The sequence below is a fragment of the Amycolatopsis sp. NPDC005232 genome (assembly GCF_040607795.1).
Classification (GTDB): Bacteria; Actinomycetota; Actinomycetes; order Mycobacteriales; family Pseudonocardiaceae; genus Amycolatopsis.
The window spans coordinates 1-55,129 of the sequence record NZ_JBEXHL010000045.1; the positions used below are offsets into that span (position 1 = coordinate 1).

Below are 55,129 nucleotides of genomic sequence, written 5' to 3' on the forward strand. Positions count from 1 at the left end.
GCGTCGCAGATCACCGGCCTGGTCACCAAGCTGGTCAAGGCGCTCAAGGCGCTGGTGCCGTTGCTGAAGAAGGCCGGGACGCTGTTCGAGGACGCCGGGAAGGCGTTCAAGGGTCTCAAGGGCGGCAAGGTCACCCCGCCGCCGAAGACGAAGGACCTCTCGGGCACCCCGAAGGCGCCGCCGGTGAAAACCCCCGGCGGCGACGGCGGCGGCACGCCCAAGGGCGGCGGCTACGAGGGCACGCCGAAGGACTACACCCCACCCCCGGGCAAGTCCGGTGCGGACGACTCCACGAAGAGCTCCGGCTACGAGGGCACGCCCAAGGACTACACGCCGCCCCCGGGTAAATCGAGCGGCGACGACAGCACGTCGGCCTCGGGCTACAGCGGCGACGCCAAGGACTACACCCCGCCGCCGGCGTCGAAGGGTGGCGACGACTCCACCCACGCATCGAGCTCGGGCGGCGGTGGCTCCTCCGGAAGTGGTGGTGGCACTCCGCCGCCGGTAAAAAGCGACCCGCCCCCGCTCAAGACCGATCCGGACCCGGTGCCGGCGGGCGCCGGCGGTGGCGGCACCCCGAAGGGCGGCACTCCCAAGAGCGCCCCGCCCTCGAACAAACCGGACAACCCGCGCGACACCTCGGTCGACAAGGACAGCCGCGTCTGCGCGTCGGACCCCGTCGACGTCGCCACGGGCGAGATGATCCTCGACCAGACCGATCTGGTGCTGCCGCTGGACCTCGAGCTCTCGCTCGAGCGCACGCACGTCTCCTCGTACCGCGCAGGGCGGTGGTTCGGCCGCTCCTGGGCGTCCACAGTGGACCAGCGCCTGGAGGTCGACGACGAGGACGTCTGCTACTTCTCGCCCGACGGCATGGTGCTCGTGTACCGGCTGCCGGCGCCGGGCGCCACCGGCCTGCCGGTGGAGGGACCGCGGCTGCCGCTGACCCGGCGGCTCGACGGCGGCTACGTGCTGGAAGAACCGTTGCGTGGCACCAGTCTCCGCTTCGACCCGGTGGTGGGAGAAGCTCCCGGCGTGCTGCCGCTCACGGCGGTGGCCGGGGCCGGGCAGCGCTTCGACGTCGACTACGACCGGACGGGGCGCCCGGCACGGATCCGCCACTCCGACGGGTACGAGGTCGCCTTCACCGTGACCCGCGACCGGATCACGGCGATGTCGGTCGTGAACCCCGCCTCGGGTGAGAGCGTGCTGGTCACCCGCTACGGCTACGACACCGACGGCCGGCTCACGCAGGTCGTGAACTCCTCGGGCCGCCCGATGCTGTTCGACTACGACACCCAGGGCCGCGTCACGGGCTGGCAGGACCGCACCGGCACCTGGTACCGCTACGTTTACGACGCGGCCGGCCGGTGCGTGAGGACGGTGGGGGACAAGGGTTTCCGCGACGGCACCTTCGCCTACGACCGCGAGCGCCTCGTCACCGTCTACTCCGACTCGCTCGGCCACCGCACCGAGTACCACCTCAACGAGGCCAACCAGGTCGTGCGGGAGGTCGACGCGGCGGGCCACGCCACGGAGTCCACTTGGGACCGTTACGACCGGTTGCTCATGCGCAGCGACAAGCTCGGGCGCACCACGTCCTTCGAGTACGACGACGCCGGCGCGCTGAGCCGCGTGGTCCGGCCCGACGGCAGCGTCGTGCAGGTCGCGTTGCGCGGCGGACTCGTCGCGGCCATCGCCGTTCGCGACGGCGAGCGCACCTGGACCCGCACGTACGACGAGCCGCTCGACCCGTTCTCGGCGCGCCTCGGCGTGGCGGGGGAGTTCCGTCCCGAGGGTGTCGGCAGCGCGGCCGTGCTGCCCGACGCGGTCGCGGAGGCCGAGCGGACCACGAAGGGCTACGTCCCCGACCTGTTCGGCCGGCCGGCGCTCGTCGACACCCCCGGCGGGCAGGTGCGGCTCGACTGGACGGTCGAGGGCCTGCGGGCCGCGCGCACCGGCCCCGCCGGCGGGCGCGAGCAGTGGTCGTACGACGGCGAAGGCAACGACGTCGCCCACGTCAGCGAGACCGGCGCCGTCACGCGGCGCGAGTACGGCCCGTTCGACGTGGTCGTGGCCGAGGTCGATGAGGCGGGCGGGCGCACGACGTACGCGTACGACACCGAGTTGCGCCTGCTGGCGGTGACCAACCCACTCGGCCTGACCTGGCGCTACGTCTACGACCACGCGGGCCGCGTCACCGAAGAGCGCGATTTCGACGGCCGCACGCTGCGGTTCGAGTACGACGCCGCCGGACAGCTCACCCGCGCGTTCAACGGCCTCGGCGAGCTCACCGAGCTCACCTACGACACGCTGGGCAACGTCGTCGCGCGTCGCGCGCACCACGGGCTCACCACGTACTCCTACGACCCGGTCGGGCGGCTCCGCCGCGCGGAGAACGCCGACGCGGTCATCGAGTACGAACGCGACGACCGGGGTCGCGTCATCGCCCAGACGACCAACGGCCGCACCACCACGTTCTCCTACGCGCCGGACGGCACCCGGGTCACCCGGCGCACACCGTCCGGAGTGGACAGTTCGTGGTCCTTCGGCGAGAGGGGCGCTCCGGTCGGCCTCGCCGGCGGGGGACACGTGCTCGCCTTCGACCGCGACCCGGCGGGCAAGGAGACGGGCCGTTCGCTCGACGGCACGGTCGTGCTGACCCAGGCGTACGACGCCGAGCAGCGCCTCACCGTGCAGGAGGGCCCGAGCCTGCGCCGGCGCTACGACTACCGGGCCGACGGCCACCTCGTCCGCACCTCCGACAGCCTCTCCGGCACCGCGGACTTCCGGCTCGACCCGGCCGGCCGCGTCGTCGAAGCGATCGCGGCCGACCGGCGCGAGGGCTTCCGCTACGACGTGGCGGGCAACATCGTCTTCAGCGGCGTGGCGGGACAGGCGGCGCCCGAAAGCGGCCCGCGGGCCTACCTGGGCAACACCCTCACCTCGGCGGGCGCGATCTCCTACCGCCACGACGCACAGGGCCGGGTCGTCCAGCGCCGCGTCGGCGAGCTCGTGTGGAGCTACGGCTGGGACGGTCAGGACCGCCTGACGGGCGTGACCACCCCCGACGGCTCGCGGTGGCGCTACCGCTACGACCCCGTCGGCCGGCGCATCGCGAAGCAGCGGTTCGGGCCGGGCGGCGAGATCGCCGAACAGGTCGAGTTCGTGTGGGACGGCGGGAAACTCGTCGAGGAGTCGCACCGGCTCGCCGACGGGACCACCCGCGTGCGCACGTGGGACTACGACCCGGACACCGACGCGCCGGTGGCCCAGCACGAGAGCACCGGCGGCGTCCGGTTGTTCCACACCATCGTGACCGACCCCGTCGGACGGCCCGCCGAGCTGCTCGACGCCGAGGGCCGGCCGGTCTGGTCGGGCCGCACCACGGTGTGGGGCCGCGACCTGCCGGGCAACGGTGGCGCGACGGCCACCCCGCTGCGTTTCCCCGGCCAGTACCTCGACGCGGAAACCGGGCTGCACTACAACCTCTACCGCTACTACGACCCCGCTTCGGGCCGCTACGTCAGCCAGGACCCGCTGGGCCTCGCGCCCGCGCCCAACCCGGCGGCGTACGTGAGCAACCCGCTCCGCATCGCCGACCCGCTGGGGCTGGCACCGACGAGCTGCAAGTCGGGAGGAGGCACCGGCACCACGTCGAGCCGGGCGGGCAGCACGGATGAACCCGCCCACGTCGGCGACACCGGCAGCACGCCGAACCCGTCGCGCGAGCCGTCGCCGGAGCCCGGACCGTCGCACAGTTCCGACGGTGCGACCCCGCCACGCACCGAGCAGGAAATCGTGGACGGGAAGAAGCACCAGGCCGACCCGGACTTTTCGCACAACCCGCAAAATCCCCAAGGCTGGGTTTTCCACGGGTCAGGCACGAAACCGGAGGTCATTTTCAAGGACGGCCTCACGTCCGACGCGTTTCGCAACACCATGCCGACCAAGGGCCCCAACTACGACATCGCCAATCACCAGCACCAGTCGTGGAAATCCGGGAGTGGGTACGTCTCCACCTCGGGCGACTACGAGAGCGGCATGCAGTTCGTGCCGCCCAAGACCGGCGCCGATCCCCTCGTCGAAACGACAAAAACCGGCTTCTGGGGAAAGACCGACAACAAGACGTTCTTCAACCACGAAGGCTACGTGTACCAGATCGAAAACAAGCCTGGCACGATGGTCCACCTGCCTTCGCACCCGGACCGGTTGCCGCATTTCGACAACCAGAACGAGTGGGCCGCGATCGACCACATCCCGGGCTCGCAGATCTCCGGTGCCTGGAAGATCGACGGTCACTACAATGTGGTGCCCGGCGCGCCCGGCGGGCATCCGAACATCGTCTATCCGAATGACCCGAAGGCCTGGCCCCCACTCTCATTCATCGAGAACGAGAACTTCGTGCCGACGCCGCCGCCCAAGGGCGGTCCTCCCGTGCCGCCCAAGGACTGAGCACACCGAGCTAGCCTGAGCCTGACGACGGATCGGAGAAAGTTGTGGATACCACCCCGGAACCGCTGCCACCGGGCCTGCGCGAGCGCGCGCGGCAGTCGCCGGACAGCTGGCTCTACGTGGTGGACCCCGCCATGGAGGGGGCCGACGACGTGCCGGGTGCCGCGATCGCCGGCGCCTACCGGGTCGACGAACGCGGTGAGGTCGCCAGTGACTTCATCCCCAACCCGGAATACCGCCCGAGCACGCTGGCGCTGGGCATTCCCCGGCCCACCAACGAGCTCGAGGCCGCGCTGCAGGCGGTCATCACCGGCACCGGCGACAACTCGGGTGTCCACTCGGCACTGGTCGACGCCACGGTCTACGTGGTGACCGAACCGGACCGCCCGGTGGTCGCGACGCCGTACGAGGACGGTGAGGTCGTGCCGGCCTACACCTCCGAGGGTTATCTGCCCGAATCCCAGCCCGGCCAGGAGTTCCGCGCGGTGGCGGTGCGCGAGCTCGCGGCCGAGCTGGCGACGCGGGACCTGCTGCTCAACCCGGGCAGCGCGCTCAACGTGCGGGTGCCCGGCGCCACCTTGGCCGGCTGAGTTCGGGGGTCACAGGCCCAACAGGGCGAGCCGCGCCGGGTCGGCGAGGATGTTGATCTCGACGATCCGACCGGAGCGCACCGTCGGGCAGAACACGGCCCGCGGCGTGCCGTCGAGGATCGCGAGCAGGCCGGGCGCACCGTTCACGAGCACGGGCCGGCTTTCGGCACCGAGCTGCTCGAACAGCACCGCCTGGCTCGCCACCTGGGCGGCACCGCGGATGAGCCGTGAGCCGCCGGTGACACCGGCGTCGGCGCGGAGCACCACGTCCGGGTCGAGCACGGCGAGCAGCGCGTCGAAGTCACCCGAGCGGGAGGCGGCCAGGAACGCGTCGAGGACCTCGCGCTGCGCGGCGACGCCGGCGTCGGGCAGCGCGGCGCCCCGGACCCGGCGGCGGGCACGGCTGGCCAGCTGCGCGGCGGTGGTGGGGGTGCGGTCGACGATCGGCGCGATCTCGGCGAAGGGCACGCCGAACAGGTCGTGCAGCACGAACGCGAGCCGTTCGGCCGGCGACAACGTCTCCAGCACCACGAGCAGCGCGAGCCCGACCGAGTCGGCGAGCACCGCCTGCTCGGCGGGGTCCGGGTCGGCGACGATCGTGTCCGGCACGTGCGTCTCCAGCGGCTCCTCGCGACGGGACTTGCGCGAGCGCAGCACGTCGAGGCACACGCGGCTGACGACCGTGGTCAGCCAGCCGCCGAGGTTCGCCACGCCGCCCGTGTCGGCGCGCGAAAGCCGCAGCCAGGCCTCCTGAACGGCGTCCTCGGCCTCGGTCACCGAGCCCAGCATCCGATAGGCGACCCCGCGAAGGTGGTCGCGGTGCGCTTCGAACTGCTCAACCAGAACTGCGTCCACTGTCAGGTTCCTCCGTCGTGGTCCGTCAGAGGGTTGACGGACCACGGACGAAGGATGTGACAGGAGAACCATGACCGACTTCCAGGCCATCGCCGACCGCGTCGAGCTCGGCGCGCTGTGCGCGGAGTTCACCGACGCCGGGATGATGCGCGACTTCGACCGCCTCGCCTCGCTCTTCGACGAGGACGGCATCTGGCGCATTCCCGAGGCCGGCATCGAGCTCGCCGGCCGGGACGGGATCCGCCGCGGGATCGAGCGCTCGCGGCAGCTGTGGGAGTACTTCCTGCAGACCGTGCACCCGGGCTCGATCCGCCTCGACGGCGACACCGCCACCGGACGCGCGTACATCGTGGAGTTCGGGCGGCTGCGCGACGGCAGTTCGCACCTCAACCACTCCGTGTACCACGACAGCTACCGGCGCACAGCCGACGGCTGGAAGTTCACCGAGCGCTCGTACGAGATGCACTACGTCGACAGCACCCCGCTCACGGGCAAGGCCTCACCCGCGCTGGGTGAGGTCTTGCCCGGGTCACTCTCAGACTGAAGTTTCGGGTTCCGAGGAGTGGGCGATCACGGCCCAGATCACGAGGACGTCGAGCGCGATCACGATCAGCCCCCACGCCGGGGCGGCCGAGAGGAACGCGAGCATCGCCAGCGCGTTGAACCCGGCGAGCACCACCACGACGACCTTGGCCCAGCCGGCGCCGCTGAACAGGGCGGCGCCGGCGGCGGCCGCGAGCGCGCCGACGATGAGGTGCAGCCAGCCCCAGCCGGTGAGGTTCAGCACGAGGTAGCCGCCCGGCGCGGCCACGTAGTAGTTGTTCTTGAACAGCGCCACGAGCCCGATGATGATGTTGAAGAAGCCGGCGAGCATCGCGATCGTGGCCGCGAACGCGGTCCACCCGTTCGCCGCGCGCGGTTCGGCGAAGCCCGGCCGCGCCGAGTCCATCGCCCGCGGGTCACTTCCCTGCATCCGGATGTAGTCAGACATAGCGGTGCCTCTCGTCGGTTTCCCGTCGCCCCACGGTGGACCGGCCGCGCACGGGAGTCCTCGCCCGTGCGGGATGAGGTGGGCGTCCCGTTGGTTAGTTTCGATCAATGTTTCGAATGAAACTGTATCTAATGATACGATCTGGCTTGCCGGAACAGCGAGGGGAGCGGGTCATGTCCGAAGGGCGCTGCAGGATCGCCGTCGTCTACTACTCCGCGACCGGGACCGTGTTCACGCTGGCGGAGGCCGTGCGCGAAGGTGCGGTGGCGGCGGGCGCCGAGGTGCGGCTGCGGCGCGTCGAGGAGATCGCGCCGGCGAGCGCGATCGCCCGCAACCGCGACTGGCGTGAGCACCTGGCCGCGACCGGGCACGTTCCCGTTGCCGCACACGAAGATCTGCTCTGGGCCGACGGGATCGTGTTCGGCACTCCCGCGCGGTTCGGCAACGTCGCCAGCCAGCTCAAGCAGTTCTTCGACACGCTGACGGGGCTGTGGGCGCGTGACCTGCTCGTGGACAAGGTCTACAGCGGGTTCACCTCGAGCGCCTCGGCCCACGGCGGGCAGGAGACGACGTTGCTCGCGCTGTACAACTCCGTTTACCACTTCGGTGGCGTGCTTGTGCCGCCCGGTTTCAAGGGCCACGCCAACGACTCGGGCGGAAACCCTTACGGCGCAAGCCACATCACGGGCGAGGACGGCTCGATCGCCGTCGACGAACCGGCGCTGGCAGCGGCCCGCGCGCAGGGCCACCGCGTGGCGACGATGGCCGCGGCGTTGAAAACCGGTCTCGCGCAGCCCCGGCTCACGGCCGAGGCTGCGCGGTAGGTCCGTCCGCGGTAGGTCAGTCCATCGTCGAGTTCTTCGTCTCCGGCGCCCACAGCAGCGAGACGACCAGGCCGCCTGCCAGCACCAGCGTGAGGATCAGCATGGTGGGGGAGAAGCCGATGCCGTCCAGCGCCAGGGGCAGCAGGAAGGTGCCGATGGCCGAGCCGACGCGGCTGAGGCCGTTGAGCAGGCCGACGCCGGAGCTGCGCAGGTCGGTGGGGAACAGCTCCGGCGGGTAGACCTGGTCGAGGTTCACGGCGGCGGACATGGTGAACGTGAAGACCAGGAACAGCGGGAAAACCAACGCGGTGGGCGCGTCGGGCCAGATCGCCATCGGCGCCATCGTCGCGATGAGGACCACGAACGACCAGATCGTGAGCCCGCGCCGCGACATCTTCGCCACCAGCCACAGACCGCCGAGACTGCCGGCGAGCAGGAACAGGTTCAGCAGGCCGTCGCTGGTCGTGTCCTCCTCGCCGACGCCCATCTTCAGCAGGACCAGCGGCAGGAACGTGTAGATGGCGAAGTACGGCACCACCTGGGCGTTGTAGAAGATCGTGCCGAACGCCGTGTTGCGCCAGTACTTCTTGCCGAACAGCTCGCGGTAGCGCACGCGCCGCGCCGAGACGTGGTTGCGCACGAGGTCTTCGAACGCCTCGACGTCGCCGCGCAGCCGCTCGACGACCGCCCGCGCCTGGTCGACGCGGCCCTGCGACAGCAGCCACCGTGGTGACTCCGGCACGCCGATGCGCAGCAGCACCACGGCGATCGCGGGGATGCTGCTCGACGCGAGCAACCAGCGCCACGACTCGCCACCGAGGCTCACGACGTAGTTGCCGAGGAAGAACGCCGCGACATAACCGACCGTCCACAGCACGGTGAGCGAAGCCAGCAGCCCGCCGCGGTACTTGCGGGGCACGAACTCCGCGACGAGTGTCGGCCCGAGCGCGTAGTCGGCGCCGATGCCGATGCCGATCAACAGTCTCAGGATGAACAGCTGCGTCGGGCTGGTCACGAAGAACTCGGCGGCCGACGCCACAGCGATCAGCAGGAAGTCCACTGTGTACAGTCGCTGGCGGCCGATCTTGTCCGCCGCCCACCCGACGACGATGCTGCCGAGGAAGATCCCGATCAGCGCCGACGCGCCGAGCAGCCCCTCCCACACCGTGCCGAATCCGAGCTGCGCCGCGATCAACGGCAGGGCGATGCTGATGATGCCGAGCTCGTAGCCGTCGGAGTAGTTGGCGCAGAAGGTCAGCGCGGTGATGCGGAGGTGGAAGCGGTTGAGCGGGACGTCGTCGAACGCTGAAGAATTCGACGCTGCCGACCCTCCTCCCTCTTTACTCGGGGAGGAAGAGGTCTTGCTCTGCGGCATAGTCTTCGAAGCCTTCCAGTCGTTGCCGGGCCAGGGCGCCGGCCGCGTCGGCCATCGCCTCGACGAGCGCCACGGTCAGGGAGGTGACCGCGGCGTGGGAGTCGAACACGAACTCGGAGGCGACGCCCGCGTGCAGCACGTCGTCGGCGAGCGGGGTGAGCGCCGAGACGGGCCGGTCCGTGATCAGGAGCGTGCGCAGGCCCAGTGCGCGAGCCTGCTCGAGGGCCGCGGCGCTTTCCCGGGGGTAGCGGGGGAGCGCGACGAGGACGAGCGTCCGGGCACCACACCGGTGGGCGTGGCGCAGGGCGTCGCCGAAGACGCTGCCGGGGTCCGTGAGCAGGCGGACGTCCGGGTGGATCTTGGTGGCGAGATAAGCGAACGACGCGGCCTGCGCGGCTGAGACGCGGTAGCCGGCGACGACGAGCGGCACGGAGTCCATGAGGCTCGCGGCGATCGTTCTGAGGCGGGTGTCGTCGGCCAGCTGCGCGCGCAGGGCGGTGAGGTTGCGCAGGTCGGCGTCGATGGCGTCCTGGAACTTGTTGCCGCCGCACTCGGGCTCGGGCTCGGCCGCGGCCTCGCGCAGGTAGCGGCGGAACCCGGCGTAGCCGTCGAAGCCGAGCAGCGCGACGAACCGCGTGACCGACGGCTGGCTGACCTGCGCGTACTCCGCGAGCTCGCCGCTGGTGAGCGCCGCCGCCTCCGCGGCGTGGTCGGTGAGGTAGCTGGCGATGCGCCGCTGCGCCGGGGTCAGCCGGTGGGCGGTGAGCAGCTCGTGCAGCGACCGGGACAACCCGGGCCTCCTTGCCAGCGGAGCGAATGAATAGTTTCATGTCACCATAGGAATGAATGAAAGCTTGTCAAGAGGGGTGGCGATGACCGACTCCAGCCGCATCGAGATCAGCGGGTCCGGCCTCCGCTGCGCCGACGTGGTCCGCGTGGCTCGTCGCAGCGCGTGGACGGAGCTGGCGCCCGAAGCCGTGACCGGCGCCGCGGCGAGCTACGAGCTGGCGGTGGAGCTGGGCGCCAAGCGCGCGGTCTACGGCCGCACGACCGGCGTCGGCGCGAACCGGCACACGGTCGTCGACCCGGAATCGGCTGACCACCACGGGTTGCGCTTGCTGCGCAGCCACGCCGGCGGGACGGGCGAGCCGCTGGCGGACGAGGTCGTGCGCGCCGTGATGGCGGTCCGGCTCAACCAGCTGGCGGCCGGCGGCAGCGGCGTGCACCCGCGGCTGCTGCGTGCTTTGGAGACGGCGTTGCGGGTCGGGGCTCTGCCCCTGGTGCACTCACGCGGCGCCATTGGCACCGGCGACCTGACCGCGTTGGCCGAGGTCGCCCTGACGCTGGCCGGCGAGCTCCCGTGGGCCGCCGGCGACCTCGACCCGCTGCCGATCAGCCCCGGCGACGCGCTCGCGTTCATCTCCAGCAACGCCGCCACTCTCGCCGAGGCCGTCCTGGCCTGGCACGACCTGCGCCGCCTGCTGTCCGCGTCCCACGTGGTGACGGCTCTGACCTTCTGCGCTCTCGGCGGCTCCGCCGAGGCCTATTCGGCGCGCGTCCACGCCGCTCGCCCCCATCCCGGCGCCGTGTTCTGCGCCGCCGAACTCCGCCGGCTGCTGTTCGAGGGCGACGAGGTCGTGGAGGGCCGCCGGCTGCAGGACCCGTTCGGCCTGCGCGCTTTCCCCCAGGTCCAGGGCCCGGCCCTCGACGCGGCCGCCTCGGTGGAGCGGGTCCTGGACATCGACATCAACGCCGCGGCCGAGAACCCGCTGATCGACGTGGAAACCCAGCAGGCCTACCACCACGGCCAGTTCTCGACGGCTCACGTCGCACTGGCTTTCGACCACCTGCGCGCCGCTCTGCACCACGTCGCCGAGCTGTCCACCGCCCGCCTCGGCGACCTGGTCGAGCCGGATCTCAGCGGCTTGCCCCCTTTTCTCGCCCAGGGCCCCGCCGGAAGCTCCGGAATCATGATCCTGGAATACGTCGCCCACGACGCCCTGGGCACCCTCCGCCACGCCGCGTCCCCCGTGACGCTCGGCACCGCGGTCATCTCCCGCGGCCTCGAGGACCACGCGAGCTTCTCCACGCACGCCGTTCGCAGCACGGTCGCCGCGACCGCCGCCTACCGCACCGTCCTGGCCTGCGAACTCCTCGCCGCCGTGCGCGCCCTGCGCCTCTCCGGGGTCGCCCTGCCGAACACCCCGCTGCGCGAAGCCTTCCGCCTCGCGGAGGGCACCCTGCCCTATCTCGCGGAGGACCACCCGCTGAGCGCCGAGATCAGCCTGGCGGAACGGTTGCTGGACCGGCTCGCTGTGCTGTGATGTTTCGCCTCCTGGACGGGATTCCCGTCGCGGGTTGGCACGGGGGCCGGTTCATGCCCGAACGTCATCGCCGGTAGCGGCGTTCTTGAGATGACCTGAGGCGCTGGTTAGCCTGGCCGCACCCGAGTCACGTGGGCGGCCCGTCGGTGTTCGCGGTGCGGCGTTCTTGGGACTGGAACGTCGAGGACAAGCGCGGTACCGCGGAGGACGAGCATGGAACTGCAGCCAAGGCGACAGGCGTGCGGGCTCGTGACCGACGGAGGGTACGGCTCACGGTGAGCGGCAGAGCGGAAGGCGCCGACCGAACAGCGACCACGGAACCGACACCCCACCCCACGATCACCCGTCGCGAACGGCACCGCCGAACCGACCCGACCGGGCCCGGCACCTCGCGCTGGGCGCGGCAGCCCGGGCTCGGTGTGGCGGGTCTCCTGCCGGTGGTCGTGGTGGCGGTGCTGATCGCCGCCGGGGCTGGGGGTGCGGAGCCGTCGTTGCTGGTGTTGGCGCCGATCGTGACGTTCGCGTTGCCGGTCGTCTCGATGATCGCGTTCTGGTGGGAGGACTGGCCGGGCACGCGGCTCGGGCCGGACTGGGCCGGGTGGGCGGACCTGGCGCTCATCGCGGTGGGCGGGATCGCGCTCACGTTCTTCGGCGAGGCCGTGGTGGGCCACCTGTCGTTCGCCGCGATCTTCGACCCGACGCCGGAGAACCTCGAGCTGAGCACGTTCCCCGTGACGCTGCCGCTCGCGGGCGCGGCGTTCGTGGTGATGCTCGAGCTGACGCTGGTGAGCGAACACTGGCCGCTGCGGCTGTGGCTCAAGCCCATCCCGGGCGGGATCTGCGCGGTGGTGCTGTCGTGGGCGATCTCGATCCTGCTCTACGTATTGCTGCTCGGCGGAACCCCGTTCAAGGGCGGCGGCCACGGCCTGCTCGACCCCGGCGTGTTCGGCGCGGTGCTCACGTTCATCGGCGTGTGGCAGGTGCTGCTGTTCGTGATGTGGCGCGGCTGGCCGTTCCACCACCTGCGAACGCAGTGGGTGCGGTTCGTCTGCGCGAACGTCGCGACCATCGGCGCCGGCATCCTCACCTACGTGGTCCTGCAGGGCTTGCCCGTCCCGACGTTGTCCGCGCTCGCCGGCGACTTCGTGGCCGCGGGGCTCGTCGTCGGCATGCTCTTCGAAGACGCCCTGCCGGCGCGCTGGCCCGCGTGGCTCGAACGAACCGTGTCCTTGCTGCTGACGCTGGCCCTCGCCGCGGTGCTGCACGTGGTCCTGCTGGCGCTGGCCGAAGAGCTGCACTGGAACCGCGGCACGCCGATCGGCTGGGTCGGCCACGTCACCCTCAACGCCATCGGGGTGTCGGTGATCCTGCACGTCGCGATCGGCCGCCGCTGGCCGCTCGCGCGCAAGAACTGAGGGCTACGCGGGTTTGCGCGCGACGTAGTAGAGGTCCATCACGTCGTCGGGACGCTTGCCGGTGGTCACGTCGGTGAAGCCCGCCTTCGCGAGGCGGGCCAGCGCGTCCTGCTCGCCCCACATCGTGCCGAGGCCGACGCCGCCTTGGCCTAGGGAGACGCTCATGCAGTAGAAGACGGAGAACGTGTACAACGCGGGCGCGAGCGGGTGCGCGATGTTGTCCTCGAGCCGCGTCGAGCACGCGGTGTCCTGCATGAGGTAGGTGCCGCCGGGGCGCAGCACGCGGTGGATGGCCGCGAGGACGTCGTCGGGCGCCGCGGAGTCGTGGATCACGTCGAAGGTGGTGACGAGGTCGTACTCGCCTTCGAGACCGGTGGCGTCGGAGACGGCGAACGACGCGTTCGTCAGCCCCCAGGCCCGCGCTTCTTCCCGCGCGGCGGCGATGCCGGCTTCGGAGACGTCTACGCCGGTGAAGGTGCTCGCGGGGAACGCGCGCGCCAGGAGGTTGACGGCGTGGCCCTGGCCGGTGCCGACGTCGAGCGCCGCGATCCCGCGGGTCAGCCGCTCTGCCAGGCCGGGCGCGAGCGGCAGGACGGTGGTGAGCAGCTCAGCGTCGAAGGTGCGTGCGGACTCTTCGCCCTGCAGCTTCTGGAACCGCGGGTACGCCGAGTACGGCACGCCGCCGCCGTCCTCGAACGCGGCCACCACCTGCTGCTCGACCTCACCCATCATCGCGAGGTACTGCAGCATCGAGGCCTGGTTGCCCAGGCCCGCGGCGCGGGTGAGCGACGCGGCGTGCTCGGCCGGCAGCGTGTAGCGACGAGTCTCGGGGTCGTAGGAGACGATGCCGCCGACTGTCATCGCGGCGAGCCATTCCCGGACATAGCGCTCGTTCAGGGCGGCGGCCCCGGCGATCTGCTCGCTCGTCGACGGGGCCAGGCCGGCCAGCACGTCGAACAGGCCGGTCTGGTGCCCGACGCTCACCTGCAGGGCCAGGCACGCCTCGTTGAGCATCGTCTTCATGCGCTCGGCGAAGGCCGGTGTCTCGGTCACTGCTGCGCTCCTCTTGATGTGGTCCACTGTGGACGAAAGCCTCGTGTCGAGCCTACGCCGAGGACAGTTTCCGGGTCAGCGCATGGGCTTCACGCAGCAGCAGCGAGCCCAGCTCGGTGAGCCGCTCCGGCGGGAAGCGGAACTGCACGCCCGTCAGCGAAAGCGCCCACGCGGGTGCGCCCGAGCGGCCGAACACCGCGGCCGCCAACCCCCAGCTTCCCTCGACCACGAGGCCCGGGTTGAGCGAATAGCCCGTCTCGCGGGTGCGCGCGATGCGGGCGCGCAGGTCGTCCGCGCTGTGCGCCGCGCCCCACTTCTGCGTCAGGTCGACGCGGCCGAGGTACTCGTCGATGTCGCGGTCGGGCAGGAAGGACAGCACGACGAGCCCCGCCGAGACGACGCCGAGGGGAAAGCGCGCGCCCTCGTACAGGACGAAGGAGCGGATCGGGAAGCTGCCGTCCTCGCGCAGCAGGCACACGGTTTCGTCGCCCCGGCGGGCGGAGAAGAACGCGCTCTCGCCCGTGGCCTCGGCCAGGCGGTGGACGCTCGCGCGCGCGTGCTCGGTCACGTCGTAGCGCTGGGCGGCGACCTCGCCGAGCAGGTACAGCTCCGGGCCCAGGTGCCACTGCCCGGTGCGCTGGTCACGGTCCACGAACCCCTCGTCGCCCAGCGCGGTGAGCAGTCGGTGCGCGGTCGGGCGGGCCAGACCGGCGGCGCGCGCGACTTCGGTGGTCGTGGAGCCCTGGCCGTGGGACAGCGCGCGCAGCACCGCGGCCGCGCGGCCGACGAGGTGGTCCGGGGCGTTGGCCATGCTCTGCAGCTTACGTTCATCCGTTCGCTGAGTGAACGCCGCTCCCGACCGGCGATCGGCGAGTGAGAGGCCCACGTGAGGGCGTTGACCAGGCACAAACCCATGCTCTTGAGTGGCGCCGTCCGATCATTCAGTGGACGGGAGGAACACCTTGCCGACGATCTATCCCAGCGCCGCCGAAGCACTCGCCGGCGTGCTCACCCACGGCGCGACCCTCGCCGTTGGCGGGTTCGGCCTGAGCGGCAACCCGACGGACCTCATCGAGGCCGTGCGCGACTCCGGCGTGCGCGACCTGACCGTGGTGTCCAACAACATGGGCGTCGACGGCCAGGGCCTCGGGATCCTGCTCGAGAACCGCCAGGTGTCCAAAGTGGTCGCTTCCTACGTCGGTGAGAACAAGCTTTTCGCCCGTCAGTTCCTCGACGGCGAGCTCGACGTGGAGTTGGTCCCGCAAGGCACCCTCGCCGAACGCCTGCGTGCCGGCGGCTCCGGCATTCCCGCGTTCTACACGCCGACGGGCGTCGGCACCCCGGTGGCCGACGGCAAGCCCCACGCCGAGTTCGACGGCCGGACCTACGTGCTCGAACGCGGCATCGTCGCCGACGTGTCGCTGGTCCACGCCCACACGGCCGACCGCGCCGGCAACCTCACGTACCGCTTGGCAGCACGCAACTTCAACCCGCTCGTCGCGGCCTGCGGACGGGTCTGCCTCACCGAAGCGGAGATCCTGCTGGACGACTTCGTCGACCCGGAAAACGTGATGACGCCGGGCGTGTTCGTTCAGCGGCTCGTCCTTGCGAGGCAACGGGAAAAGGTCATCGAGAAACGCACCGTCCGCCCGAAGGAGGTGGCCTGCGCATGAGCTGGACCCGCGACGAAATGGCCGCCATCGCCGCCCGCGAACTGCGCGACGGCGACTACGTGAACCTCGGCATCGGCATCCCGACGCTGGTCGCGAACCACGTGCCCGACGACGTCCACGTCACGCTGCAGAGCGAAAACGGCATCCTCGGCCTGGGCCCGTTCCCGGTCGAGGGCGAGGAGGACGCCGACCTCATCAACGCCGGCAAGCAGACCGTCACCGTGGCCCCGGGCGCGAGCTTCTTCGACTCGGCCACGTCGTTCGCCATGATCCGCGGCGGCCACATCGACCTGGCGCTGCTGGGCGCGTTGCAGGTCGCAGCCAACGGGGACCTCGCCAACTGGAGCGTCCCCGGCACGCTGGTCAAGGGCATGGGCGGCGCGATGGACCTGGTCGCCGGCACGAAACGCGTGGTCGTGCTGACCGATCACGTCACGAAGGACGGCGAGCCGAAGCTGGTGTCGCGCTGCACGCTTCCACTGACCGGCACCGGCGTGGTCGACCGCATCATCACCGACCTCGCCGTCCTCGACATCACCCCGGACGGCCTGCGGCTGGTGGAGGTGGCACCGGGCGAGGACGCGGCCGGCGTTCGGGCGCGGACCGGTGCCCCGGTGGTGTGAGACGTGTCGTCGGCAGATCCATCGCGGCCGATTCCCGGCGCCGACCCGGTGTCGCAGCGGCTCAGAAGGCCAGCGACACCGGGTATGCCGCCGCGAGGAGCACGATCACCACGCCGTTGAGGATCCGGTAGTCGCGCAGGATGCCGATGAACTCGCGGATCGTGGCGCTCGGCACGTAGTACCAGGCGGTGTGGGAGCCGACGACCTGGCCGTTGACCTTGAGGCGCCGCGCCAGCATCGCGGTGCGGAAGGCGTGGAAGTTGTTGGTGATGAGCAGGCAGTGGTAGCCGGGTTTGCGTTCGGTCATGAGCTCGCGGCTGTAGATCAGGTTCTCGCGCGTGGTCGTGGAACGGTCCTCCAGCACGATCTCCTCGCGCGGAATGCCTTGCGCCACCAGGTAATCGGCCATCGCCTCGGCTTCCGGCTGCGTCTCGTCGGCACCTTGACCACCGGACGTCACGAGCGTGGGCGCCGCTCCTCGTGCGACTCCGGCGTCGTACAACGCCCGCCCCCGGTCGAGCCGGCTGGCCAGCAGCGGCGGCACCGCACCGCGGATCAGCCGCGACCCGTGCACCACGATGAAGTCCGCCCCCTTCGGCGGCCGCAGCAGCCCGTACCCCACCGAACACAGCACGAACGCGGCGAACGCGAGGCTGAGATAACCGAGCACAATGGACACACTGATGATCACCACCTCCACCGCGCGCGGCACCGCGTTCTTCCCCAGCACCAGCAACGCGGGCGCGAAGGCGAACATCGCCAGCCCCGCGAGCAGCGACAGCAGGTTCCCGAGCCGCCGCCCCTCGCGGCGCACCATCTGCAGTCCGTTGAGCACCAGGAACGCCGGCAGCAGCACCGCGACCACGAGGAAGAACGCGATCGCCAGCACGCTGCCGTCGACCACGTCGTGCACCGCGGGGATGTCCAGCAGCGCGAAGATCACGCCGATCGCGAGGAACAACAGGCCGGCAAGCAACAACACGCCGTTCAGCAACCGCCGCCGCTCGAAGCGGAAGCTGATCGCGAAGCCGGCGAAGAACGGGATCGACGTGAGCAGGTAGGCCACGCTCCGAAGATAAGGCGATCATGGCCGCGCAGGCGGCCCGAGTGGCTTCCCGTTCGAGTGAACCGGGCGGGTCAGGTCCTCTCCGGCAGAAGGTGCCCCCAGGTAGCCTCGACGCCGTGATCCACCACGTGCAAGTGGCCTGCCCGGCCGGGGCGGAGGACGCGCAGCGCGCCTTCTACACCGGGGTGCTCGGGTGGCCCGAGCTGCCGAAACCGCCGCTGCTTGCCCGGCGCGGCGGCTGCTGGTTCCGTGTGCCCGGGGTCGGTGGGCCGGACGGGGAACTGCACGTCGGCGTCGAACAAGACTTCCGGCCCGCGGCCAAGGCGCACCCGGCCTTCGTGGTCGACGTGGACGCCACGGCGGAGGCGGTGGCGGCCGCCGGGCACCGGGTGGTGTGGGCGGACCCGGCTGAGATCCCCGGCCGGCGCCGGTTCCACACGTTCGACGCGGTGGGCAACCGTCTCGAGTTCCTGGAAGGCTGATGCAGAAAACCGTCGCGTTGGCCGGTGGCGTGGTGCTGGGCGTCGGCACTTACCTGACGCAGCTGACGCCGTTCGGCTGGACGACCAACTCGATCGCGACCTGGTCCGCGCTTGCCTTCCTCGTCGGCTGCGCCGGCGGGCGGCCGTCGTGGCGGGTCGCCGCGGCGGCGGTGGGTTCGCTGCTGCTGGCGCTCGTGGTCTGGTACGGCGTGGCCCAAGCCGTGAACGGCCTGTATTCGGCGGGTGCGCTGGTCACCGCCGCCGTGTGGGCGGTCGGTGCGGTGCTCGCGGGGATCGTCTTCGGCCTCGGCGCGGCGTGGTGGCGGCACCGGCCGGACAGCCGGCCCGGCGCCGTCGGCCTCGCGCTGCTGGTCGCGCTCTTCGCGGTGGACGGGCTGTACCGGCTCGTGGTCCTCGGCTCGCCCGGCGCGGGCGTGACGATGCTGGTCGTGGCCGGGGTACTGCTCACCGTCCTCAGCCGACGCTCGTGGCGGCCCGCCGCGGCCACCCTGCCGCTCGTGGCCCTCGGCGCCGGCGGTTACGCCTTGCTGGGCTTGGTGTTCGGCGGCGTTTCGTAGAACTTCAGGAACATCGCCACCCCGGACTCGATCACGTCGGGCGAACCGGGCTGCACGCACAGCGCGTACAGCTGGCTCACCGCCGCGGCCGGGTCGGGAATCCGGATGCCCGGCAACGCGCGCACCGCGGTTTCGAGCACCCGCCGCAGCTCCGCCGGCACGCGGCCGAGCCACGCCGCGGTGTCGTCGGGGAACCGCTTTGCCTCCGCCTCCAGCACGGAGTGCAGGTTGACCATTGCGGGAGACGTCAGCACGTCGACGCACGCTTCGCACAGCGCGCGCAGATCGAACTCGCCCGACGACAGCTTGCGCGCCGCCGCGACAGCCTCGTCGAGCTGCTCGGTGATAACCGTGCGGAACAGGGCTTCCTTGCTCGTGAAATGGCTGTAGATGGTCACTTTCGACACGCCGGCGCGCTCGGCGATCTCGTCGAGGCTCACGCGGAACCCGTGCTCGGCGAACGCCGCGAAGGCCGCGCGCACCACGGCGTCGCGCTTGCCCTGCTGCGGCGCCGGTTCGGCCACGGCGCCCCGGCGTCCGGCGGTGCCGAACGCGAGCGCGGACATCAGCTCCACCGCGACGTCGTCGCTCAGCCCGCCGCGCAGCACCAGCGAGCGCCAGGTGCTGAAGTCCAGCGCGTGCCGAGCGGTCGCACGAGCCGGCTGGTCTTCGCCCGCGATGTGCGCGATGTCCTCGAGCAGCGCCCGGTACTGCTCCAGCGAGCGCTCGACGACCGGCATGAACCCGGCATCGCGGGTCAGGTTCGCGAGCATGTCGGCGGTCTCGCCGTAGTACGCGTACACGGCGCTGAGGGCTTCCTCGAACCGGCACTGCGGTTCATCGACCTGGCGCCACCGTGCGGGGTCGGGCAGCGGGTGCAGCGACCAGAAGTGCTCGGAGCACGCTGCGAAGAGCTCGTCCTCGGTGGGGAAGTGGCGGTACAGCGTGTTTCGCCGGACGCCGGCGAGCTCGGCGACGGCGGAGATCGTGGTGCGGGCCGGGCCCAGGCTGCCGTGCAGCTGCATCGCGGCCTCGGCGATGCGCGTGCGGGTAACCAGCACGTCGTCGGCGCGCTTGCCGAGGTCGTAGTTGCGCGACCGCACTACCTGAGACATCGCTGTTAGTCCAAATCCTTGACTATACCCGCCGGTCCCGGCTAGGTTCCCTATTCACTATACGCAGGTGATCCGCGAAATCCGGGACGAGGAGCTGGTCATGGGCGCTGTCGGACGGAAGCACGCGATGCTCAACGAGCTGGGCCCGGACGCGCCCGGCGAGCGCACGCCGTACGCCGCCTACGTCCGCAACGAGGAGCTGCACACCCTCCAGGACCTGGTCAGCGACAGCCCGGCCGAGCCCGCGTTCCTGGTGAACGCGCAGGTCATGGAGCTGTACTTCGGTCTCGTCGTCCACGAGCTGCGCACCGCTCAGGTCGAGCTGCGCGCCGACGACCTCACCCGCACGCTGGCCACCCTTCGCCGCGCCGCCGCTCACCTGCGCGCGTTGAGCGGGATGTGGGACTCGCTTGCCTGGCTGACGCCGGCCGACCTCCTGCCCGTGCTGCGCGGCCTCGCCGAACGCCACGGCAAGGACAGCGCCCTGCAGTCGTGGATGTACCGCCGGCTGGTCTTCGTGCTGGGCCTCAAGACACGCGACGACCTCACACCGTTCGACGCCACGCCCACCCGTCAACACCAGCTGCGGGCAACGCTCAGCGAGCCCAGCCTGTACGACGACGTGCTGGCTTATCTTGCCCGCCGCGGCCATCCCGTGCGGGTTGAGCAGCGTGACTTCGCCGAGCCCTACGTCGCCGACGCGGCCGTCGTCGAGGTCTGGCGCGAGGTCTACGAGAAACCGCGCGGCGACCTGTTCGCGCTGGGTGAGGCCCTGGCGGACGTCGCCGAACAGTTCACGAACTGGAAGTACCGGCACCTCATGTCGGTGCGCCGGACGTTCGGCGATCGCGCCGCGTACCACGGCGAACCCGGCGTGACGTGGTTGTCGCCGACGCTGGACGAGCTGCCGTTCCCGGAGCTCTGGACGGCCCGGGCGGCCGTCGGATGACCTCAGCCCATCAGCCGGATCGGCTCACCGGCCTGGAACGCGGCGATGTCCTCCACGGCGTCGCGGTAGAACGTCGTGTACAGCTCCTTCGCGACGTACCCGATGTGCGGCGTGAGGATCGCGTTGTCGAGGCCGCGCAGCGGGTGGTCGGCGGGCAGCGGCTCGAGGTCGAACACGTCGAGCGCGGCGGCCGCGATCACCTTGCGGCGCAACGCGTCGAGCAGCGCAGCCTCGTCGACGATCGGGCCGCGCGAGGTGTTCACCAGCAGTGCGGACGGCTTCATCCGCGCCAGTTCGCCGGCGCCGATGAGGCCGCGCGTCTGCCGCGAGAGCACCACGTGGATCGACAGGACGTCAGCCCGTTCGAGCAGCTCTTCCCTGCTCACGGCGGTGGCGCCGTGAGCTGTGGCGCGCTCCGGCGTGAGGCTGCGGCTCCACGCGAGGATCTTCATGCCGAACGCCTGGCCGATGCGTGCGACGGCCGAACCGACGTCGCCGAGCCCGAGCACGCCGAGTGTCTTGCCCTGCAGCGTCGTGCCGACGCCGACCTGCCAGCCGCCCTCGCGCGTCGAGCGGAACTCGGCAGGGAGGTTGCGCGCGGCGGCGAGGATCAGCGCCCAGGTCAGCTCCACCGTCGAACGCCCGTCGTAGCCGGTGCCGGACACGGCCACACCGTTGCGCTGGGCCGCCGCGAGATCGATGGCGGCGTTGCGCAGACCGGTGCTGACCAGCAGTTTCAGGTCCGGCAGGCGGTCGAGCACCTCGGCGGGGAACCGGGTTCGCTCGCGCATCGCGACCACGACGTCGAAGCCGGCCAGGCCGGCCACCACGTCGTCCGGTCCGGTGAACGGCCGGGTGAAGACCCGCACTTCGGCGCCGAGGGAGTCCCAGTCGGCGAAGGTCAGCGCGACCTGCTGGTAGTCGTCGAGGATCGCGATCTTCATCGGGCTCTCCTTCATCGGGTGCGGCGCGCAGGGGGCGTAGCGCTGAGCCTAGATCGACTGTACGGTGCAGTACATGCCCGACGGGATGAGTCCCCTCACACCGGGCGGAGCACCTCCTCCGCCCTCGTCCGCGATCGCTCTGCTGGCCGCCTTCCGCGCCGGTCACGTGTCCCCCGTGGAGGTGGTCGAAACACTCGCCCGCCGCGCGGCGGAGTGGGAACCGAGCCTGAACGCCTTGACCACGGCCAACTTCGACGCCGCGGCACGCCATGCCGCAGGCGCCGAACTGCGGTGGTCCAACGGCACCGCGCGGCCGCTCGAAGGCGTCCCCGTGCTCGTCAAGGACCTGATCGACACCGAAGGCCTGCGCACCACGTACGGATCAGCGATGTTCGCCGACCACGTACCCGTCGCAGATGCCGAGGTGGTGGCGGCAATCCGCCGGGCCGGGGCGATCGTGCTGGGCAAGACGGCCACGCACGAGTTCGCGTGGGGCGTGACCACCGACAACCCGCACTTCGGCCCGACCCGCAACCCGTGGGGCCCGACGCGCACGCCGGGTGGTTCGAGCGGCGGTTCGGCGGCGGCGCTCGCGGCCGGGTACGCGCCGCTCGCCCTCGGCACCGACACCGCCGGGTCCATCCGGCTGCCCTCGGCGTTCTGCGGGCTGACGGGTCTGCGGCCGACGTTCGGCGCGGTCCCCGTCACCGGCGTCCGGCCGCTGGCACCTTCGGCCGACGCGGTGGGCCCGATGGCGCGGACGGTCGAGGACCTCCGTCTGCTGTGGACGGTCATCGGCCCGGCGTCGCGACCCACCACCACGGCAGTGCGTGTCGGACTGCTGCTCGACGACCCCACCACCGAGGCGGGCCAGGTCTGCGCCACCATCGCGGACCTGCTGGCGAACGCCGGCTTGCCCGTCGTGGAGCTTGACGCCGGTGCCCTCCCTGCCGCGAACCCGTTGCTGGGAACGACAATCCTGGCCGAAGGCCGCCTCGGCCACATGCGCGAGGGACTCTGGCCGGACCGCGCCGACGAGTACGGCGCCGACGTTCGCGCTCGCCTGGAACTGGCTGACGCGGCCGACCCCGCCGACTACCTCGACGCCCAGGAAGGCCGCGCCTACGTGCGTTCGATGTGGGGCGAGCTGTTCACCCGCGTCGACGTGGTCCTCTCGCCCGCCGTCCCCATCGCGCCGCCGCCGATCGACGCCATCCCGGCGGACGTGCGCGCGATCATCCTCCCCGGAATCGCCGCGCAAAGCCTCGCCGGACTGCCCGCCCTCGTCGTCCGCGGCGGTTTCGACCCCGCCGGGCTACCCATCGGCGTCCAGCTCACCGCCGCGCCGTGGCGCGAAGAACTGCTGCTGGACACCGGCGAACTCGTGCACCGGCTGACCGAGCCCGTGCAGCTCCGGTGGCCGGAAAACTCGTGAACACCACAGAAAAGGAGAGCCCGAATGTCGTACCTCAACGGTAGCCACCACATCACGATGTCAGTGGCCGGCGCGCAGGAGGACGTCGACTTCCACGTGAACGTCCTCGGCCTCCGCCTGATCAAGCGGACCGTGCTGTTCGACGGCAAGATCCCGATCTACCACCTCTACTACAGCAACGCCGACGGCGACCCGAGCGCCGTGCTCACCACGTTCCCCTTCGGGCAGGCCGGGATCAACGGCCGCCGCGGCACCAACCAGGCGCGCGAGGTGCTGCTCGCCGTCCCGTCGGGTTCGCTGAACTTCTGGGCCGACCGGCTCAAGGACCGCGCGGCCGACGTGCGCGACGCGACCGTGTTCGACCGCCGCCGCGTGCTGTTCCGCCACCCGTGCGGCATCGAGTACCAGCTCGTGGAGGTCGACGACGACCCGCGGCGCGGCTTCACCGGCGGCGGTGTGCCGCAGGAGTACGCGATCCACGGCATCTACGGCGTCGGCGTGCACGTGACCGGCCCGGACACCGCCGTCGAGTTCGCCGCCAACCACCTCGGCGCGCGGGAAGGCCTGGCCGAGGGCGACCGGTTCGCGCTGGAGGCGGGCCGATCCGGGCTCGGCGGCGCGGTCGAGCTCGTCGTCAACCGCACCGACGGTCCCGGCACGTGGATCTACGGCGCCGGCACCATCCACCACTTCGCGTGGAACGCCGACAACCTCAAGAACCAGGACGAGCTGAAGTTCGAGATCGAGGGCGCCGGCTACACGGATCTGTCGGAACTGCGGGACCGCAAGTACTTCAAGTCGATTTACGTCCGGTCGCCGGGTGGCGCGCTGTTCGAGCTCGCCGTGACGCACAACGAGGGCGGCTGGGACTGCGACGAGTCACCGCAGGAGCTCGGTAAGCGCTTCCAGCTGCCGGAGCAGTTCGAGTCCCGCCGCGACGAGATCCTCGGCCGGCTGGAACCGATCGACGGCTGAGCGCGTGGGGCCGGGCACGAGCCCGGCCCCGTGGCGCTCACCCGTGGTGGCGCGTCGCGGCCTCGTCGACCTCACGCCAGATGGCCGGCGCGGTCGGCCTGCGGATCTCCTCCAGCACGTGGCCGACGAGGCCGACGGCGCGCGCCATCACGCCGATGCCGCGCGCGGCCCGCCAGTCGATGCCCAGCCGCGACGCGATGGCGCCGATCGCGCCGGTGACGTTGACCGGGAGCTCCTTGCCCAGCGCGATTCCCGCCTGGCGCGCGACTTCCCGGATCAACGCGACCTCCGGCCCGGTGAGGCCGGCCTCGTCGAGCAGCGTGAACAGGCGCTCCGCGCGCGGGTCGAGCGGCTTGTGGATGGGGTGGCCGATGCCGGGGATGAGCGTCTTCGCGGCGACGAACCGTTCGACGATCACGCCCGCCTCCGCGGCGAGGTCGCCTTCGAGGTCCGCTTCCTGAACATAGCGCGCGGCCCCTTCGATGGATCCGACGAACGTGGTTCCGAGCCCGAGCAGCCCGGCCGCGACGGCGCTCTGCAAGGAATCCGGCGCGCCGTAGTGCGTCAGCCGCGAAGCGATCGCGCTCGGGGTCATGCCGTGTTCGACCAGGCTGACGGTGAGCGCGTTGAACACGGTGGACTCACCTGGCGTCGGCAGGCGGCCCGTCAGCTCCAGGAACCCCATGTCGCCCAGGTCGACCTTGCCCACGAGATCGTCGACCAGGTCGTGGCCGAACACCGTGATGCTCTTCGACGTGCTCCAGCTGATGTCGGAGCGGAACTCCGGTGAATCACCCAACATGCGTGTTCCTTCCTTCGACGCTCAGGCTTGCTTCTCGAGCTCGCTGCGGACGACCTTCCCGGACGCGTTGCGCGGCAACGTCTCCGGTGCCACGAACCGGATCTCGCGCGGCCGTTTGTACTTCGCCAGCCGCTCGCCGCACAGCTCGATCAGGTCTTCGGCGGACACGGCCGCCTCGGCGGCGCGCGCCACGAACGCGACCGGCACCTCACCCCACGTCGGGTCGGCGCGGCGGACGACAACGGCTTCGAGCACTTCGGGGTGGCGCAGCAGGGCGCGCTCGATCTCGGCGGGGTAGATGTTCTCGCCGCCGCTCTTGATCAGGTACTTCGCGCGGTCGACGAAGTCCAGCGTGCCGTCGGGGTTGCGCACGAAGACGTCGCCGAGGTGGAACCAGCCGCCGCGGAAGTCGTGCGCGGTGGTGGCCGGGTCGTTCCAGTAGCCGCTGAACACCGTGGGCCCGCGCATGCAGATCTCGCCGGGTTCGCCGTCGGCGACGTCGTGGTCGTCCGGGTCGACGAGCCGGATTTCGCAGTAGCCGCTCTGCACCTTGGACAGTGACCGCGGCTCGACACCGACGGCAAGGGCGTCGCCCGAACACGGTGGGCACCCGGTTTCGGTGGTGCCGAAGGTGTTCGCGAACGGCGCGTCGAGCCGCGCGGTGATCTCGGCGATCTCGTCCGGCCCGATGAGGTCCGGCATCACCCCGCACAGGCGCACCCCGGCGGGCGTGATCTGCTTGTCCCGCAAGACGTCCGCGAAGCGCCGGACAGTGCCGGGCATCAGCAGCAGCCACCCGAGCCGTTCGGTGGCCACGACGTGGGCGAGCTCGGCCGCGTCGAAACCGTCGACCACCACGACCTTGCCGCCGCTGATGAGCGTGCTCACCGAGTTGTCGAACGCGCCCATGTGGCTCAACGGCGACCAGGCGACGAACGCGTCGTCACCCGCGAGCCGGTACTCCGCACGTGTCGCGGAGCTGCGTGCGATCTCGGCGCGGTGGCTGATGGCCGCGCCCTTCGGCACGCCGGTGGTGCCGCTGGTGTAGATGATGATCAGGACGTCTTCCGGCCGCGCGGCGGACGGTCCGGCCCACGGGGTCGTCGCCGCGAGTTCCGCTTCGAAAGCCTCGCCGAGCAGCAGCCGCGGCCGGGAACCCAGTGGTGGGGCGAACTTCTCGTCGGCCCGCGGCGACGTCACCAGCACCGTGGGTTCGACGAGGTCGAGGCAGGCCACGAGCTCGTCCGCGCCCGCCCGCAGGCCGGGGCACGCGACGATCGCGCCCAGCAGCGCCACGGCGAGCGTGATCTCCAGGTACTCGGTGCGGTTCTCCGAAACCAGCGCCACCCGGTCGCCGCGCCGCACGCCCCGGCTCGCCAGCAGCGCGGCGATCCGGCGGCTGCGCTCGGCCAGCTCCCCGTAGGTCACCTGCCGCTCGCCGGACTGCAGCGCGACGCGGCCGGGGTGCGTCCGGGCGCGGTCTTCGAAGAGCGTGCCCACCGTGCTGCCGGCGGCGTCGAGCACAAGGTTTCCCGTTGTCATACGCGGTTCCCGTTCAGATCAGGGCCGAACCGGCGCGGCCGGACTCGGTGACGACGTCTTCGGCCGCGTGGTGCGGGCGCACCAGCAGCACTCCGCCGATGCCGATCAAGCTCGTCAGCGTCATCCAGCCGGCGATCGCCCAGGGGCTGCCGTGGAGCCAGCCCAGCAACGCCGTGGCGATCAGCGGCGCGAGGCCACCACCCACCACCGTGCCGCCTTCGCGGCCGACGGAGATGGCGCTGTAGCGGCTGCGCGTGCTGAACAGCCCGGCGAAGTAGCCGGCCTGGATGGCGTCGGTCGCCGCTCCGGCACCGGCGATCCCGACCGTGACGGCGATGATCACCGGCGCGACGCCCTTGCTGTCCACGAGCAGGAAGAACGGGAACGCGAACACAGCCTGGAAGAGCAGGCTGACGATCATCACGCGGCCGAAGCCGAAGCGATCGCCGAGGTGGCCGTAGACCGGGCAGAGCACGCACGCGACGGCGGCACCGATGACCGTCGCCCACAGGATCTGCGACTTGCCGAGGCCGAGCTGCTTGGTCGCGTAGGTGAGGATGAAGACGGAGACGATGTTGAACGTGGCGTTCTGGCCGACCCGCATGAGGAAGATCGCGAGCATGTTGCGTGGCTGCTTGAACGCTTTGACCAGCGGGGCGCGCTCCTGCTCGCCGGCCTGCTTGATGCGGGCGAACTCACGCGTCTCCGGCAGGCCCTTGCGCACCCACAGGCCCACGCCGACGAGGATGACGCTGAGCAGGAACGGGATGCGCCAGGCCCACGACAGCAGCTGGTCGTTGGTCACCAGCGCGCCGATCACGACGTAGACGACCGACGCGAAGATCAGCCCCACGAACACCGCGCTGGACAGGAACCCGCCCCAGAACCCGGGCCGGCTGCTGCCGTTCTCCTTGGTCAGCAGCGCGGCGCCGCCCCACTCGCCGCCGGTGCCGATGCCCTGCACGATCCGCAGCACCACCAGCAGGATCGGGGCAAGTGCGCCGATCTGGCCGTACGTGGGCAAAAGGCCGACGGCCAGCGTCGCCAGGCCCATGGCCAGCAGCGTGATGACCAGCGCGTTCTTGCGCCCGATGCGGTCGCCGACGTGCCCGAAGATCGCCCCGCCGAGCGGCCGGGCGACGAACCCGGTGGCGAAGGTGGCGAATGACAGCAGCGAACCGTTGAGCGAGCTGGCGGACGGGAAGAACAGGCTCGGGAAGATCAACGCGGAAGCCGTGCCGTAGAGGAAGAAGTCGTACCACTCGACCACGGTGCCGAAGGTCGCGGCGATGGTCGCCCGTCTGGTCAGGTGTGCCGATTGTTCATTGGTTCGCACGCCGAGCCTCCTCGTTGAGCCGGAGCAGTGCTAAAATTTCGCCTAGCGAATATCTTTCCGCTAGGCGGTAAACGGAGATTAGGAAGGGCAGCGCGACGATGTCAAGCGCGGACAAGGAACAGTTCGTCACCTCGCTGGCCAGGGGATTGACCGTATTGCGGGCGTTCGGGCCCGATCAGCCCGAAATGTCCCTGAGTCAGGTCGCGGCCGCCACGGGCCTCAGCCCGGCCGCCGCGCGCCGCTTCCTGCTCACCCTCGTGGAGCTCGGCTACCTCGCGCAGGTCGACAAGCGGTTCGTCCTCACGCCGCGCGTGCTGGAACTCTCGGCGGGCTACACACGCGCGATGAACCTGAGCAGCCTGGCGCAGCCGCTGCTTCAACGCGTCCGCGACGAAACCGGCGACAGCGTTTCTTTGACGGCGCTGGCGGGCACGGACATCCTCCACGTCTGCCACGTGCAGACGGACCGGTTGATGCGCTTCGCGATTACTCCCGGGGCTCGGGTGCCGGCTTACGTCAGCGCGTCCGGTCGCGCGATCCTGGCGCACGAGCGTCCGGCTGTGGTCGATGCTTTTTTCGCCGCCGCCACGCTCGCCCCGCGGACGGCCTCCACGATCACCTCTGCCGAGTCGCTGCGCGGTTCGCTGGCGCAAGCCCGCGAGGACGGCTACGCGGTGGTCGTCGACGAGCTCGACGTCGGCATCACCGCCCTGGGCTGCCCGGTCTTCGGCGGCACGGTGGTCGCGGGCGTCAGTTGCTCGACGGTGTCGGGCTACCTGCCGGTGGACGAGTTCGTGGCCACGCGGCTGCCTTTGCTGAAAGAGCTCGCTTCGCGGCTGGGAGAAGCGTTCGAGCGATTTCCGGCCTTGCTGCACTCATTCGAAATGCAGTGAGAAGGGGAGCGCGATGCTGTCCACGAGCAGGGGATTGGCTGCGCGGGATCTGCTCGAATACGGGGAAGAGGCCGCGGCCGAATGGGTCTACTTGTGCAGCGAGGACGACTTCATGAAGGTGTGCGCCGCCGCGGACTGGATCCTCCTGCACGGCCCCACGACGCCCTCGGGTGCAAGCATGATGGTCGCCCGAGCGATCGCCGCGGCCGCCGTGTTCGTCCACGAAGGCCGGCCGCGAGACCTCGCCCGGAAGCGGCGCCGGAAACTCCCGGAACCCTCGCCTGAGGAACGCCGGCGAGTCGGGTTCGATCAGGCGCCGGACTTCCGCGCGCAGCGGGCGAAAGGCGAGCACTACGGCGTCACCGACGAGCTGAAGGAATTCTGGGCCACCGACGCCCACGGCTGACACGTCGCGCTCCGCCACGGGTTTCCCTCTGGGCGGGAGAGGGCATCGCCTCTCCTGCCGGAATCGCCGTGGCGCGAAAAGGTTGTGTCCGAACCGCTGTTTTCCCCTGCCTGGCCCAGAACTTTCGTCGGTCGTTGTTGACGACCGGTCCAGACCTAGTACTTTCGGCTACGTGAACCCGCCGAATGGTGTAGGCCATCTCGGGGGTCTTCGAGTGACGCCCGTTTCGGGGCCTGAGTCCGCCCTAAGGTGATCTTGCTTGTCGATCTTGATCCCGGGTCTTTTCTCAGGAGGGGAACACCTGTGCCAAAACTTCCACGCACGCTCAGCAGAACTCTGGCCGCGGCGGGCACGCTGTGCGCGCTCACGGTGGCCACGGCCGTGCCGGCGTTCGCGGCCGAGCCGGCGCCGTCGACGGTCGAGCAGGACGTGACGCAGCTGTACCAGGACGTCGTGGACCTGTACGGCGGAATTCCCGCGAGCGCGCGGGCCGGCGTCGACTCGTTGATCGACTCGCCGATCGACCACATCGGCCAGAAGCAGGGCAACGCGAAGCAGAAGCCGGCCGCGGACTGCACCGAGGGCGCGCTGCTGACGTATGCGAACCAGCTCGCCTCGCAGCTCACGCCGGTCGAGGGGCAGGCCTTCGACGCGCTTTCCGCGCTCGGCCAGCTCTACGCGCAGGGCGTCGCCACCGACAAGCAGCCGCAGGTGTTCGGCACCGACGGTCAGTACACGTCGCGCGCCACCTCGGCCATCTCGAAGCTGCGCGGGTTCTGGGACATCGAGAGCTGGAACGTGCAGCTCGTCGCGTGGAAGGGCACCGACCTCGGCAGCCCGGCGAAGATGGCGCAGACCTTCGGCCTCGGCCTCGCGCCGGCCCGCGTGAAGGACGCGGCCGCGCTCGCCAACAAGGTGCTCTTCGAGCTCCCGGTGCTGCAAGGCGGCCGTAACCCGCTGCTCACGCTCAACGCGTTCTCCGCACCCGCCGACAGCTTCGGCGGCAAGCGCGTGATGCTCGGTGACGGCATCCTCGACACCACCAACCTGCTCGGCTTCGACGACGTCGCGGTGGAAGCCGTGCTGGGCCACGAATACGGCCACCAGGTTGACTTCGCCCACGACAACTTCCCGCGCAACGAGTCCGGCGAGATGGGCCCCGACGCGTACGGCGGCTACTTCGTCGCCCACGCCAAGGGTGAGGCGTGGGACGCCCGCACCCAGCAGGAAGTGACCTACCTCAACGCTTCCATCGGCGACTGCCAGCACAGCCACGGCACCCCCGACCAGCGCAAGGCCGCCGGCGCGTGGGGCGAGAAGCAGGCCACGAGCCAGGCCAACCCGAACAAGATCGTCCCCTCCGCGACGATGATCACCAAGTTCCAGAAGGAATACCCGAAGCTCGTCCCGCCGGCCACCGACCAGTCCCAGCTGGCCGCGGCGCACAGCTGATTTCCTGACCCAGCGGGCCGCCTCCGTCAGCGGGGGCGGCCCGCCACGGCATAACGCAGGTGCGTGACGTCCCGATCGGTCAGCTGCCGAACCTGCCGCAGCTCGACGCGCGTGTCGTCGAACAGCCGACGCCCACCGCCCAGCAACACCGGCACGAGGTGGATCTCCAGCTCGTCCAGCAAACCCGCGCGCAGCAACGCCTGCGCCGCACCCGCGCCGTGCACCAGCACCGCGCGCCCACCCGCGGCGGCTCGCGCCTCTGCCACGCACTCGCCGACGTCGGTGAAGAACCGCGTGCTGCCGGGCGGACGGTCGTCCGGATCGACGTGGTGCGTCAGGACGTTGATCGCCACGCCGTCGTGGTGGTCGCCCTGCCACCGCCCGGCCAGCTCGAACGTCCGCCGCCCCGAGATCACCGCGCCGGTCGCCATGGCCTCGCGGAAGATCCGGCCGCTGGGGCCGTCTCCGTGGCGGTCGTCGAGCCAGTTGAACAGCCTCCCGCCGTCCTTCCCGAGCTCCTGTCCGGCCCGGTCGTCGGGCCCGGTGATGAACCCGTCGAGTGACATCGACATGTAGAGCCTGATGGGACCGTTCGTGTCGTGCGCCATGTGTTTCCTCCTCGCATCGGTCACGAGTACGTCGAACGGCGTTCCCCGAAATCGACACGCGTCCTGATTCAGCTCCCACACAGCTGAATACCAGCAAAATTCTGCGTTGGACTCGCTGAGCCGGCCAGGCGAATACTCGACGGCATGGACACCGAGACCACGGACCTCGTCCGCCTGTTGCGGCGCTTCGGCGTGCGCGCGCTGGCGTTGGCGGCGGTCGCGGCGCTCGTGGGCTACACGACGGTGGCCATGGCGCTCGCGCTCGTGGGGTGTGGGCTGCTGTTCGCGAAGCCCAAGGTCAGGAGAGCAGGTGCGCCAGAAGGGCCCGCGCGGCCGGGTTCGCCGGAGCCGGACCCCGGCCCGCCAGGTGGATCGCGCGGCTGAACGTGGGCTGCTCGATCCGCGCGAACGGCAGGCCGGACCGCTCGGCCACCGGCTCCGGCACGATGCTGACGCCCAGCCCGGCGGCGATGAGCTCCACCAGCAGCGGCATGTGCGTGGCCTCGCAGACGCGGTTCTGCCGAAGCCCCGCGTCGGCGAAGCGGCGCGCGACCATGGCCTGGATCCCGCTGCCGCTGAAGTCCAGGAATGGCTCGTCGTCGAGCTCCGCCAGGCGGACGCGGCGGCGGCGGCCCAGGCGGTGGCCGGGGTGGCACAGCAACACCAGGTGCTGGCTCCACTGCGCGAAACTGCTCAGCTCGTCGGTCAACGGTTCCTCGCCCGCGAGGAACGACAGGTCCAGCTCACCGCTGGCGACCGCCGCCGCCAGATCGGGCACCAAACCCTCGCGCACGTGGATGCGCACGCCCGGGTACCGCGTGCGGAACACGCCGAGCTTGGCCGGCAGGTCCACGACCGTCAGCGTCTGGATGGTCCCGATCGACACGCGCCCGCTCGTGAGCCCCGCGACGGCCGCCACCTCGCCGCGCGCGGCCACCACATCGGCGACGATCCGGTGCGCCGCCGGCACGAGCGCGCGCCCGGCCTCGGTCAGCGCGACCCGCCGCGTGGTCCGCTCGAACAGGGGCGTGCCCAGCTCGCCCTCGAGCTTGCGGATCGACGCGCTCAGCGCCGACTGCACCACGTGCACCTCCTGTGCGGCAGCGGTGAAACTCCCGCACCGCACCACCGCGAGGAAGTGCTCGACCTGCCTCAGCTCCATTCAGCGATCCTAGTGCTCAATCACCGAGCAACGATCACCAAGTAGCCGTCCGGCAGAGAAATAAGTCTCGGGGCTCTCGCCGCCCCGTCAATGCTGATCAGCTCGACCAGTGCGATCTACAGCGGCGGCGGCCCGGGCTTCGGCGACTACGCCGCGACAAAGGCGGCCATCGAGGCTTACGCCCGGTCCTGGACGCACGAGTTCGGCCCGCGCGGCATCACCGTCAACACCGTCCAGCTCGGCGCGATCGACACCGACATGCTGATCCTCGACCACGCCGTCCTCGCGCAGACGGTCCCCATGCGCCGCGTCGGCAAGCCCGAAGACATCGGCGCCGCCGTCGCCTACCTCGCGAGTCCCGGCGCGAGCTACGTCTCCGGCGCCACCCTGCGCATCGACGGTGGAAATGCGCGCCTGAGTCTTTCCCGCGACGCTCGCCCGTCCGGCAACCGACCGGGCGGGCGAGTTCTTCACGCGGGTTCGCGAGCCGCGGTGCCGAAGGGATTGTCGATCACGAAGCGCCAGCGACCGTCGGTGCCGCGGCGCACGATGTCGGTCGACAGCCCGGAAACGTCGGAGCCTTCGAGGCGCCAGTCGAGCGCGAACATCGCGACCTCGCCGGCCACGAACGCGTGGCGCACTTCGCAGTGCATGGGCAGCTTCCGCTCGAGGAACACGGCGAGCTGCTCGCGGATCGCCGGTCAACCGCTCACCGTGGTTCCCGGGTTGGTCACGAATACGGCTTCGGGCGCGTAGAGGTCTTGCATCGCGTCGACGTCGCCGGAGTTGAAGCGGGCTAGCAACGCGTCGGGGATGCCGTCGGCTGAAGTGGGCAGGGGAAACGAGGGGGCCACGGGGAGAGCTCCGTTCGGGGCGACGAGCCGATTTTCATGGCACGCGGGTGTTCGATGGAATCAGACGGTAGCCCTCGGCGCACTCTCCGGTCAACATCACTGCACACGGTTGTGTTCTCAAACTCGCAGCCATTGTGGACAGTTCACCCAGTCGACCCTTCTTGTATCGCTTGTCGTTGACGACCGTCGCAAGTGGGGCATATGGTGTGCGGCACTGAAAGCCCGAGGTGGCACGGACTTCCGTGCTGTTGTCAGCGGCAACCACCACACACCGACAGGGACGACGCATGACCTCTTCGACGACGATCCCGCAGACCCTCACCGTGATGGAGGCGTGCTTCACGCTCAATCCCGGTGTCGACGAGCAATTCTGGGCAGCGCAGGACAAGTTCGGTCCCGTGGCGGCGGCGTCGCCGGGGTTCCGCGCCGTGATCGGCGGGCCCATCGCCAACTCACCGTGGCTGTACTTCTGCGGCAAGTGGTCGACGCCGGCGGCGATGGATGACTGGTACCACGACCGCGCGCACACGGCCGTGCAGAACAAGGCGCACCGGACGTGGTTCAAGTCGGTGTACCTGCGAAAGTGGCGCCTTCCCTCGGAAGGCGAGGAGATCCAGGGCCGCGTGTTCTCGGAGATCGCCCTCGCGCGCCAGACCCCGCTGTCGGAAACCGAAGCCGCGCAGGTGCTGTCGGAGCTGACCGAAAGCCTGCCCGGGTTCGGCGTGCGGCCGTTCGAAACCGTGGTCGGCGAGTTCGAGGCGCAGCCGTTCCAGCTCGTCGGGCCGCTGCAGGAATTCCCCGAGCTCGCGCCCGTGCGCTACCTCCTGCTCACGCACTGGGACTCACCCGCGGACCTCGACGCCTGGCTCGCGTCCCCCGGAGTCGCCGCGCTCAAGGAACTCGGCGAGTTCGAAGCGCAGCGCTACCTGCCGATCTTCCACGCCGCGGGCGAACGCGAGGGCCTCACCTCGGACGGCTTCCAGCGCGGCTGGGGCAGCGAGGCTTGACCGCGTGGACGCGGCCGGCGGCTCGAAGAGAACGCCGGCCGCGTCGAACCCGGAATCAGGCGCCGAACCACCGCGAAAGCCGGGTCGCCAGCTCCTGCTGGTCGTCACCGAGCCACACCACATGCCCGTCCGGCCGCAGCAGCACGGCGGGCGCGTCCAGCTCCTCGCTGACGTCCACGACGTGGTCCACGCGATCCGCCCAGCCCGCCACGGAAAGCGCGCCGGTCTGGTCGAGCAGCAGCCCGCGCCCGGCGTGCATCTGGGCGTAGAGCGGGCCGCGCTTCAGGTTCACGTTGCGCAGCCGCCGGCCGAGGAGGTCGGGGCCGTCGCCGAAGTCGTAGCGGATGCCGATCGCGGAGACCTTCTCGATCAGGAACCGCCGCACTTCTTCGAAGTCCATCAGCTCCGACATGAGCCGGCGCACGGCCTGCGGACCCGGCTCCAGCGACATCAGCTCGGCCTGCGCGCGCGTGTTGTCGAGCACGGACGCGGCCACCGGGTGGCGCTCGGTTTCGTAGGTGTCCAGCAGGTCGTCCGGCGCCCAGCCGCGCACTGCGGCCGCGAGCTTCCAGCCGAGGTTGAACGCGTCCTGGATGCCGAGGTTGAGCCCCTGCCCGCCCATCGGCGGGTGGATGTGCGCCGCGTCGCCGGCCAGCAGCACGCGGCCGGACCGGTAGCTCTCGGCCAGGCGGGTGGCGTCGCCGAAGCGCGACAGCCAGTGCGGCGAGTGCATGCCGAAATCGGTTCCGGCGGTCGCGCGGGTGGCATCTCGAAGCTCCTCCAGCGTCGGCGGGCGCGTGCGGTCCTCGGCCACCTCCAGCGCGGGCGTGACGAGCCGGTAGCCCCCGGTGTCCAGCGGGCCGGCGCCGAACCCGAGCTGGGTCTTGCGGACCTCCGTCATCACGGCGAGCACCTCGTCGGCAGACGCCGTCAGCTCCACCTCGCCGAGCAGCCACTCCTGCCGCGACGGGTGGCCGGAGAACTCGATCCCGAGCAGCTTGCGCACGGTGCTGCGGCCGCCGTCGCAGCCCACGAGGTAGCGCGAACGCAGCTGCGAGCCGTCGGCCAGCTCTGCCGTCACGCCTTCGTCGTCCTGGCTCAGCCCGACTACCTCGCACCCATACCGCAGGTCCGTGCCGACCTCGAGCGCGTGCTCCCTCAGCAGCCGCTCGACGACGGTCTGCGCCAGGCCGAGCGTGTGCGGGAACGCGGTGTCCAGGTTCGGCGGGATCGGCTTGGCGATGCCCGCGAACCCCCCGATCGGGTAGGTCGTACCGAGCTCCAGGAACCGCTCCAGCAGCCCGCGCTGGTCCAGCACCTCCAGGCTGCGAGTGTGCAGGCCGAGCCCGCGCACGATCTTGCTCGGCCCGGCGTCGCGCTCCAGCACGACCACTTCCAGGCCCTGCAGCCGCAGCTCGGATGCCAGCATCACGCCGGTCGGCCCGCCGCCGGCGATGAGCACATCGATCACGAAAACTTCCCCCGCTTCACTTTCGACTCCGGGCCGGACACCCCGGGTTCCGGCCACGGTGGACGATTGTGCGCCGTCACCAGGGTCTTGCCGCAAGCCCCGGGGTGCGGTATACGTTGGAAGTGGCAGGAGAAGTATTTCCTGCCTTTCTTTGTGTCCGCTTGTTTCAGGTCCGCAGTGGACGGACGCTAGAGCCAGTCGTGCTCACGCGCATACCGGGCGGCTTCGTGCCGCGTCCGGGTCTGCGTCTTCTGCATCGCGTTCGACAGGTAGTTGCGCACGGAAACGTCCTTCTCTCAAGGGTTCACGAGCTGCCGAGGGCGCGGAAGACGTCGTCGAGCCGCGTCGGGCCGGCTTGGATGTCGAGCAGCTCCACCGCGTGGTCCTGGGCCCAGCCGAGCCGCCACGCAGCTCGACCGGCAACCGCTCGGGACGCTGGACGGTTCCGTGTTCCGGCAGAGCAGCTTCTCTTTGGTGTACAGCAACTCCAGCTTCCCCACGCTGGCGCAGCTGTGGCAGGGCCTGCAGAACGGCGAGGCCGGCCCGCTGCCCGCGCCCGAAGGCGGGGAAACCGACCTGCAGAGCCAGAAGAGCACCATGATCTCCGTGGTCTGCGGCGACAACGCGTGGCCGCGCTCGATCGACACCCGCATGGTCACCGTCGACCAAGGCGGCCACGGAGTCTGGCTGCCGACGCTCAACGGCTGCGGCTACAACGCCGTGACCCGGTTCCTGGTGGACGGCATGCGCCCGGCGGCGGACAAGTTTTGTGGCGCGGAGGTGGCTTCGGCGCGACAGGTGACTCCTTCGCAGGCCGATGCTGTTTCGAAGGTGCAGGCGCGGCTGGCCGAGTAGCTTCGCCGGGGCCTTCTCGGGGGTCGGCCCTGGCTCGCCCCGCCGGTGCCGCCACGGGTTTTCCGTGGCGGCACCGGCTCTGAGCTGGGCAGAATGGGCAGTCCCGGACCGAAGGAGACCGCCATGAGCAAGGTCATCACCGCCCACGCCGTCTCGGTCGACGGTTACCTCAGCGGCCACACGCCTGAAGGCCAGGCCGAGTTCGGCCGCGGCCTCGGCGACGCGGCCATGCTCTTCGACTGGTACTCCGACGGCGACACGCTGAGCACCACGTTCGACGGCTTCAGGCTGAGCGAACCGAGCGCCCGCTTCTTCGACGGGCTGGCCTCCCGCCTGGGCGCCGCCGTCGCCGGCCGGACGACCTACGAACACTCCAGCCACTTCAGCGGCGGCAGCCCCCACCCGACGGCGCCGCTGGTCGTCGTCAGCCACCACGACGTGCCCGAGATCAGCGAGGCGCAGACGCTGGTGACCACCGGTATCGCGGACGCCATCGCCGCCGCGCGGAAGATCGCCGGCAGCAAGGACGTCGGCGTGATGGGCGGAGCACTCGCCAGCTCGGCCCTCGCCGCCGGGCTCGTCGACGAGGTCGTGCTTCACCAAGTGCCGATCCTGCTGGGCAGAGGCCGCCCGTTCTTCCACGAGCTGCCGGCGCACGTGAACCTGCGCCTGATCGAAGTCGTCCCGGCGCCGGGCGTGACCCACCTGCACTACGAGGTCGTCCGCTGAGGTCACTCGCCTGGCCCGGATCCGTCCCGCAGGTTAGAGTCTCCGGCTGAATACCCCCATACCGTATCCGGAGGTCAGGTGGCAGCGATCGGGCACGCGCTGGCGTTGGCGGGGTCGATGGCCTGGGAGATCCTCTGGGCGCTGATCCTCGGGTTCGTGCTGTCCGCCGTGGTGCAAGCGGTGGTGCGCAAGTCCACGATCGTGCGGCTGATGGGCGACGACCGGCCCCGCACGCTGGCGGTGTCTACGCTGCTGGGCGCGGCTTCGTCCTCGTGCTCCTACGCGGCCGTGGCGCTGGCGCGGTCCTTGTTCCGCAAGGGCGCGGGCTTCACCGCGGCGATGGCGTTCGAGATCGGGTCGACGAACCTGGTGGTGGAGCTCGGCATCATCATGGCGTTGCTGCTGGGCTGGCAGTTCACCGTCGCGGAGTTCGTCGGCGGTCCGATCATGATCGTGCTGGTGGCGGTGCTGTTCCGGCTGTTCGTGCGGCAACGGCTGATCCGCGCCGCGCGTTCGCAAGCCGACAAGGGCGTGGCCGGCTCCATGGAAGGCCATGCCGCGATGGACATGTCCGTGGCGGGCGAGGGATCGTTGCTGCGCCGCTTGGCTTCCGGCGCCGGGTTCACCGCAGTGGCGCACGTGTTCGTGATGGAGTGGGCCGCAATCCTGCGTGACCTGGTCATCGGCCTGCTCATCGCGGGCGCGATCGGCGCCTGGGTCCCCGACTCGTTCTGGCGCGCGTTCTTCTTCGTCGACGACCCGCTCGTGTCGGCGCTGTGGGGTCCGCTCGTCGGCCCGCTGGTCGCGATCCTGTCGTTCGTCTGCTCGATCGGCAACGTCCCGCTGGCCGCCGTGCTCTGGAACGGCGGTATCAGCTTCGGCGGCGTGCTGTCGTTCGTCTTCGCCGACCTGCTGATCCTCCCGATCCTCAACATCTACCGGAAGTACTACGGCCTCCGCATGGCCCTGGTCCTGCTCGGCACCTTCTACGCGGCCATGGTCGTGGCCGGTTATGCGATCGAACTTCTCTTTGGCGTCACCGGCCTCACCCCGACATCCCGCACGGCCACCGTCCCGCAAGACGGCATTTCGTGGAACTACACGACGTGGCTGAACATCGCTTTCCTGTTGCTCGCGGGCCTGCTCGTCGTCCGCTTCGCCCGGACCGGCGGCCGCTCGATGCTGCGGATGATGGGCGGCGCCCCGGCCTGAGTCGGGTGTGGCGCAGGACACAGCGCCGTTTCGATCTTCCGGCCCGCGGGTAGCTGATCTCTCGGTGCCGGGGGGACCGGAAGGCCACGCGCAAGGAGGGAGTGCCGGCGGAACGCGATTCCGCCGGCACTTTCGTTTGCGGGGTCGGACCTGGCCGACGCCCCTCCACACGGCCGGCGTCAGCCTTGCGCCAGCTCCTCCGCAGAATCCTCCCCAGCCGTAGACGTTCGGCGGAGAAAGTCGGCGATCACCTCGAGCTCGGTGTCGGTGTAACGGTCGCAGAGGTCGTCCATGCGCGTGTTCATGCCGGAGAAGACCTGGAACAGCTCGGCGTTGCGTTCGCGCACCCCGCGCAGCGTCACGGCGCGGCGGTCGGCCGACTCGGGGTCGCGCTCGCGGACGATCCAGCCGCCCTTCTGCAGGCGGTCCAGGATGCCGGTCAGCGTCGCGGGGTGCAGCCCGGCGCGGCGCGCGAGCTCGGTCGGCGACAGCGGGCCGTGTCGGTTGATGAAGTCAAGGCAGGTCCAGTCGACGTCACGCAGCTCCACGCGGCTGCCGAAGCGCCGGTTGAGCAGCGACAGCTGGATGTTCAGGTCGCGAACGGCGTCCTTGACCGACGTCGTCAGCTGCCGTCGCCGCCGCGCCGTGGCCCGGTCGGGGGCTGGACTCATGCCGCCGTCCCCTCTTGGTTCGTATGGAATCCATAGGGTATCGCGGCCGAAGCGGCTTAGGCATTCCAGTGATGGGCGTCCTGGTGATGTACGTGTTCGATATTATATCGTTCTCGTAGAACTTGGAGTACCATCGGCAGCATGAGCACAGACAGCTACCGCCGGATGACCAACACCATCAACAAGATCATCGTCGGCCTCCAGCGCGGGGGGATCGCGTTCGGGCCGATGCAGCTGCTCACCGTGAAGGGCCGGCGCACCGGGCAGCCGCGCACGTTCCCCATCGCCGTCAACGAACTCAGCGGCGGCCGCTACATTTTCCAGGCCTTCCCGAAAGCGGCGTGGGTCGCCAACGCGCGCGCCGCGGACACCGTGACGCTCACGAGAGGCCGAAAAGCCCTGACGGCGCGGCTGGTCGAGGTCCCGGTGGAGGACCGGCGTCCGCTGCTGCGTCAACTGGTCGCCACAAGTCCCGCGAGCGTTGGCAAACGCTTCGTGACCACCGGGCTGGCCGGGGCCGCTTCGCCGGACGCGGTGGCCGAATCGGCCGACCGGATCGCGGTGTTCCGCGTCGAACCTGCCTGATCTTTCCTTTGTGCCGGGGGCTGGGCGCGCCGGGTGGTCGGTCTGAAAAGGACAGACCAGCCGGCTCGCTCACGCGTCGACGACAGCCGCACCGGCCGCTGCGCGTTGAACCGCTTCACATCCGGCCTTCGCCGCCTTTTTGCTTTCGTACGCTTCACCCGTGGCGACGATCTCACCGTTGCCGGCCTTGAGGCGGAACCGGAATTTTCCAGCCTTGTCTTCGTAGACCTCGAACTTTCCGGCCATGACGACCTCCCTGCTCGCTGTGGTCCATCACTTTCGACGGTAACCCCGGCTCGTGGGCCCTGCGGGTTGCGTCGCCGGCCTCGCCCGGGTAGGTGGCCGGCGCCTACCGTGACACCGCAACGAACTTCGCGACGGCCTCCTCGGTGACCGGCGTGAAAATGTTGACGAGATTCCCGTCGGGATCGCGGAACAACAAGGCGCGATTCCCCCACGGCATTGTCGTCGGCGGGGTCACCACTTCCTCCAGCCACTCACTCAACTCGGCGTACCGCGCGTCCACATCGTCCACGATGAACTCGACGATCACCGACCGGTTCACCCCGGCCTCCGCCGACCCGGCCCCGAACAGTCCGACCGTGCGCGTACTCCCGATCGCCAACGTGCACGACGGAAATCCCACCTCGGCGAAATCGGGCGTGCTCCACCTCGCCGCGTGTCCGCTGACCCGCTCGTAGAACGCGACGAGCCGCCCGACGTCGCCGGTGATGATCCGTAAGGACGCGAAGTTCACTGGGTTCCTTCCCACTGCTGCTTTCAGACCTGGCCGACGCTAGAACCGATCGCGGACAGCTGCGGTCCTCGTTCGTGAACGTCAGCCAGGAATGAGGAACAACACGTCGACCGCGACGACAGCGGCCGGCACCGCACCGAGTGTGAGGCAGGGGAGACCCGTCAGCCAGATCGCCCGGGTGCGCGCCCGCCGGGAGGCCTGGATCGCCGCTGCCCCGCCCAGGATCGTCCACGCTGCCGCGAGGCCGAACGTCGTGAACATTCCCCCGGAGCCCGCAAAGTCACGATTGCTGTGCGCCAGGGCCATCAGGAACACAAGCCCCGCCGCGGCGGAGACTCCCAGCGCGACCAGGAATCCGCCCAGGACCGTGATCACGATCTTCGCGACTCGCTCACTCCGGACGTTGTCTTCGCGCACGACCGAAACCCTACTGCGGCCGCCGTGAAAACTCCGGCTTTGTGGCGGTGACCGGCACCGAGCGCGCACCCACCTCGTGCGCACGGATGCCGCCCTCGTCCTGCAATTCCGCCACAGCCACGAGGTTCCACACCGTTGTTCTCGCGCACTTCGGCCGTCTCCGTGAGTGACCTCGACCGGGGACCCCGCCACGTACCGTGATCCGGCAGCGTCCACATCGCGCCCAGAGGGGGCCGGCATGGCACTCACCACCGCGGGGACGACCACCCGCCTCAGACAGACGACCGGCGGCCTCTTCCTGGCGGTTGCGATCGCCTTCGCGGTGGCCGCGACGGTGCTGTCCGCGACCTTCGACTGGCCCGACATCCTGCGCCGGCCCGGTGACATCGTGCTGCCGGCCTTCGCCGCGGGCGGCGCGAGTCCTGTGTGGACGTGGTTCGCCACGGCCTGGACGTATGCGATCCTCCTGGCCCCCGTCCTCTTGCTCCCGGCCGCGCTCGGCCGCCGGAGCGACCCGCTGCTGCGCGCGGCGACGTACGTGGGCGCGACCTCGGTGGTGCTGTCGCTCATCGGGTTCCTGCGGTGGGTCTTCGTGGTCCCGCAGCTCGCCGCCTCGTATGTCACCGGCGACGCCACCACCCAAGCCGCCGTGAACGCCGCGTGGACGGCGCAGCACCAGTTCGGAGGGGCGTTGCTGGGGGGAGCACCTCGGGCAGCTGCTGGTGATCGTGTGGTCGGTCGTGCTCTGCGCGATCGTGCTGCACACCGGCGTGCTGCCGCGGTGGATCGGGGTGTCCGGGCTGTTCGTCAGCGCGCTCTACCTGCTGAACCAAGGCGACATCCTCGCCACGGCCGTGCCCGGCTTCCCGGTCTGGGACCTGGCGGGGCTGCTCGGCAGCGTGGCCTGGGGGCTGTGGGTGGCCGCGCTCGGGGTGACCATGCTGCTGATCAGGGGAGATGCCGATGATGCCGCGTAACTCGTTCCTCGCGACGTGGGTGCTCTGGACGGTCGGGTTCCTCGCCTTCCCCCTCGGCGGCGTGGCGGGCGGCGCCGTCGTCGGCCGGGTCGACAGCCCGTTGGCCGCGCTGTTCGGCGGCGCGGTGACCGGACTGGTCGTCGGCACCGGCCAGGCCCTCGTCAGCCGCCGTCGGCTCGACCCGCTGCGCTGGATCCCTGCCACCACCGTCGGCATGGGCGCGGGCCTGTTCATCGGCGCGGCCGCTGTCGACTACGGAACTTCACCGGCCGACCTCGCGATCATGGGCGCCTTCACCGGCGCACTGCTGGGCGCCGCGCAGCTGGCCGCCCTGCCCCCGGCCGCGCGCCACCGCTGGGCCTGGGCCGTCGCGATGCCCGTGCTGTGGTGCCTGGGCTGGGTGATCACCGCATCGGCCGGTATCGAGGTGGACGAGCAGTTCACGATCTTCGGCTCGGCGGGGGCCGTGACGGTCTCGGCTCTGTCCGGGCTGCTGCTGCACTGGCTTCTGCCTTACTGGCCCGCGGTTCCTGTGTCGCGGAAGAAGGTGAGATGAGGGTCCACAATGTACTCACCGTCCGATATGGATGCCGCCACGTCATTGTTCCGGGCCTCAAGAACGCCTTGTCACCATAAATCTGTCGATCGCCAAGCCGGTCCCTGGAACGATGTCAAGGGATGGATATCGTCGACAACAAGCCCGGGCCGGGCGACGGCCACGATGCCCTGCGCTTGGCGAAAGCCTGGTTCCTCCACGTCGAGAAGCTCGACAGCGATCGCACGCTGCCCCCAACTGACCACACTGTGTGGACCGAACACGACCTGGCCGCCGCGCTGTTCATACGCGACTTCGTGGAGGACGCGCTCGCGGGCCTCGAGCCCGGGCTCGCTGATCGGGTCCGTCCGGACGTCACGGCGGCCGACGACCTGTTCCGGTCCTTCACCGTCGAAGACCCCGGCGATCGGATGGCGAAGGTCGCGGACATCGACCTCATCGGTCGGGGATGGTGGTGGTTTCGCGTGCCCGCCTCGGGTCCGATCGTGCAGGACCTGGCCCGGTACTGACGCGGCCGCCGCGGCCCCTTCGCCGGCGAAAAAATCACCCTGCCCGTGACCAGCCACAGCGTCACTTCTGTCGGTGCGCCCCGGTAGCGTCCTCAGCCGTGGATGCTCGGAAGCGGATTCAGGAACTCGCCGATCAGATCGTGGTGCTGCGCGACGCGTACTACCGGGGCTCGCCGGTGGTGGCGGACGCGGAGTACGACGTGGTCGAGGACGAGTTGCGGGGGTTGATCGAGGCCAACCCGGCGCTGGCGCCCGACCCGAACCCGCTGGAGCAGGTGGGCGCGCCGGCGGTGTTGCACGCGCCGATCCGGCATTCGCGGCCCATGTTGTCGTTGGAGAAGGCGACGAAGCCCGAGCAGGTGGCGGCGTTCTTCGACCGCTTCCCCGGGCAGCCCGTCGTGGTGATGCCGAAGCTGGACGGCCTGTCGCTGGCGCTCGTCTACGAGCAGGGCCGCCTGGCCCGCGCGGTCACCCGTGGCGACGGGACGACCGGCGACGACGTGACCGTCCTCGTCCGGGCCCTCACAGACGGCGTGCCCGACAAAGTCGACGCGCCCGGCCGGGTCGAGGTGCGAGGGGAGGCGGTGATGCTGCGCTCCACATTCGCGGCCTACAACATCGCCCACCCCGACAAACCGCTGATCAACCCGCGCAACGCAGCCGCCGGCACCCTGCGCGCGAAGGACCCGGCGACGGTCGCGGAGCGGCGCCTGCGGTTCTTCGCCTTCGACCTGGACACCGACCCCGACAGCGCCGACACCGACCTCGCCCGCGCCCTCCAGACGCTCGGCTTCACCGCCGCCGACATGCGCCGCTGCGCCGACGCCGAGGCCGCGCAGGCGGTGATCACCAAGATCGAGCAGCAGCGCAACGACCTCGACTACGACCTCGACGGAGCCGTCCTGCGCCTGGCCGATCGGGACGCGTACGCGGCCGCCGGCACGCGTTCGAGCTCACCGCGGGGGGCGCTGGCGTTCAAGTTCGCCGCCGAGGAGAAGACCACGGTGCTGTCCGATGTGGTCTGGGACGTCGGCAAGACGGGCAAGATCGCCCCGGTCGCGTGGCTCGAGCCGGTGTTCGTGGGCGGCACGACCGTCACCCGCGCGACCCTGGCCAACCAAGAGGTCATCCGCGCCCGCGGCATCAAGATCGGCGACACGGTGCTGGTGCGCCGCGCGGGCGACGTGATCCCGTTCGTCGCAGGCGTGCTCGACGCGTCGAAGCGCACGGGCGCGGAGCGGGACATCGTTCCGCCCACCCGGTGTCCGTCGTGCGAGCAGCCGCTGACCGAGCAGGGCAACAGCCGGGAACTGTTCTGCACCAACGTCGCCTGCCCCGCCCAGACCGTGCGGCGGTTGATCCACTGGGCTTCGCGCGCAGCCGCGGACATCGACGCCATCGGCGGCGTGTGGATCGAACGGCTGGCCGAGATGGGCATCCTGGAGCACCCGTCCGACTTCTATCGGCTGACCAAGGAACGGCTCCTGGAGTTCGACCGCATCGGCGAGGTCTCGGCCACGCGCATGATCGAGTCGATCGACGCCAGCCGCCGGGTCGGTCTGCGGCGGGCGTTGATCGGGCTCGCGATCCCGATGGCGTCGGAAGGTACCGCGGCCCGGCTGTGCCGCGCGGGCTTCGGCTCGCTGGAGGCGGTCGCGGAGGCCGGTGAGGACGGGCTCGTGGCGGTCGAGGACATCGGCCCGAAGGTCGCCGCGTCGCTGATCGAGCACCTCACGCGGCTACGGCCCGAGCTCGAGCGGCTGCGCGAGCGCGGCGTTTCGCTGGACGTCCTGGAGGAAGACCTCCCACCGGTCGTGGCCGCCGGCGCGCCGCTGGCCGACAAGACGGTCGTGATCACCGGCGGCATCAGCGACCCGCGGTCGGGCGAGAAAGTTCCCCGCCCGACCTTCCAACGGCTGTGCGAACAGGCCGGCGCGACCACCGCCTCGTCGGTCTCGGCGAGCACCGACTTCCTCATCACCGGCGCCGACGTCGGGGCGAGCAAACTCACCAAGGCGGAGAAACTCGGTGTCGAGGTCGTGGACCAGGGCGTGATCTGGCAACAGCTGATCGAAGCCGGCGTCGTCTAGCCGGGGGTGCTGTGGCAGTTGTCCAGGGTGGGCATCGGCTTGCTGGGGTCGAACCGGCCGGGCTCGGGCGACACGGACGTGCCGGAGTAGTCGTGTTCGCTGAACGCGGGCGTGAGCTTCTCGTCATTCGTGCACGCGACGCTGTCGAAGTACGAGCTGAACTTGTCCACCCACAGCCCGCGGCTCGACGCCTGCCAGTGCGATCCGCTGCGCACCGTGTAGTCGGCGTCGACGCGGACGAAGGGGTCCAGGTCGCCCGGGCCGTCGACCGGGTGGTCGCCGGGGTCGAACGCGTAGGCCACGACGTAGGAGGCGTGGATCAGCAGCTCACCGGCCTTGCCCGGCTTCACTGTCAGCGCCCCGGTCATGCGAGGGGAGACGGGCAGCAGGTGATAGCCGTCCGCCAGGTAGATCACGTAACCCTCGGGGTGGGCCTGGACGTCCGGCCTCGCGTCCGGCGCGACCAGCGCGGCGTACTTGGCCGGGTTGTGGCGATCCAGCGTGTCCGGGTCGAACTGCGCGACCGTGATCGCCTGCTTCACCTGGTCCTCGGCCTGTCCGACCTGCTTCGCCGAGAACGAGCCCACCTTCGCCGCCGCCGGGATGGCCAGCCCCGCGATCCCCTCGGCCCAGTTCTGCGCCGGCGTGTCCTCGAACGGCCGCGTCAGGTCGACGTGCCCTTCCTCCGGCAGGTCGGTCGGCGCGGCCTCCGTCGTCACGACCGACGAGGACGCCGGCGCGCCGACGTCCGCATCCGTGCTCTGCTCGGCCGTCGACTTCCCCCACACGTACAACCCGGCCCCGGCCCCCACCACGACGACCACCACGATCGCCGAGGTCACCAGCCACTTGAGCCACTTCCCCCGTCTCCGTCTGCGCCGCAGATCGACCCACGCCTCCTTCTCGGCGTGCCGCCGCCAGTCCGGGTCCATCAGGTCCGGATGGTTCTCGATGTCGTAATCGTCCACTGTGTACCACCCAACCTCGTTGACCTCGCCGCAAAACATCGGCGCCGACGACTGGTCGTTACGGCTTCAAGTGGCAGAGACGGCAACGTTTCGGACACGCTTCACCGAGGGTCGAACCCGCTGATCCCGGTCTTCCCGTCGTGGCGGCGGCGGTGATACCGAGCGTGAGGGCGCTGAGTTGTCCGTCCATATGAGACAGGCTGGGTGGCGGCCACTGTGGACACACCAAGCCCGCGGGAACACGCAGCCCCCAACGGTCAGGAAGTGTTTCCCCCGAACGGGATCAGGACCGATCCGGTCATGACCACGCGCCGATGGCTGTTGCCGGTGCGGCCCGGACGGACCGATGATGTGGTCATGTCCACTTCTCGAAGCACCTTCCCCGCCGAGCTCCCGGCGTCACTTCCGCCCATCGCGGCCGTCCACGGACTGTCCGAGGACGAGCTCGACCTGCTCGCCGATGCGTGGGAGGCCCGGCCCTCGGACGCGCCGACGGTCGTGCGCCGCCTGGGCCCGGCCGCGTCCCGGCTGCGGGCGCTGCGTCGCGCGGAGAGGCAGTCTCGGACCTGCCCGGTGTGCGCGTTCGACGATCTCGACACCCCGCCCTACCTCGCGTTCGAAGGCCTGTCCCGCGACGCCGGCCAGCCGGTCTTCACCGCGCCCTACTCCATCCACTTCGGTGACCCGTCCCGGACTCGCTGCCCCTGCTGCGGCTACGGTTTCGGGCTCGACGACGCCCCGGGCGAGGGCTCGGAGCCGGTCACCTTCGAGGCGTGGTTCCTGGCGTGGGGGGCACGTGGGCACCCGTGGCACGACCGCGACCGCCGGCCGGACGGCTGGGACGCCGCCACCCAGCTCGCGGCCGTGGAGCGCTAGTTCACCCGCTCCGGACGTCCACCGCGATTTCCGGATGAGGACCGCGAGGAGTGGATCGCCTGATCGGCCGCGGACCTCTAACTTCCCCGTCGAACGTCAGCAACGGCGCTTGACGGGAGGTCTGGAATGCAGGCGGAACTAGAGTTCCTCGAACCGGAGCGTGTCCGAGGGGTTCTCCCCGAACTTGGCGCGGTACGCCTGGGCGAACCGGCCGAGGTGGCTGAACCCCCAGCGGAAGGCCACCTCGGTGACGGAGACGGCCGGGCGCGACCCGGCCCGCAGGTCCGCCCGGACCTGTTCGAGGCGGCAGTCTCGCAGGTACGTCATGGGCGGCATGCCGACGTAACGCCGGAACCCCTCCTCGAGCGAGCGGACGCTGATGCCCACCAGTTCGGCGAGCTCGGCGACCGTCCACGGCACCTCGGGGCCGGCGTGCATGAGGTCGACCGCCCGCTTGACGGTGCGCGGCTGCGGGCTGGATCCCAGCTCGGACAGCGCGTCGTGATAGCTGTGCGGCTGTCCCCGGAGCAGTCCGCCCACGATGAGCCGGCGCAGCTCGGCGGCGAGCAGCCCGTCGCTCGTGAAGGCGCCGGGCGCATCCAGCTCGGTGGCCAGGACTTCGACCGCGTGCAGCCACGCACGGGTGGACGGCTGCGTCAGGTCCATCGCCATGCGGAACCGGACCGGCGCGCGCAGCGGGCGCTCGACCCGGCGGACGACTTCGTCCTCGAGGAACGTCCGGTCGATCTTGAGGCACAGCTGCTCGCTCCCGGCCTCCCACCGGTCGAGCACGGTGTGGCCGACGGGGTTGAACACGGCGGCCGTGCGCGGCGTGGCGACGACCCGCTGGTCGCCGCACGTCGACGCCACGGCTCCGGTCAGCGGGACGTTCACGTGGTAGGCGGTCTGCAGGTCGCCGCAGTCCTTGACGATCTCGGCGCCGTAGGACATTCGCCCGATCGTGAGAGGGCCGACGGTCAACGTGCGCATCGTGAAGTCGAAGTCGCGGGACCGGTGCGTGTGATCGAGCCGGAGCGGGTAGTAGACGCGGCTGAGCTCTTCGCGCGCGAACATCAGATCGTTGGTGTGGAACGCCTTTGGCGTGCCGGCCGTGCCGCCACCCGCCCCGCGGTCACCGGCGCACATGGTCGGATGGTAGCTCGCCGGGAATCACCGGGCAAGGCGCGGAGGAGGCGGCCGGCGTGGAGCTGCGACAGCTGAAGGCGTTCGTCGTCGTGGCGGAGGAGCTGCACTTCGGCCGCGCTGCGGACCGGTTGCACATGGCGGCTTCGCCGTTGAGCCGGCAGATCCGCAGCCTCGAACGGGAGTTGAAAGCCGTGCTCTTCCGCCGCACGACCCGACACGTCGAACTGACCCCCGCCGGGCGGGTGCTGCTCGAACGGGGCCGCGCGATCCTGCGGGAGGTCGACGTGGTCACCCGCACCGTCACCGAGGTGGCCACACCGGCTCCGGCTCGCGTCACGGTCGCCTTTACCCGCAGCGCCGCCCAGACCCTGCTCGCCCGGTTCATGGTGACCGCTCGCCGCGTCGGGAATCTCGAAGTGGACCTCCACACGGACCTCCTCACCCCGGCACAGCTGGACGCGATCGGGAGTGAGGTCGTCGACATCGGATTCCTGGTGCACGCAGGCGAGCCGGTCCCCGCCGGACTCCGGTCGCACTCCCTGGTCTCCGGGGCGCTGCGGGCTGTGGTGCCGGCCGGTCACCCCCTCGCCGATCGCGCCGTGATCGAGCTCGCCGAGCTGGCGTCCCACGACCTCATCTCGTTCCCCGCGCCGACCCGCTCGGTGGTCCGCGAGGTCACCGAGAAAGCGTGTGCCCGAGCCGGATTCCGGCCCCGGTTCGCCTACGAGGCGGGCGAGACCGCGGCGATTCTCAACCTCGTCGCCGCGGGTCTCGGGATCAGCCTGCTGCCCGTGCCCGTCGACCTGCTCGGTCCCGGGCTGGTGCACCGTCCGGTGATCCCCGAGGTCGGAATCGAGATCAGCATGGTGTGGCGGGAAGACGAACGGCGCCCGGAGGTGCTCCGGCTCGTGGCGGCGATCCGGCGACCCGGCCGGCGCGGCTCCCAGGACGAGGGCTGCGAGCTCGTGCCGCTGAGCGGGGCGCAGTAGGACGGTCCTTTATGGACAAAGATGCACGGACGATGATACGCGCGGTGGCGGGTTCCGGCTCCATTGTGACCGATACCGAACCATTGTGACTGGATTCGGCCTTGGTCGCGCGATCCGCCGGGCACATCCTGGGTCACGGCACCACGAGCGATTCAAAGGAGAACGCATGCCACACCTCAAGCGCGAGGACTGGTTCGATCTCGGTCGCCGGCTGGACTGGACGCCCGGGTACGTGTCGCGCGACGAGCTCTTCCCCGAGTTCGCCACCGACGCGTCCGCGCTGCCGAGCGAGGCCTGGGAAGAGTGGGACGAGCCGTACAAGGTCTCCTTTCGAGAGTACGTCGACATCCAGCGCCAGAAGGACGAAGCGCTCTACGGGGTCAAGACCGCGGTGGGGCGTGCTCGTTACGTCGAGGGCGCCGATCCTCGCTGGCGCGCGATCATCAAGGAACACTACGGCGTCGCCTCCGTTGCGGAGTACTTCGCCGGGCTGTCGGAGGCCAAGCTCGCGCGCTTCGCGCCGTCGGCCTCCTGGCGCTCGGTGGCCACGATCGGGATGCTCGACGAGATCCGCCACGGCCAGCTCCAGCTGTTCTTCCCGCACTCCTACGTCAAGCTGGACGAGCAGTTCGACTGGGCGCAGAAGATGTACCACACCAACGAGTGGGGGACGATCGCCGCGCGGTCGATGTTCAGCGACCTGTTCCTGGCCGGCAGCGCGGTCGACGCGGCGATCGCGGAGACGTTCGTGTTCGAGACCGCGTTCACCAACCTCCAGTTCCTGGGCATGGCCTCGGACGCGCTCAAAGCGGGCGACATCGAGTTCTCCTCGTTGCTGCAGTCGATCCAGACCGACGAGGCGCGGCACTCGCAGCAGGGCGCGGCGGTGATCGAGGTGCTGCGCAAGCACGATCCCGACCACGCCCAGTACATAGTGGACAAGTCGGTGTGGCGGACCTGGAAGGTCTTCACGCTGCTGACCGGCATGCCCATGGACTACTACATGCCGCTGGAACACCGCGTGCACTCCTTCAAGGAGTTCATGGAGGAAATGGTGCTCGACCAGTTCAGCAAGTACATGCTGGACTCCGGGCTCAAGCTGCCCTGGTACTGGGACCAGCTGCTCGACGAGGTCGACAACTTCCACCACTCGATGCACCTGGGCTCGTGGACCTACCGGCCCACGCTGTGGTGGGATCCGGCGGCCGGGGTGTCTCCCGAGGAGCGCGAGTGGCTCGCGGTGAAGTACCCCAAGTGGGAGCAGACCTGGGGTCCGAAGTGGGACGTCATCACCGAGAACGCGAGGGCGGGACGCGAAGACCTGACCCTGCCGTCGACCTTGCCCGTCACCTGCAACATGTGCCACCTCCCGATCACCGTGTGGAGCGCGCACGCCGCCCCGGTCCGGACCACGCAGATGGACGGACGCCGGTACCGGTTCTGCTCCGAGCCGTGCCAGTGGATCTTCGAACAGGAACCGGCGAAGTACCACGGTCATCTTTCGCTGATCGACCGCTTCGTGGCCGGGCACATCCAGCCGCCCAACCTCGAAGGAGCACTCGCCTACATGGGCATCACCCCCGGCGTGGCCGGCAAGGACGCACTGGACTACGCCTGGGCCCGCACGGCCTGACCGAGGAGGAGATCCCATGGGTTCACCCATGCCGGTGGTCGCGCACTTCCGTGGCGACTTCCTGTACAACCTGGTCCTGATCGAGGACACCGACACCATCGAGCAGGTGGCGCGGGCGTGCGCCGCCCACTCGGTCGGCCGGCGGGTGGCGGAGCTCGACCGTGCCTTGCGCGTCGAGCACGCCGGCCGGTTCCTGGAGCCCACCAGGTCGGCGGCCGAGGAAGGCGTGCAGCCGATGGACGAGGTTTTCGTCTCCTACGCCGACTCGTGACCCGATGACCGAACACGAGACGCCGGACGAGAGCTGGCATTCGCTGTGCGCCGAAGAGGACCTCTGGGAAGGCGAGATGTCGTACCAGCGCCTGCCCGAGGGCACGCCCGTGCTCCTGGTCAATGTGGACGGACGTATTCGCGCGTACCAAGGAATGTGCCCGCACCAGGAGAACACGCTCGAAGACGCCGATTTCGACGGCGGGGTGATCACGTGCCCCGCCCACCTGTGGGAGTTCGACGCCACCGACGGCGCGGGCATCAATCCCGCGAACACGAGGCTCAGGGAGTACCCGGTGGTGATCCGCGACGGCGCGGTCTTCGTCCGGGTGCCGGCCGGCGACGCAGGAAAGGTGTGTCACCCATGACTCAGCTCGACACGACCCAAGACGGCGCGCCCCCCGAGGGCGCGGCGTTGGTGGGGCCGCTCATGCAGGCCGGTGAGATGGCGGACCTGGTCGCCGACGCCATCGCCGAGGACAACCCGGGAGCGGAGGTCTTGATCCGCGACCAGGGGTCGTTCATCCGCATCCACACGCCGGGAGTCTGCCGGTTGACCCGGCAGACGCTGAGCGAGCTCGCCGGGCGGCCGCTGCGGATCGGGGACGTCGAGCCGCACATGGCGTTCTTCGCCGGCCACATCACCACCACCACCGACGAGATGATCTGGCGCAGCGGGCAGTCCGCCGCGCGCCCTGCGCCGGTCAAAGGAGAAGACGCACGATGACGAGTGACGTGACGCCGGGAACCCGGCGCCGCCGGACGTGGAGCCGCTACACGGACCGCAAGGTGCCGACCGAGTACGAGTTCGTCTCGCACGACCTGCACTGGCACTACAAGCCCGGCCAGCCGCCGTGGGAGATGGCGCCCGACCACGTGTGGAACCGCTGGTACATCGAGAACCGCAACGAATCGCCGTTCACTTGCCCGGACTGGAACCGCTTCCGCGATCCGGACATGCTCGTCTACCGCACCTACGTCAGGATGCAGGACGAGGCGGAGAACTACGTCGACGGCCTGATCGACGACCACGAGGACCGCGGCGCCTACGCGGCGTTGCCGGGGGAGTGGCTGGGCGCCCTGCGGTCCGGCTACACCCCGTTCCGCTACGCCGGTCACGCGTTGCTCATGGCGGCCACCTACGTGATGTCGATGGCACCGTCGAGCTACATCAGCAACGCCGTCGCGTTCCAGGGCGGGGACGAGCTGCGCCGCATCCAGCGTGTCGCGTACCAGACGCGGCAGTTGCAGGTGCACCACCCCGAGTTCGGGTTCGGCGACGACCGGGGCGTCTGGGAGCGGGACCCCTCGTGGCAACCGTTGCGCAAGGCTCTCGAGCTGCTGCTGGTGGAAAGGGACTGGGGCAAGGCGTTCGTGTCGCTGAACTTCGTCGTCAAGCCCGCGATCGACGCCGTGTTCAACGTCCGGCTCGCCGAAGCCGCCGAAGCACACGGCGACGGGCTCACGGCGATGATGCACCGCCACCTCCAGCTCGACTCGGAGCGCAGCGTGCGGTGGTCGGTCGCGCTCGCCAGGACCGCGATCGAGGCCGTGCCGGACAATCTCGGGCTCATCTCCGGCTGGGTGAACGACGCGACCGCGGCGGTGGTCGACGCGGTCGTCGACGCCTCGGCGCCACTGTCCACTTCGGTCAGTGCGCTCGACGCGGTCGAAACCCGCCGCGCGGTGCGTGAAGCGATCGCAGCCGCGGTGCGCCAGATCGGTGTCGAGCACCTGCAGTCCTGACCCACACCCGCCGGCGGCGGCGTGCGTCCTTCGGGGCGTACGCCGCCGCCGGCGTCCCGAGCCTGCCGACGACCGGAGAGACCATGACCCACCGCCCTCCGACGCTGCGCGACGTGGTCATCGTGGGCGGGTCGCTGGCCGGCTTGCACGCCGCGGAGGAACTGCGCGCCGCCGGCTACGACGGCACGTTGACGCTCGTGAGCGCCGAGCGGCGAGCACCGTACGACCGGCCGCCCCTGTCCAAGCAGATCCTCACCGGTGAGTGGGCGCCGGACCGATCCGCGTTGCGCAGCGCCGAGGATCTGGCTGCCCTGCGAGCCGAGGTGCTCCTCGGGGTGCACGCGACCGGTCTCGATGTCACGAGCCGGATCGTGACGACCGACGACGGGCTCCGGTTGCCCTACGACGGACTGGTCCTCGCGACCGGGTGCACGCCGCGAACGCTGCGCGGTGAAGCGGCGCGCGAGGGACTGCACACGTTGCGGACGGCCGAAGACAGCCTCGCGCTGCGCCGGACGCTGCTCACCGGGGGCCACCTCGTCGTGGTGGGCGCGGGATTCATCGGCATGGAGGTGGCCGCGGCTGCCCGCACCCTGGGCGCGGACGTCACCGTCGTCGAGCCGGCGCCCGCGCCGATGCAGGCCGCTCTCGGCGAACGGATCGGTGGCGCGCTCGCCGATCTTCACCGCGCGCACGGGGTCAAGTTCGCTTTGGGACGGGGCATCAGCCGAATTCTGGGCCCGAACCGGGTCGAAGGCGTCGAATTCGACGACGGAACCATCCTGGGCGCGGACGCGGTCCTCGTCGGGATCGGCGCCGCCCCCGCCACGGGCTGGCTGGCCGGCAGCCCCCTCGACACGAGCAACGGCGTCGTCTGCGACGCCCACCTCGCCGCCGGACCACCCGGCATCTACGCCGCGGGCGACCTGGCGTGCTGGGACAACCCGCTGTTCGGCGCACGCATGCGCGTCGAGCACTGGTCCAACGCGACCGAGCAAGGCGCGGCAGCGGCCCGGAACCTGCTCGCGGCGCAGGATGAGCGGCAACCGTTCGCCTCGGTCCCGTACTTCTGGTCCGACCAGTACGACACGTCGATCCAGTTCGCCGGACGGCCGGGTTCGGAACGCGTGCCGATCGTCGAGGCCGACGGTCCGAAACCCGCGTTCCTCGTCCTCACCGGCGAGGGCGGCACGCTCACCGGGGTTCTGTCAGTCAACTCCCAGCGGGTCTTCCTGCGGATCCGCCGGATGATCAAGGCCAGGGCAACCCTCGCCGACGCCGCTGATGCGGCCCGCGCGTTCCTGTCCCGTTGATCCGCTCGCAAGTGTCGAAGGCCGGCCGATCTCGACCACGCGGTCACCGATCGGCGCACATCGTCAGTCAGCAGTGGCGATTCCCGCCGCCAAAGCGAGCGCGGCAGCCTCACCCCGCGAACTCACTTCCAGCTTCTTCAACACCCCCGCCACATGGAACTTCACCGTGCTCTCCGTAATACCGAGAGTCTCGGCGATCGCCTTGTTCCGCTGGCCCCTCGACACCAGGCGCAGGACTTCCAGCTCACGCCGGTTGAGCGTGGACAGCAGGGCGTCATCCGGCTGGTCCGAGGCAGGCTCGAACGGCACGGCGATGGCGACGCGGCTGCCCCAGCCGGGGACGGCGTCGACCTCGACGGTGGCGCCCAGGGTTTTCGCGCGGCCTTCGAGCTGGCGGCGGAGGCCGGCGGCGTCGAGGTGGCCGGATTCGCGGTCGCGGATGTCGAGATAGAGCGTGGTGGTGTCGGTGGACCAGGCGACCCTCAGGCGGGTCAGGTCGGGCTGGGTGGTGAAGGCCAGCACCGCCGTGCAGGTCATGGCGCGGGCCGCGTGGGCGATTTCGCCGGGCAGCGGGTGCGCGTCTTTCGGCGGGGTGACGAACTCCAGCTCCGCGTCGTGGTGGCGGAGCATCTGCCGGACTTCGCGGCGGAGCCTGGTGAACGCGCTGTGGGCCGGCTCTTCGGACAGGGCGAGGTCGGACGTCTGCGCCGAGCGCAGGGCCACCAGTGCGGCCGAAGCGGCGTCGGTCGCGGCGAGGCGGGCGGGGCGGTCGTCCAGGCGGGTGGAGCGCAGCGCCGTCAGGATCGTGACGAGCGCGGTTTCGTGGGCCGCGGCCATTTCGGCGATCGTGCGGGCCCGTTCGGTCGAAGCCGCCCGGGATTCGGCCAGGTAATCGGGGCTGGCCTGCTCGACCTGCTGGCGGATGGAGGTCGCGACGATCCCGAACAGCGCGCCCAGCAGCTCCGGTTGCGGGCACCGCGCCCGTGGGGACCGCGGGACGAGCGCGAGCAGAGTGCCGCCGGCGTCGAGAGCGGCCCAGACGGTCCGGTCGGCGCCGCCCAGGCGGGTGTGTGTGGTCAGCTGGCTGTCGGGCGGCACGGTGGCTTTGAGCTGCTCGAGCTCGGCGATGGTGATCTTCCCGGTGATCGCCGTGGCACCGGCGACCTTGCGCGGACGCCCGGTGCACTCGAGGGTGAAGATGACGAGCGCCTGGTGCGGCCAGCGGTCGGCGAGGAACCGCGAGAACCGCGCGGCGATCTCGCGCAGCGGGCCCTCGACGACCTCCCGCAGCTCGGTCAGCTCGATGTGGTCGGACACCGGGATCACGATAACGACCGCGGACCCTGGCCGGAAGACCAGGTTTCCCTCGACCAACGACCAGGTCGCACCCGCGATCACGCGTTCTAGGGTCGCGTCAGGCATGCGTTGCCACGCATGCCTCGGCTGGTCACCAACGGAGGTTTCAGGGAATGCCACAGCAGGTGCGCGGGGTGATCGCCCGGTCGAAGGGCGCGGCGGTCGAGCTGACCGACATCGTGGTCCCGGACCCCGGCCCAGGTGAAGTGGTCGTCGCGA

57 protein-coding genes and 5 pseudogenes (1 of these 62 cut by a window edge) are annotated in these 55,129 nt (G+C 70.3%); 36 read left to right on the forward strand and 26 right to left on the reverse strand.

Features of this window, described 5'->3' with window-relative positions; genetic code table 11:
* Positions 1-4,455 (forward strand): DUF6531 domain-containing protein (locus tag ABZU76_RS45585; RefSeq protein WP_354882866.1); only part of this gene is annotated, 4,455 nt, incomplete at its 5' end.
* Positions 4,456-4,499: 44 nt separating this feature from the next.
* Positions 4,500-5,045 carry a type VII secretion system-associated protein gene (locus ABZU76_RS45590; RefSeq protein ID WP_354882868.1) on the forward strand — a complete coding sequence of 182 codons (546 nt, stop codon included), beginning with the start codon at positions 4,500-4,502 and terminating at the stop codon, positions 5,043-5,045.
* A 9-nt stretch (positions 5,046-5,054) separates the two neighbouring features.
* On the opposite strand, the gene ABZU76_RS45595 is transcribed toward ABZU76_RS45590, so the two are convergent.
* Entirely contained in the window at positions 5,055-5,906 is an 852-nt protein-coding gene (locus tag ABZU76_RS45595) for a sigma-70 family RNA polymerase sigma factor (RefSeq protein ID WP_354883034.1), read from the reverse strand.
* A gap of 64 nt (positions 5,907-5,970) precedes the next feature.
* On the opposite strand from ABZU76_RS45595, the gene ABZU76_RS45600 reads away from it, so the two are divergent.
* Positions 5,971-6,444 (forward strand): nuclear transport factor 2 family protein, encoded by a 474-nt coding sequence (locus ABZU76_RS45600; protein ID WP_354882871.1) that lies wholly within the window; start codon positions 5,971-5,973, stop codon positions 6,442-6,444.
* Here ABZU76_RS45600 and ABZU76_RS45605 read toward each other — a convergent pair.
* Positions 6,436-6,849, reverse strand: coding sequence for a hypothetical protein (locus ABZU76_RS45605; RefSeq protein ID WP_354883037.1), 414 nt, complete (start codon positions 6,847-6,849; stop codon positions 6,436-6,438). The two genes, ABZU76_RS45600 and ABZU76_RS45605, sit on opposite strands and share 9 nt — an antisense overlap.
* 215 nt (positions 6,850-7,064) lie before the next feature.
* On the opposite strand from ABZU76_RS45605, the gene wrbA reads away from it, so the two are divergent.
* Positions 7,065-7,715, forward strand: coding sequence for an NAD(P)H:quinone oxidoreductase (wrbA, locus tag ABZU76_RS45610; protein WP_354882874.1), 651 nt, complete (start codon positions 7,065-7,067; stop codon positions 7,713-7,715).
* Between the two features lie 16 nt (positions 7,716-7,731).
* On the opposite strand, the gene ABZU76_RS45615 is transcribed toward wrbA, so the two are convergent.
* A complete protein-coding gene (locus ABZU76_RS45615; protein WP_354882877.1) occupies positions 7,732-9,090 on the reverse strand; it encodes an MFS transporter in 1,359 nt (452 codons plus the stop codon).
* Complete coding sequence (locus ABZU76_RS45620; protein ID WP_354882880.1) at positions 9,056-9,880, reverse strand: MurR/RpiR family transcriptional regulator; 825 nt, start codon at positions 9,878-9,880, stop codon at positions 9,056-9,058. The genes ABZU76_RS45615 and ABZU76_RS45620 overlap by 35 nt, the downstream gene beginning before the upstream one ends.
* Positions 9,881-9,962: 82 nt before the next feature.
* On the opposite strand from ABZU76_RS45620, the gene ABZU76_RS45625 reads away from it, so the two are divergent.
* Together ABZU76_RS45625 and ABZU76_RS45630 are read left to right on the forward strand one after the other, a co-directional pair.
* Entirely contained in the window at positions 9,963-11,414 is a 1,452-nt protein-coding gene (locus ABZU76_RS45625; protein ID WP_354882883.1) for an aromatic amino acid ammonia-lyase, read from the forward strand.
* Positions 11,415-11,689: 275 nt separating this feature from the next.
* Positions 11,690-12,829: a hypothetical protein gene (locus tag ABZU76_RS45630; RefSeq protein WP_354882886.1), complete on the forward strand. Its 1,140-nt coding sequence runs from the start codon at positions 11,690-11,692 to the stop codon at positions 12,827-12,829.
* Between the two features lie 3 nt (positions 12,830-12,832).
* On the opposite strand, the gene ABZU76_RS45635 is transcribed toward ABZU76_RS45630, so the two are convergent.
* Complete coding sequence (locus tag ABZU76_RS45635; RefSeq protein WP_354882889.1) at positions 12,833-13,882, reverse strand: class I SAM-dependent methyltransferase; 1,050 nt, start codon at positions 13,880-13,882, stop codon at positions 12,833-12,835.
* Between the two features lie 52 nt (positions 13,883-13,934).
* A complete protein-coding gene (locus ABZU76_RS45640) occupies positions 13,935-14,693 on the reverse strand; it encodes an IclR family transcriptional regulator (RefSeq protein WP_354882892.1) in 759 nt (252 codons plus the stop codon).
* 151 nt (positions 14,694-14,844) lie between these two features.
* Here ABZU76_RS45640 and ABZU76_RS45645 point away from each other — a divergent pair, with 151 nt between their 5' ends.
* Together ABZU76_RS45645 and ABZU76_RS45650 are read left to right on the forward strand one after the other, a co-directional pair.
* Positions 14,845-15,555, forward strand: coding sequence for a CoA transferase subunit A (locus ABZU76_RS45645; RefSeq protein ID WP_354882895.1), 711 nt, complete (start codon positions 14,845-14,847; stop codon positions 15,553-15,555).
* A complete protein-coding gene (locus tag ABZU76_RS45650; RefSeq protein ID WP_354882898.1) occupies positions 15,552-16,178 on the forward strand; it encodes a 3-oxoacid CoA-transferase subunit B in 627 nt (208 codons plus the stop codon). The genes ABZU76_RS45645 and ABZU76_RS45650 overlap by 4 nt, the downstream gene beginning before the upstream one ends.
* Before the next feature lie 61 nt (positions 16,179-16,239).
* Here ABZU76_RS45650 and ABZU76_RS45655 read toward each other — a convergent pair whose 3' ends face one another.
* Entirely contained in the window at positions 16,240-17,244 is a 1,005-nt protein-coding gene (locus ABZU76_RS45655) for a YdcF family protein (RefSeq protein WP_354882901.1), read from the reverse strand.
* 116 nt (positions 17,245-17,360) lie between these two features.
* On the opposite strand from ABZU76_RS45655, the gene ABZU76_RS45660 reads away from it, so the two are divergent.
* A complete protein-coding gene (locus ABZU76_RS45660) occupies positions 17,361-17,726 on the forward strand; it encodes a glyoxalase (protein ID WP_354882904.1) in 366 nt (121 codons plus the stop codon).
* Positions 17,726-18,304, forward strand: a complete 579-nt coding sequence (locus tag ABZU76_RS45665) for a DUF6518 family protein (RefSeq protein ID WP_354882907.1) — start codon at positions 17,726-17,728, stop codon at positions 18,302-18,304. The genes ABZU76_RS45660 and ABZU76_RS45665 overlap by 1 nt, the downstream gene beginning before the upstream one ends.
* On the opposite strand, the gene ABZU76_RS45670 is transcribed toward ABZU76_RS45665, so the two are convergent.
* Positions 18,265-19,419: a TetR/AcrR family transcriptional regulator gene (locus ABZU76_RS45670; RefSeq protein ID WP_354882910.1), complete on the reverse strand. Its 1,155-nt coding sequence runs from the start codon at positions 19,417-19,419 to the stop codon at positions 18,265-18,267. The two genes, ABZU76_RS45665 and ABZU76_RS45670, sit on opposite strands and share 40 nt — an antisense overlap.
* A 67-nt stretch (positions 19,420-19,486) precedes the next feature.
* Here ABZU76_RS45670 and ABZU76_RS45675 point away from each other — a divergent pair, with 67 nt between their 5' ends.
* Entirely contained in the window at positions 19,487-20,368 is an 882-nt protein-coding gene (locus ABZU76_RS45675; RefSeq protein ID WP_354882913.1) for a tryptophan 2,3-dioxygenase family protein, read from the forward strand.
* Between the two features lie 2 nt (positions 20,369-20,370).
* Here the strand turns inward: ABZU76_RS45675 and ABZU76_RS45680 are convergent, their stop codons facing one another.
* The gene (locus ABZU76_RS45680; RefSeq protein WP_354882916.1) at positions 20,371-21,312 is read right to left on the reverse strand and encodes a D-2-hydroxyacid dehydrogenase family protein; all 942 of its coding nucleotides are present in this window, start codon (positions 21,310-21,312) and stop codon (positions 20,371-20,373) included.
* Positions 21,313-21,385: 73 nt separating this feature from the next.
* On the opposite strand from ABZU76_RS45680, the gene ABZU76_RS45685 reads away from it, so the two are divergent.
* Together ABZU76_RS45685 and ABZU76_RS45690 are read left to right on the forward strand one after the other, a co-directional pair.
* Positions 21,386-22,747, forward strand: a complete 1,362-nt coding sequence (locus ABZU76_RS45685; protein ID WP_354882918.1) for an amidase — start codon at positions 21,386-21,388, stop codon at positions 22,745-22,747.
* A 24-nt stretch (positions 22,748-22,771) separates the two neighbouring features.
* Positions 22,772-23,722 carry a ring-cleaving dioxygenase gene (locus ABZU76_RS45690; RefSeq protein WP_354882920.1) on the forward strand — a complete coding sequence of 317 codons (951 nt, stop codon included), beginning with the start codon at positions 22,772-22,774 and terminating at the stop codon, positions 23,720-23,722.
* A gap of 37 nt (positions 23,723-23,759) precedes the next feature.
* On the opposite strand, the gene ABZU76_RS45695 is transcribed toward ABZU76_RS45690, so the two are convergent.
* From ABZU76_RS45695 to ABZU76_RS45705, 3 genes are read right to left on the reverse strand one after another with little or no spacing between them, the layout of a single operon-like run.
* Positions 23,760-24,524, reverse strand: a complete 765-nt coding sequence (locus ABZU76_RS45695; RefSeq protein WP_354882922.1) for a citryl-CoA lyase — start codon at positions 24,522-24,524, stop codon at positions 23,760-23,762.
* 21 nt (positions 24,525-24,545) lie between these two features.
* Positions 24,546-26,066, reverse strand: coding sequence for an AMP-binding protein (locus tag ABZU76_RS45700; RefSeq protein WP_354882925.1), 1,521 nt, complete (start codon positions 26,064-26,066; stop codon positions 24,546-24,548).
* 13 nt (positions 26,067-26,079) lie between these two features.
* Positions 26,080-27,402, reverse strand: coding sequence for an MFS transporter (locus ABZU76_RS45705; RefSeq protein WP_354882928.1), 1,323 nt, complete (start codon positions 27,400-27,402; stop codon positions 26,080-26,082).
* Positions 27,403-27,500: 98 nt separating this feature from the next.
* On the opposite strand from ABZU76_RS45705, the gene ABZU76_RS45710 reads away from it, so the two are divergent.
* The 3 genes from ABZU76_RS45710 (at position 27,501) to ABZU76_RS45720 (ending at position 30,153) form a co-directional block, all read left to right on the forward strand.
* Positions 27,501-28,295 (forward strand): IclR family transcriptional regulator C-terminal domain-containing protein, encoded by a 795-nt coding sequence (locus ABZU76_RS45710; RefSeq protein WP_354882931.1) that lies wholly within the window; start codon positions 27,501-27,503, stop codon positions 28,293-28,295.
* A gap of 13 nt (positions 28,296-28,308) precedes the next feature.
* Complete coding sequence (locus ABZU76_RS45715; RefSeq protein WP_354882934.1) at positions 28,309-28,701, forward strand: hypothetical protein; 393 nt, start codon at positions 28,309-28,311, stop codon at positions 28,699-28,701.
* Positions 28,702-29,004: 303 nt separating this feature from the next.
* Entirely contained in the window at positions 29,005-30,153 is a 1,149-nt protein-coding gene (locus ABZU76_RS45720) for a hypothetical protein (RefSeq protein ID WP_354882937.1), read from the forward strand.
* A 26-nt stretch (positions 30,154-30,179) separates the two neighbouring features.
* Here the strand turns inward: ABZU76_RS45720 and ABZU76_RS45725 are convergent, their stop codons facing one another.
* A complete protein-coding gene (locus ABZU76_RS45725) occupies positions 30,180-30,761 on the reverse strand; it encodes a dihydrofolate reductase family protein (RefSeq protein ID WP_354882940.1) in 582 nt (193 codons plus the stop codon).
* Positions 30,762-31,059: 298 nt separating this feature from the next.
* Positions 31,060-31,923 carry a LysR family transcriptional regulator gene (locus tag ABZU76_RS45730; RefSeq protein ID WP_354882943.1) on the reverse strand — a complete coding sequence of 288 codons (864 nt, stop codon included), beginning with the start codon at positions 31,921-31,923 and terminating at the stop codon, positions 31,060-31,062.
* Positions 31,924-32,013: 90 nt separating this feature from the next.
* Here ABZU76_RS45730 and ABZU76_RS45735 point away from each other — a divergent pair.
* Positions 32,014-32,268, forward strand: a pseudogene (locus tag ABZU76_RS45735) (SDR family oxidoreductase); the annotation flags it as partial.
* A gap of 125 nt (positions 32,269-32,393) precedes the next feature.
* On the opposite strand, the gene ABZU76_RS45740 reads toward ABZU76_RS45735, so the two are convergent.
* Positions 32,394-32,600 carry a hypothetical protein gene (locus ABZU76_RS45740; protein WP_354883042.1) on the reverse strand — a complete coding sequence of 69 codons (207 nt, stop codon included), beginning with the start codon at positions 32,598-32,600 and terminating at the stop codon, positions 32,394-32,396.
* Between the two features lie 24 nt (positions 32,601-32,624).
* Positions 32,625-32,777, reverse strand: coding sequence for a nuclear transport factor 2 family protein (locus ABZU76_RS45745; protein ID WP_354883045.1), 153 nt, complete (start codon positions 32,775-32,777; stop codon positions 32,625-32,627).
* Positions 32,778-33,064: 287 nt separating this feature from the next.
* On the opposite strand from ABZU76_RS45745, the gene ABZU76_RS45750 reads away from it, so the two are divergent.
* A complete protein-coding gene (locus tag ABZU76_RS45750) occupies positions 33,065-33,784 on the forward strand; it encodes a hypothetical protein (RefSeq protein WP_354882946.1) in 720 nt (239 codons plus the stop codon).
* A 55-nt stretch (positions 33,785-33,839) separates the two neighbouring features.
* On the opposite strand, the gene rox is transcribed toward ABZU76_RS45750, so the two are convergent.
* From rox to ABZU76_RS45765, 3 genes and pseudogenes are all read right to left on the reverse strand, one after another.
* Positions 33,840-35,255, reverse strand: coding sequence for a rifampin monooxygenase (gene rox, locus ABZU76_RS45755; RefSeq protein ID WP_354882948.1), 1,416 nt, complete (start codon positions 35,253-35,255; stop codon positions 33,840-33,842).
* A gap of 188 nt (positions 35,256-35,443) precedes the next feature.
* Positions 35,444-35,555: pseudogene (locus ABZU76_RS45760) on the reverse strand (DNA-binding response regulator); the annotation flags it as partial.
* Between the two features lie 4 nt (positions 35,556-35,559).
* Positions 35,560-35,655, reverse strand: a pseudogene (locus ABZU76_RS45765) (ABC transporter ATP-binding protein); the annotation flags it as partial.
* 74 nt (positions 35,656-35,729) lie between these two features.
* On the opposite strand from ABZU76_RS45765, the gene ABZU76_RS45770 reads away from it, so the two are divergent.
* The 3 genes from ABZU76_RS45770 (at position 35,730) to ABZU76_RS45780 (ending at position 38,051) form a co-directional block, all read left to right on the forward strand.
* Positions 35,730-36,110 (forward strand): alpha/beta hydrolase, encoded by a 381-nt coding sequence (locus ABZU76_RS45770; protein ID WP_354882951.1) that lies wholly within the window; start codon positions 35,730-35,732, stop codon positions 36,108-36,110.
* Between the two features lie 123 nt (positions 36,111-36,233).
* Positions 36,234-36,839 carry a dihydrofolate reductase family protein gene (locus ABZU76_RS45775; RefSeq protein ID WP_354882954.1) on the forward strand — a complete coding sequence of 202 codons (606 nt, stop codon included), beginning with the start codon at positions 36,234-36,236 and terminating at the stop codon, positions 36,837-36,839.
* Between the two features lie 78 nt (positions 36,840-36,917).
* Complete coding sequence (locus ABZU76_RS45780; RefSeq protein WP_354882957.1) at positions 36,918-38,051, forward strand: permease; 1,134 nt, start codon at positions 36,918-36,920, stop codon at positions 38,049-38,051.
* A gap of 179 nt (positions 38,052-38,230) precedes the next feature.
* Here ABZU76_RS45780 and ABZU76_RS45785 read toward each other — a convergent pair whose 3' ends face one another.
* Positions 38,231-38,722: a MarR family transcriptional regulator gene (locus ABZU76_RS45785; protein WP_354882960.1), complete on the reverse strand. Its 492-nt coding sequence runs from the start codon at positions 38,720-38,722 to the stop codon at positions 38,231-38,233.
* A 141-nt stretch (positions 38,723-38,863) separates the two neighbouring features.
* Here ABZU76_RS45785 and ABZU76_RS45790 point away from each other — a divergent pair, with 141 nt between their 5' ends.
* Positions 38,864-39,307 carry a nitroreductase family deazaflavin-dependent oxidoreductase gene (locus ABZU76_RS45790; protein WP_255638712.1) on the forward strand — a complete coding sequence of 148 codons (444 nt, stop codon included), beginning with the start codon at positions 38,864-38,866 and terminating at the stop codon, positions 39,305-39,307.
* Positions 39,308-39,376: 69 nt separating this feature from the next.
* Here ABZU76_RS45790 and ABZU76_RS45795 read toward each other — a convergent pair whose 3' ends face one another.
* The 3 genes from ABZU76_RS45795 to ABZU76_RS45805 form a co-directional block, all read right to left on the reverse strand.
* Positions 39,377-39,553 (reverse strand): DUF1508 domain-containing protein, encoded by a 177-nt coding sequence (locus ABZU76_RS45795; protein WP_354882964.1) that lies wholly within the window; start codon positions 39,551-39,553, stop codon positions 39,377-39,379.
* Positions 39,554-39,656: 103 nt separating this feature from the next.
* On the reverse strand, positions 39,657-40,064 hold the full coding sequence (locus tag ABZU76_RS45800; RefSeq protein WP_220246767.1) for a VOC family protein: 408 nt from the start codon (positions 40,062-40,064) through the stop codon (positions 39,657-39,659).
* A gap of 81 nt (positions 40,065-40,145) precedes the next feature.
* Positions 40,146-40,481, reverse strand: coding sequence for a hypothetical protein (locus ABZU76_RS45805; RefSeq protein ID WP_354882967.1), 336 nt, complete (start codon positions 40,479-40,481; stop codon positions 40,146-40,148).
* Between the two features lie 238 nt (positions 40,482-40,719).
* On the opposite strand from ABZU76_RS45805, the pseudogene ABZU76_RS45810 reads away from it, so the two are divergent.
* The 5 genes and pseudogenes from ABZU76_RS45810 to ligA form a co-directional block, all read left to right on the forward strand.
* A pseudogene (locus tag ABZU76_RS45810) lies at positions 40,720-41,148 on the forward strand (DUF4386 family protein); the annotation flags it as partial.
* Between the two features lie 37 nt (positions 41,149-41,185).
* Positions 41,186-41,458 (forward strand): annotated as a pseudogene (locus ABZU76_RS45815) (DUF4386 family protein); the annotation flags it as partial.
* A complete protein-coding gene (locus tag ABZU76_RS45820) occupies positions 41,445-42,014 on the forward strand; it encodes a hypothetical protein (protein ID WP_354882970.1) in 570 nt (189 codons plus the stop codon). The pseudogene ABZU76_RS45815 and the gene ABZU76_RS45820, both read left to right, overlap by 14 nt.
* Positions 42,015-42,136: 122 nt before the next feature.
* Positions 42,137-42,523, forward strand: coding sequence for a hypothetical protein (locus ABZU76_RS45825; RefSeq protein WP_354882973.1), 387 nt, complete (start codon positions 42,137-42,139; stop codon positions 42,521-42,523).
* Between the two features lie 98 nt (positions 42,524-42,621).
* Positions 42,622-44,613, forward strand: a complete 1,992-nt coding sequence (gene ligA / locus ABZU76_RS45830) for an NAD-dependent DNA ligase LigA (protein WP_354882976.1) — start codon at positions 42,622-42,624, stop codon at positions 44,611-44,613.
* On the opposite strand, the gene ABZU76_RS45835 is transcribed toward ligA, so the two are convergent.
* Positions 44,610-45,581 (reverse strand): hypothetical protein, encoded by a 972-nt coding sequence (locus tag ABZU76_RS45835; protein ID WP_354882979.1) that lies wholly within the window; start codon positions 45,579-45,581, stop codon positions 44,610-44,612. The genes ligA and ABZU76_RS45835 overlap by 4 nt on opposite strands.
* 357 nt (positions 45,582-45,938) lie before the next feature.
* On the opposite strand from ABZU76_RS45835, the gene ABZU76_RS45840 reads away from it, so the two are divergent.
* A complete protein-coding gene (locus tag ABZU76_RS45840) occupies positions 45,939-46,457 on the forward strand; it encodes a hypothetical protein (RefSeq protein ID WP_354882982.1) in 519 nt (172 codons plus the stop codon).
* Positions 46,458-46,595: 138 nt separating this feature from the next.
* Here ABZU76_RS45840 and ABZU76_RS45845 read toward each other — a convergent pair whose 3' ends face one another.
* Complete coding sequence (locus ABZU76_RS45845; protein ID WP_354882985.1) at positions 46,596-47,603, reverse strand: AraC family transcriptional regulator; 1,008 nt, start codon at positions 47,601-47,603, stop codon at positions 46,596-46,598.
* 56 nt (positions 47,604-47,659) lie between these two features.
* On the opposite strand from ABZU76_RS45845, the gene ABZU76_RS45850 reads away from it, so the two are divergent.
* The 7 genes from ABZU76_RS45850 to ABZU76_RS45880 all read left to right on the forward strand — a co-directional run bounded on the left by ABZU76_RS45850 (position 47,660) and on the right by ABZU76_RS45880 (position 53,554).
* Positions 47,660-48,592 carry a LysR substrate-binding domain-containing protein gene (locus ABZU76_RS45850; protein ID WP_354882988.1) on the forward strand — a complete coding sequence of 311 codons (933 nt, stop codon included), beginning with the start codon at positions 47,660-47,662 and terminating at the stop codon, positions 48,590-48,592.
* Between the two features lie 166 nt (positions 48,593-48,758).
* Complete coding sequence (locus tag ABZU76_RS45855; RefSeq protein ID WP_354882991.1) at positions 48,759-50,225, forward strand: YHS domain-containing protein; 1,467 nt, start codon at positions 48,759-48,761, stop codon at positions 50,223-50,225.
* A gap of 16 nt (positions 50,226-50,241) precedes the next feature.
* Positions 50,242-50,496: a toluene-4-monooxygenase system B family protein gene (locus ABZU76_RS45860; RefSeq protein ID WP_354882994.1), complete on the forward strand. Its 255-nt coding sequence runs from the start codon at positions 50,242-50,244 to the stop codon at positions 50,494-50,496.
* Between the two features lie 4 nt (positions 50,497-50,500).
* Positions 50,501-50,863 (forward strand): Rieske 2Fe-2S domain-containing protein, encoded by a 363-nt coding sequence (locus tag ABZU76_RS45865; protein WP_354882997.1) that lies wholly within the window; start codon positions 50,501-50,503, stop codon positions 50,861-50,863.
* A complete protein-coding gene (locus ABZU76_RS45870; protein WP_354883000.1) occupies positions 50,860-51,222 on the forward strand; it encodes an MmoB/DmpM family protein in 363 nt (120 codons plus the stop codon). Before ABZU76_RS45865 ends, ABZU76_RS45870 begins: the two co-directional genes overlap by 4 nt.
* Positions 51,219-52,241, forward strand: a complete 1,023-nt coding sequence (locus tag ABZU76_RS45875) for a hypothetical protein (protein WP_354883002.1) — start codon at positions 51,219-51,221, stop codon at positions 52,239-52,241. Before ABZU76_RS45870 ends, ABZU76_RS45875 begins: the two co-directional genes overlap by 4 nt.
* Positions 52,242-52,324: 83 nt before the next feature.
* Complete coding sequence (locus ABZU76_RS45880; protein WP_354883005.1) at positions 52,325-53,554, forward strand: FAD-dependent oxidoreductase; 1,230 nt, start codon at positions 52,325-52,327, stop codon at positions 53,552-53,554.
* Positions 53,555-53,617: 63 nt separating this feature from the next.
* Here the strand turns inward: ABZU76_RS45880 and ABZU76_RS45885 are convergent, their stop codons facing one another.
* Positions 53,618-54,871, reverse strand: coding sequence for a LuxR C-terminal-related transcriptional regulator (locus ABZU76_RS45885; RefSeq protein ID WP_354883008.1), 1,254 nt, complete (start codon positions 54,869-54,871; stop codon positions 53,618-53,620).
* 152 nt (positions 54,872-55,023) lie between these two features.
* Between ABZU76_RS45885 and ABZU76_RS45890 the strand changes: the two genes are divergently transcribed.
* On the forward strand, positions 55,024-55,129 hold the start of the coding sequence (locus tag ABZU76_RS45890; RefSeq protein ID WP_220246774.1) for an S-(hydroxymethyl)mycothiol dehydrogenase. The gene runs 980 nt beyond the window's last position; the window shows 106 of its 1,086 coding nt (coding positions 1-106); it begins with the start codon at positions 55,024-55,026; its stop codon lies beyond the right edge, outside the window.

What these genes read in the sequence shown, in the direction of transcription:
- ABZU76_RS45600 (WP_354882871.1), top strand. Translation starts at nt 5,971, where the DNA reads ATGACCGACTTCCAGGCCATCGCCGACCGCGTCGAGCTCGGCGCGCTG.
- ABZU76_RS45605 (WP_354883037.1), bottom strand. Translation starts at nt 6,849, where the DNA reads ATGGACTCGGCGCGGCCGGGCTTCGCCGAACCGCGCGCGGCGAACGGG.
- wrbA (WP_354882874.1), top strand. Translation starts at nt 7,065, where the DNA reads ATGTCCGAAGGGCGCTGCAGGATCGCCGTCGTCTACTACTCCGCGACC.
- ABZU76_RS45615 (WP_354882877.1), bottom strand. Translation starts at nt 9,090, where the DNA reads ATGCCGCAGAGCAAGACCTCTTCCTCCCCGAGTAAAGAGGGAGGAGGG.
- ABZU76_RS45625 (WP_354882883.1), top strand. Translation starts at nt 9,963, where the DNA reads ATGACCGACTCCAGCCGCATCGAGATCAGCGGGTCCGGCCTCCGCTGC.
- ABZU76_RS45640 (WP_354882892.1), bottom strand. Translation starts at nt 14,693, where the DNA reads ATGGCCAACGCCCCGGACCACCTCGTCGGCCGCGCGGCCGCGGTGCTG.
- ABZU76_RS45650 (WP_354882898.1), top strand. Translation starts at nt 15,552, where the DNA reads ATGAGCTGGACCCGCGACGAAATGGCCGCCATCGCCGCCCGCGAACTG.
- ABZU76_RS45665 (WP_354882907.1), top strand. Translation starts at nt 17,726, where the DNA reads ATGCAGAAAACCGTCGCGTTGGCCGGTGGCGTGGTGCTGGGCGTCGGC.
- ABZU76_RS45670 (WP_354882910.1), bottom strand. Translation starts at nt 19,419, where the DNA reads ATGTCTCAGGTAGTGCGGTCGCGCAACTACGACCTCGGCAAGCGCGCC.
- ABZU76_RS45680 (WP_354882916.1), bottom strand. Translation starts at nt 21,312, where the DNA reads ATGAAGATCGCGATCCTCGACGACTACCAGCAGGTCGCGCTGACCTTC.
- ABZU76_RS45685 (WP_354882918.1), top strand. Translation starts at nt 21,386, where the DNA reads ATGCCCGACGGGATGAGTCCCCTCACACCGGGCGGAGCACCTCCTCCG.
- ABZU76_RS45690 (WP_354882920.1), top strand. Translation starts at nt 22,772, where the DNA reads ATGTCGTACCTCAACGGTAGCCACCACATCACGATGTCAGTGGCCGGC.
- ABZU76_RS45695 (WP_354882922.1), bottom strand. Translation starts at nt 24,524, where the DNA reads ATGTTGGGTGATTCACCGGAGTTCCGCTCCGACATCAGCTGGAGCACG.
- ABZU76_RS45700 (WP_354882925.1), bottom strand. Translation starts at nt 26,066, where the DNA reads ATGACAACGGGAAACCTTGTGCTCGACGCCGCCGGCAGCACGGTGGGC.
- ABZU76_RS45710 (WP_354882931.1), top strand. Translation starts at nt 27,501, where the DNA reads ATGTCAAGCGCGGACAAGGAACAGTTCGTCACCTCGCTGGCCAGGGGA.
- ABZU76_RS45715 (WP_354882934.1), top strand. Translation starts at nt 28,309, where the DNA reads ATGCTGTCCACGAGCAGGGGATTGGCTGCGCGGGATCTGCTCGAATAC.
- ABZU76_RS45725 (WP_354882940.1), bottom strand. Translation starts at nt 30,761, where the DNA reads ATGGCGCACGACACGAACGGTCCCATCAGGCTCTACATGTCGATGTCA.
- ABZU76_RS45730 (WP_354882943.1), bottom strand. Translation starts at nt 31,923, where the DNA reads ATGGAGCTGAGGCAGGTCGAGCACTTCCTCGCGGTGGTGCGGTGCGGG.
- ABZU76_RS45750 (WP_354882946.1), top strand. Translation starts at nt 33,065, where the DNA reads ATGACCTCTTCGACGACGATCCCGCAGACCCTCACCGTGATGGAGGCG.
- ABZU76_RS45775 (WP_354882954.1), top strand. Translation starts at nt 36,234, where the DNA reads ATGAGCAAGGTCATCACCGCCCACGCCGTCTCGGTCGACGGTTACCTC.
- ABZU76_RS45785 (WP_354882960.1), bottom strand. Translation starts at nt 38,722, where the DNA reads ATGAGTCCAGCCCCCGACCGGGCCACGGCGCGGCGGCGACGGCAGCTG.
- ABZU76_RS45790 (WP_255638712.1), top strand. Translation starts at nt 38,864, where the DNA reads ATGAGCACAGACAGCTACCGCCGGATGACCAACACCATCAACAAGATC.
- ABZU76_RS45795 (WP_354882964.1), bottom strand. Translation starts at nt 39,553, where the DNA reads ATGGCCGGAAAGTTCGAGGTCTACGAAGACAAGGCTGGAAAATTCCGG.
- ABZU76_RS45820 (WP_354882970.1), top strand. Translation starts at nt 41,445, where the DNA reads ATGATGCCGCGTAACTCGTTCCTCGCGACGTGGGTGCTCTGGACGGTC.
- ABZU76_RS45825 (WP_354882973.1), top strand. Translation starts at nt 42,137, where the DNA reads ATGGATATCGTCGACAACAAGCCCGGGCCGGGCGACGGCCACGATGCC.
- ABZU76_RS45840 (WP_354882982.1), top strand. Translation starts at nt 45,939, where the DNA reads ATGTCCACTTCTCGAAGCACCTTCCCCGCCGAGCTCCCGGCGTCACTT.
- ABZU76_RS45845 (WP_354882985.1), bottom strand. Translation starts at nt 47,603, where the DNA reads ATGTGCGCCGGTGACCGCGGGGCGGGTGGCGGCACGGCCGGCACGCCA.
- ABZU76_RS45855 (WP_354882991.1), top strand. Translation starts at nt 48,759, where the DNA reads ATGCCACACCTCAAGCGCGAGGACTGGTTCGATCTCGGTCGCCGGCTG.
- ABZU76_RS45860 (WP_354882994.1), top strand. Translation starts at nt 50,242, where the DNA reads ATGGGTTCACCCATGCCGGTGGTCGCGCACTTCCGTGGCGACTTCCTG.
- ABZU76_RS45865 (WP_354882997.1), top strand. Translation starts at nt 50,501, where the DNA reads ATGACCGAACACGAGACGCCGGACGAGAGCTGGCATTCGCTGTGCGCC.
- ABZU76_RS45870 (WP_354883000.1), top strand. Translation starts at nt 50,860, where the DNA reads ATGACTCAGCTCGACACGACCCAAGACGGCGCGCCCCCCGAGGGCGCG.
- ABZU76_RS45875 (WP_354883002.1), top strand. Translation starts at nt 51,219, where the DNA reads ATGACGAGTGACGTGACGCCGGGAACCCGGCGCCGCCGGACGTGGAGC.
- ABZU76_RS45880 (WP_354883005.1), top strand. Translation starts at nt 52,325, where the DNA reads ATGACCCACCGCCCTCCGACGCTGCGCGACGTGGTCATCGTGGGCGGG.